Here is a 57,671-nt window from a genome sequence, read left to right on the forward strand (position 1 = left end):
TAATGAAAATAATGAGCAGCTTCTCAAGGAAAATTTAGAAAAAATAAAAGAAAATCCTGATGATGTGGAAGTATTAAAAACATTAGCTTCCATCTATCACGCACTAAAAGAAAATGATAAAGCAATTGATATTTATGAAAAATTGGTAAAATTAAAGCCTGAAGAAATAGAAACAAGAGCATTTCTAGGTTATTTGTACTATGAAAATGAAGAACTTGATAAAGCTGAAGAAAACTTTAATAAGGCACTTGATGTAAGCACAGAGGATGAACCATTTATATTGTTTCTTTTGGGAAATATTTATTCAAGAAAAGGTAAAATCTCAGAAGCGGTTGACTGTTATGAGCTTGCTATATTCCTTGATTTTGATATGTATGTTGCACATATCGATTTTGCTAGAAAATATGAACATATGGGACGGCACCAAAAGGCACTTGAAGAATACAGAGCAGCTTTTAGAATTGATTCAAGGGATGAAGGACTTATTGAAAAAATAAATTACATTGAAAATAAATGTAAAAATTCAGAAGATGAAGATAAAAAAGTAAATTTTTCAGGAGTAAATTTAGGAATTGTTTAAAATTAAGCTGAATATTTTTGAATAAAATATAGTTTTAGAAAGTTGTCGTATGATAACTTTCTATTATTTTTTAAATGATATTAAAGGAGAGAAAAAGTGGTAAATTTAGTATGTGAGGCTATTCTTCCGGATTGTCCGATGAAGGATGTGGAAGAAATTGAAAAAAGTATAATGACAATCTATAAAAAGAGTATATGGGCAAAATTTTTGAAGGCAATTAGTGATTTTGATATGATACAGGATGGGGACAAGATTGCGATTGGAGTTTCTGGCGGAAAAGACAGTTTGCTTTTAGTAAAGCTGTTTCAGGAATTGAAGAAAGACAAACGGAAAAATTTTGAATTTAAGGCAGTTAGCTTAAATCCTGGTTTTAGAAATTCTGATTTGGATAATTTTAAAAATAATTTGGATAAGTTAAATATTGACTGTGAGATTATTAATACGAATATTTGGGAAATTGCAAATGAAAAGGCAAAGGACTATCCGTGCTTTTTATGTGCTAAAATGCGACGTGGAATTTTGTATACGCAAGTAGAGGAACTTGGATTTAATAAATTGACGCTTGGTCATCATTTTGATGATGTAATTGAAACAACTCTTATAAACATGCTTTATGCAGGAACAATGAAGACAATGACTCCAAAAGTTCCATCAACTTCTGGAAAATTAGAACTAATTCGACCATTAATCTATGTAAAGGAAGCTGACATAATTGATTACACAAAAACAAACGGAATCCGTGCGATGAACTGCGGATGTACAATCGAAGCTGGAAAAACTTCAAGTAAACGTAGGGAAGTAAAAAATTTATTAGCCGAACTTGAAGAAAAAAATCCAGGAGTAAAGCAAAGTGTATTTAATTCAATGAAAAATATAAATCTGGATTATGTTTTTGGATATACAGGCGGTAAGGAAACTGAATAAATAAAGAAATTGTTATATTTAATTGTTGTAACTGATAGCTTTAAAGAAAAAAATATAACTTTATAATATCGTGGCATCAAATATTTAGAGTAGTCATAGACTGCTCTTTTTATATATAGTTTTTTAGTCAGAAGTCGAAAAATTGATTGTATATATAGGGAGAATAAGGTATAATTAAAAAAGAAACATAAAAATAAAAGTTTAGGAGTGAATTTTATGAAAAAAAATTTCGATCAAAAATGGTGGCATAAATCAGTAGTTTATCAAATTTATCCAAAGAGCTTTAATGATACGACTGGAAGTGGAGAAGGAGATATAAGGGGAATTATTGAGAAACTTGATTATTTGAAGGAACTTGGAGTGGAAGTAATCTGGATTACTCCAATGTATAAATCTCCACAAAATGACAATGGATATGATATAAGTGATTATTATGACATTGATCCTAATTACGGGACAATGGCAGATTTTGAGGAAATGCTGACAGAAGCACATAAAAGAAATTTAAAAATAGTTATGGATATTGTTGTAAATCACTCTTCTACTGAAAATGAATGGTTTAAAAAGTCTGAAGCAGGAGATCCTGAATATAAGGATTTTTACATATGGAAAGATGCAGTTGATGGAAAAGAGCCTACAAACTGGCAATCAAAATTTGGAGGAAATGCCTGGCAATATTCAGAAAAAAGAGGACAGTATTACCTTCACTTGTTTGATGTTACGCAAGCTGATTTAAACTGGGAAAATGAAAATGTAAGAAAAAAGGTATATGAAATGATAAAATTATGGCTGAATAAAGGCGTGGATGGATTTAGGCTGGATGTTATAAATCTTATATCAAAGGATCAGAGATTTTTAAGTGATGATGGAAGTGATACAAGATTTTTTCCTGACGGAAGAAGATTTTATACAGACGGACCTAGAATTCACGAATTTTTGAAGGAAATGAATAAAGAAGCCTTTGGAGGAGGAGAGCTTATTACGGTTGGAGAAATGTCTTCTACAAGCCTTGATAACTGTATCAGATATTCAAATCCTGATGAAAAGGAATTATCAATGGCATTTTCATTCCATCATTTAAAAGTAGATTATCCAAATGGGGAAAAATGGGTAAAAGCACCGTTTAACTTTGTAGAGTTAAAAAAAATATTGTCTAAATGGCAAATTGGAATGTATGAAGGAAATGGATGGAATGCGACTTTCTGGAATAATCACGATCAGCCAAGAGCATTGTCAAGATTTGGAAATGATAAGGAATATCATAATGAGTCGGCTAAAATGCTTGCCACAGTTCTTCATGGATTACAGGGAACACCTTACATTTATCAAGGGGAAGAATTTGGAATGACAAATCCATATTTTGATGAGATTAGTAAATATCGTGATATAGAATCAACCAATAATTACAAAATTTTATTGGATAAAGGACATTCTGAAAAAGAAGCTATTGAAATTTTAATGCAAAAATCAAGAGATAATTCCAGAACGCCTGTTCAATGGAATGATTCTGAAAATGCAGGATTTACAACTGGAACTCCATGGATTGGAGTGCCTGAAAATTATAAAAAAATTAATGCTGAAGCGGCTTTAAAAGATAAAAATTCAATATTCTATCATTACAAAAAATTAATTGATTTAAGAAGAAATGAAGAATTAATGATAACAGGAAAATATGAAGACATTGATTTGAAAAACCAAAGTGTTTATGCCTACAAACGTGTTGGAGAAAATGGAGAATTAGTTGTAATCAGTAATTTCTATGAACCTGAAGTGGAATTCGAATTGGAAAGAAATGGAGTTACAGGACTGGAAAATGCTCAAGTTTTATTATCAAACTATGAAACGGCGCCTGAAATCAAAGATGGAAAAATTATTTTAAAGCCTTATGAAGCGATTATTTTTAAAAAATAATAAAAATAAAGTTTGCTGCTAAATAAATTTTTTATATTTGAACTTATTTAGTAGTATTTTAAATAAAAAGAAAAGAAGGAAATAAAAATGAAAACAGAAATTATATGCGTTGGAACAGAATTATTAGTCGGAGATATTGTGAATACAAATGCACAGTATATTTCAGCAAAACTTACAAATATTGGGATTGACTTGTATTATCAGACTACCGTTGGGGATAATTATGGAAGGCTTATGGAGTGTATCGAAAATGCTTTTAAAAGGGTTGATTTAGTAATTACTACTGGAGGTCTTGGACCTACAATTGATGATATTACAAAGGAAGTTGTAGCTGATTATTTTGGAGAAGAGTTAGAAGTAATTGAGAAATACTATGACTTTATTGTAAAAAAATACAATGAAAGAGGTTTTGGAGAAGTAGCTTCTGGTGGGATAAAAGAAGCTTCAATTTTAAAAAATTCAAAATTACTTGATAACGAAGTTGGGCTTGCACCAGGATTTTTTTATGAAAAAGATAATAAAAAAATAATAGTATTGCCAGGACCTCCTAGAGAAATGGCTTGGATGGTAGATAATCAAGTTCTACCACTTTTAAAGCAATATTCAAATGATATTTTACTAATGAAAACTCTTGAAATAAGGGGAGTTCCAGAAGGGAAAATTGATGACAGGCTAAAAGATTATTTTGAAATGTCAAATCCAACTGTTGCTCCATATGCGAAAGATGGTTGTGTTCATGTAAGAATTGCCATGAAAGGTGATAGAGGGAGTACAGATTATTTGATTGCTGAAATTGATAAGATTTTGAATGAAATTATGGAAATCTATCCTCAAGCGTCAGAAATTAAAGAAAAGTGATAAATTCGTAAAATAGGTTATTATTGATTTTATTAAAGAACTTCTATAGGTAATTTAATTAATAGTAGAAGAAATTAATAAAATTGAGTTAATCTATTTTTTATTGTATTCATTTATTCTATTATTTAAAAGATTTGTAAAAATTTATAAAAAATGGTATAATTAAAGAAATTTTAAGAAGGTATTTTGAGTAAGTAATTGTAAAGTTTTTTATAGGGAAAATAATAAAAGATTTTACTATTATTTGCTCCCTTCTTAAAAAAAGAAATTTTAGGAGGAAAAATGTTTGAAGAGAAAATTTATGGTTTTAATTTAGGAAACCAGAAAATTAAAATAAGTACAGGGAAAATTGCACGTCAAGCTGGGGGATCTGTTGTTGTTCAATGTGGAGGAACTGTGCTTTTGGTTACAGCGACTAGAAGTAAGGATGTTAGGGAAGGGCAAGATTTTTTCCCTTTAACAGTTGATTATATCGAAAAATTTTATGCATCTGGAAAATTTCCAGGCGGGTTTATAAAAAGGGAAACTAAGCCAGGAACTGATGAAATTTTGATTTCAAGATTGATTGACAGACCAATTAGACCTTTATTTCCAGAAGGATTTTTGAATGCAGTACACATTGTAGTTACAGTGCTTTCGTATGATGAAGTGAATTATCCTGAAAATCTTGCTACAATTGGAGTTTCTACTGCTTTAGGATTATCAGATATTCCATTTGCAGGAACTGTGGCTGGAGTTACAGTTGGGTACATTAATGGAGAATACATCTTAAATCCAACAGGAGAGCAATTATTAGAAAGTGAAATTCAATTATCTGTTGCAGGAACAAAAGACGCTGTAACAATGGTAGAAGCTGGAGCTAAGGAAGTTTCTGAGGAAGTTATGCTGGAAGCAATTATGTTTGGGCATGAAAGAATTAAGGAAATTTGTGCTGAACAGGATAAATTCCTTGCACAATTTGAAATTCAGAAATATGAATTTGAGAAAAAAGAAGTAGATCCTGAAATTAAGGAATTTATTGACAGTTTTGAAAATGAAGTTGAAAAAGCAATAATGACTCCAGGAAAACTTGAAAAATATGAAGCAATTGACAATTTGGAAATAGAGCTTTTTGAAAAATATGTTGAAAAGCTTGAAAATGAAGATAAGGAAATTGATGACACTCTTGAAAAAGAATTTAAAAAATATTATAGAGATGTAGAAAAAAGACTTGTCAGGGATGCTATTTTGTATAAACAATACCGTGCTGACGGACGTCAAACTACTGAAATCCGTCCAATTGATGTAGAAATTGATACGCTTCCAGTACCTCATGGATCTGCATTGTTCACACGTGGGGAAACACAGGCATTAGTTGTTGCAACACTTGGAAGTAAGGAAGATGAGCAAATTATTGACGGAATGGAAGATGAAACACGTAAAAAATTCTTCTTGCACTATAACTTCCCGCCATATTCAGTTGGAGAAGCAGGATTTATGAGAGCTCCTGGAAGACGTGAACTAGGACATGGGAATTTGGCTGAAAGAGCGTTAAAATATGTTATGCCAGATACAGAAAAATTCCCGTATACAGTAAGACTTATTTCTGAAATTACAGAATCAAATGGTTCATCATCACAGGCTTCAATTTGTGGAGGGTCTCTTGCGTTAATGGCAGCTGGAGTACCAATAAAATCTACAGTTGCAGGAATTGCTATGGGTCTTATAAAAGAAGGAGATACATTTACAGTACTTACGGATATTCAAGGGCTTGAAGATCATCTTGGAGATATGGACTTTAAAGTTGCAGGTACGAAAAATGGAATTACTGCAATTCAAATGGATATAAAAATTGAAGGAATTACAAGAGAAATAATGGAAATTGCTTTAAGACAGGCATTAGAAGGAAGATTATTCATCATTGATAAAATGGAAGCAGTAATTAGTGAGCCAAGAGCTCAGGTTGCTGAAAATGCGCCAAAAATTGAGATTATTAAGATTAATCCTGATAAAATTGCTGGACTTATCGGTCCAGGTGGAAAAGTTATTAGAGCAATTATTGATGAAACTGGAGTTTCGATAGACATTGAAGACGACGGAACCGTTTCGATTTTCGGAAAAGAATCTGAAAATATGAAAAAAGCTTTAGAACTTGTTAAAAGACAAACTCAGTCAGTTGAGTTAAATGAAATTTATGATGGAAAAGTTACAAAACTGATGAAATTTGGTGCATTTGTAGAAGTATTGCCAGGGAAAGAAGGACTTTTACATATTTCTGAAATTAGCAATAAGAGAGTGGAAAAGACTGAAGATGCATTAAAAGAAGGACAAAATGTCAGAGTCAAAGTAATTTCAATGGAAAGCGAAGATAAATTTAACTTGAGCATGAAGGCATTGCAGCAATAGGATTATATTATAATTACAAAGGAGCGTGAAAGGTATGAAAATGAATTTACCTAATAAATTAGCCATATTAAGAATAATTCTAGTTATACCATTTGTCATTTTTTTAAGTTTAGCTCTGGAAGTTTCAGATAATACAGCAGTTTCTATGACAATGAGAGTATTTGCAGCGATTATCTTTGTAGGAGCGTCTATAACAGATTATTATGATGGGAAAATTGCAAGAAAATATAACTTGATTACAAATTTAGGAAAACTGCTAGATCCTTTAGCAGATAAAATTCTTGTTATTTCGGCTTTAGTAACACTTGCAAAATTTAGTCAGATTAGCCTATGGTTTGTAATAGTTATAATATTTAGAGAATTAATGATAACAGGACTTCGTTCAATTGTAGCGGCTGAAGGGGTTGTTATTGCAGCAGAAAGTCTTGGAAAGTGGAAGACTGCTACTCAGATGATAGCACTTACACTAATAATTTTAATACCTTTCAGTTTTACAATAAATAACATTTTATTACTTACTCCACTGATATTAACAGTAGTTTCAGGAGTTGAATATGTTATAAAATGTAAAAATGTTCTAAATAAATAAAATAATAACCTTTTTAAATTTTTTGGAGGTGTGATTTTGGATAATGTTATAGCAGTGATATTAAAGCTGTTTGATTTATATGCTCTTCTTATTTTAATAAATATTTTAGGAACTTGGATTGACCCATATAATCAAGTAGGACTTTTTCAATGGGTAAGAAAAGTTACAGAGCCATATTTACGGATGTTTAAAATAATAATTCCGATAGGAAGTATGAATCTTGATATTTCGGCAATGCTAGGATTAATGATTTTGGAATTGATAAAAGAAATTTTTGTAAGAACTGTTTTACTAGGTTCATTTTAAATATAAAGACATTAAAATTTTACTCATTTAATAAATAGAATTTAGAAAAACTAAGATAAAAAAAAATGAGAATATTATTTTTTCTAAGAAAAAAGGAGTAAAATAACTAGCATTATAAAGATTTTAAAATCTAAAAAATATAAATTTTATGAAAGAGGAGACTTTAAAAGTATGAAATTAAAAAGACTTTTGACTACATCTTTTATGGCGGCAGCACTTACAGCAACAGCTGCAGTTTCAAAAGATACAGATATTTTACATGATAAGCATATTGTTCAAAATACGAACATTACAGGAGATATGTATAGTGCACAAAATGCATTTGCAGCAGTTTATGAAAAAGCAAAAGACTCAATTGTAAATATTAGAACAAAGAAAACGATTGTAGTAGAAACATATAATCCACTTGAAGCATTTTTATTCGGTACATCTGGGAGAAGACAGCAAAGACGTGAATCAGGAAGTTTGGGTTCAGGATTTATAATTTCAAGTGATGGATATATGATGACAAATAATCACGTTATTGACGGAGCAGATGAAATTTATGTAAAATTATCTGATGGGCATGAATATTTGGCAAAATTAGTTGGAACATCACCAGAAGTGGATATTGCAATTTTAAAAGTAAACACAAACAGAACTTTCAAACCGCTTAAATTTGCAAATTCAGATAATATCAAAATTGGACATTGGGCGATTGCATTTGGTAATCCATTAGGATTGAACAGCTCGATGACAGTTGGAGTAGTTGGAGCTTCTGGAAGAAGTTCGCTTGGAATTGAACAAGTTGAAAACTTTATTCAGACAGATGCTTCTATTAACCAGGGAAACAGTGGTGGACCACTTCTTAATATTAATGGAGATGTTATTGGTGTAAATACTGCCATTTATTCTCCAAATGGTGGAAGTGTTGGATTAAGTTTTGCAATTCCATCAAACTTGGCTGAAAATGTAAGAGATTCAATTATAAAAAAAGGAAGATATGAACGTCCATATGTTGGAATTTCTGTATTAGACTTATCGCCTGAATTGAAGAAAGCAAGAAAAATTTCTTATTCAACAGGTATTTTAGTTCAACAAGTTTATCCAAATTCTCCAGCAGCAAAATATGGATTAAAAGTTAATGACTTAATTCTTGAAATTAACGGAAAACCTGTAACGTCAGCAGGAGCGTTTATTGGTGAGCTTGCAGCTAAGAAAATAGGAGAAACAGTTAATCTGAAAGTATATTCAAACGGAGCAGAAAAAAATATTTCAATGAAGTTAGAATCATTTAATTATCAAAAACAGCAGCAAAGAAGATAAAAATAATTAAGTTATAAAAAAAGTAGGCTTTCTCAAATATTTTGAGTTAGCCTTTTTTCTTTAAAGTTATTTGTTTTTAAAATCGATTTTCAGTGGGTGTTAGCCGTGTCTACTTGAGATATCATTGGACAACAGATGTTATTGCTAGTGTCATTATTTCATATTTTATTGCAAAATTTGTGTATAAAAAAATTAACTTCCAGCAGTATAAAGTTCAAATGTATACTAAAAAAGATATTAAAATGGAAAAATCAAGAAGAAAAAGAGATAATTTAGGGATAGTTTCTTATCAGACCAAATAATAAAAAATTAAATTTTTATAGTATCTAGAACAGGGAGAAAATTTTATTCTCCTTTTTTTTTATCTATTTTTCCATTGTCATTTTGCAATTTATGAGATATAATAAAATTGATGTTTCTTGAAAGGAGTTACACCAGTGAGTAAATATAAGGAAGTTTACAATGATATAAAGGAAAAGATTACAAATGGGACATTTAAGGCAAGAGAATTTTTAAAAAGCGAATCTGAACTTGCACGTAAATATTCATATTCAAAAGATACGATAAGAAAAGCCTTGTCAATGCTTGAACTGGATGGATATATTCAGAAAATTAAAGGAAAAAATTCGATGGTTCTTGAGAATGGAAGATTTAAAAATAGCCTGTCAAATTTACGTACTTCAAAGGAACTGAATCAAATTGAAAATATTAATATAAAAACCAATCTCATTGATTTGAGACTCATTCAGGGAGACTCTGAACTTATGAGAATTTTTGAAGTATCTGAAGAAGCTTTGTTTTATAGGGTTTTACGTACAAGAGTTTTGGATGGGGAAGCGCTTGAATATGAAAAGACTTACTTTGATAAGCGAATTGTACCATTTTTAGATAAAAAAATTGCAGAAAGTTCAATTTACGATTATCTTGAAAAAAAATTACATCTAAAAATATCCCATTCACGACGAGATATAAAATTTAGATATGCTACTGAAGATGAAAAAAAACATATGGATTTAAAAGACTTTAATCTAGTTGTCGTAATTGAAAGCCATACTTATCTTTCTAATGGAACATTGTTTCAGTATGGCGTAAATTTATATAGGCCAGATAAATTCGTTTTTTCAACAGTGGCAAAAAGATAGGCAAGGTGAAAATTTGTGAGAATTTTAGTAATTGAAGATGAAAAGAATCTGAATGATATAATTGTAAAAAAGCTAGTATCGGAAAAATATTGTGTAGATAGCTGTTTTAATGGAAATGATGCACTGGAATATATTTTTTCTGTTGAATATGATGTTATTATTTCTGATATTATGCTTCCTGGGATAGATGGATTTGAAATTTTAAGAAGAATAAGGGAGAAAGAAATAAAAACACCTGTTTTACTATTGACTGCAAGAGATGGAATAGAGGACAGGGTAAAGGGGCTTGACTATGGAGCTGACGATTATTTAGTAAAACCATTTGCTTTTGATGAACTGATGGCAAGAATAAGAGTGCTTTTAAGAAGAAATCCGTCAAGCAGTAATTCAAATGCAAGCAATATATTCTCAATTGCAAATTTAACAGTAAATTGCAATTCTCACGATGTTTTTCGAGATAAAACGCCGATAAAGCTGTCAACTAGAGAATTTACAATTTTGGAATATATGATTAGAAATAAAGAGCGTGTGCTTTCAAGGGAACAAATTGAGCAGCATATATGGAATTATGACTATGAAGGCGGTACAAACGTGATAGATGTCTATATCAGATATTTAAGAAGAAAAATTGACAAGGATTTTGAACCTAAACTAATTCATACAATTCGTGGAGTCGGCTATGTATTAAAGGCTGAATAGGTTTTAAATCTTAAATAAAAAGGAATAAAAATAAACAATGAAAAGATTTTTTAATAATAGTTCAATAAAGTTAAAAATTGGTTTATGGTACATGGGAATTATGATTTTGCTTGTATTTTCATCACTGGCTATAGTTTTTTATATCAGTGAAAATATTATTCATTCGAGTGTACGAACTTATCTAAAAGATGTAGTAATTCATAGGCTTGATTATTTAACTATAAAAAATGGAGAAATTATAATTGACAGCAACTTTGATACAATGATTCAGAATGTGGAAATTGCCATTTATGACAAGGATTTCAAATTCCTTTATGGAAATTCACCAAATGGTTTTGAGATGGACAATAGGAAGTCAAAGGATGATAAAATTATGATTATTAGAAGCAATAATCAGAAATGGTATGTCTATAATAAGAAAATTGAACTTGGAAATTATGGAAAAGTATGGATTAGAGGAGTAATGCCTAATATTGGGCAATCAAGTGCCATTGAAACAGTTATTCAGATTTCCTTTGTAATTTTGCCATTTTTTCTTATACTTTCAGCAATTGGAGGCTACATTATTACAAAAAATGCCTTTACGCCAATTGAAAAGATTAGAAGAATTGCAGAAAAAATTAACGAAGGAAACGACTTGTCACAGCGAATAAATCTTGGAAAAGGTGATGATGAGCTTCACACACTTGCAAATACTTTTGATGTAATGTTCGATAGGCTTCAGACATCTTTTGAAAATGAAATTCAGTTTACTTCGGATGTTTCACATGAATTAAGAACACCGATTACAGTAATTTTGACACAGGCGGAGTACGGGAAAGACTCAATAAGTTCAGTCGAAGATGCACAAAAATCCTTTGGAATTATTGAAAAAGAAGGACAAAAAATGTCAAAACTAGTCTCACAATTATTAACTTTGGCGAGAATGGAACGAGGAAGACAAAAACTGAATATTGAAAACATCAATTTGAGTGAATTGCTAGAAATGATTATTGAAACTCAGACTTTAAGTGCAAAGACTAAAAATATAAAATTTGTTACAAAAATAATGCCTGAAATTTATGCAAATATTGATGAGATGATGATTATGAGAGTTTTTACAAATCTGATTTCAAATGCAATTTCGTATGGAAAACAGAACGGAACAGTTACAGTTGAATTATTTCTTCAAAAAAATAGGATTGTCAGTAAAATTTCAGATGATGGAATAGGCATTTCGGAAGACAAGCTGGATAAGATATGGCTAAGATTTTATCAAGTAGATCCGTCTAAAAATGGAGATAATTCAGGACTTGGACTTTCTATGGTAAAAAAAATTATAGAACTTCATAAAGGAGAGATTTTTGTAGAAAGTGAACTTGGGAAAGGTACAACTTTTACAATAATTTTATAAAATCTGAAAGAATTAAAAAAATTTACATTCTAAAATACCGATGAATAGCGAATAATATACAAAACTGAAAAAAATTTTTTAAAAAATTAAAAGTTCTCATTTTTCTTTAATGTTTATATGATACTATTATTTTGTAAGAGAGTGTGATACTTTTATAGCTCAACTTTAGTATCAAACTTATCTTACTCAAGTAGAAATAGTGCTTTAGATGGAATAATTTAAGTTTTTGTGTGAAAAAATGAAAAAATTATGTAGAACTATGAAGGAAGGAGAAATGTTAACAAATATTTATTTAAATTTTATTTTAGTAATTGTATATTATGAAGAAAAAAGTGGTAAATATTAGATACGTAAACATATTATTTAGAAAGAAAGGGATGATAGACTGTGAAATCTAGATTTTTGAAGATGATATTAGTCGGAATATTATTAATCAATTTTCAAAGTTTTTCAGGTGTAAAGGAAAGAAAAAAAATCACTGGAATTAAAGCAAAACAAATAGCCTTAACTAAAGTCCCAGGAGCAACATTTGCAAACGTTCTTGAATTTGATTCAGAGAGTGATAAATCATATAAAGGACAGATTAGTTATAGAGGTGTTGTATACAATTTCGAAATAGATGTTTACACAGGGAAAATAATAAATTGGAGTGAAGAAAATAATAAATAAAAAAAGAGTTTATGGAGAAAATGATATGATAAAAATAAAAAAAATAGGATGTTTTAATTATGCAATTACTTTAGTAACATTTCTTCTTTCTATCAATTTTTTGGTAAAAGGAAATAATATTGAATACAAGACAGAAGTGAAATTAACCCCGAAAGTGAATATAAAAACTTCTGATACACAAATTACACCAAATAAAGCAAAATCAATTGCGTTAGGACACGCTGGAGTTTCAGAGACAGCAGCTAATTTTAAAAAAATAAAATTAGATAACAAAAATGGAAAGGCTGTTTATGAAATAGAATTTATTGCGAATAATTCCAGATATGAACTCAGCATTGATGCTGGAAATGGTTCGGTTATAAAATTTGAAAAAAGATAAAATAAAACAAAGACTATATGGAAAATAAAAAATAATCTATATAGTCTTTTTATAATATTTAAATTTTATGGTGTTTTGTACTATTTACTATTTAAATAGTAAAAATCAGAAAATTCATGAAACTAAAGCTTTTTTTACAAAATTATATTATTTAACCTATGGAGCTATTAAAAATCTTTTAATTAAATATAGTTATTAATTATCCATCTTAAGAACTTTTGTAATTTTAGTTTAAAAATATTATGATTAATAAATATTTTTTCTATTTTTTATTCAATTTTTTGTAATGTAAGGGCATCAAACGCCATGCCCTTACAACCCCGCTTAACGCAAAACTTTCTTATAAAGAAAAAATAAAACTCGCTTCGTAAAACTATGCTCAGACAGTTATTTTTCCTTTAACGAAATTTTGCTTATTTAATATTTTCCAAATACAAAAGCCTAAAATTTAAATATAATAATCTTTATAATTTAGTATAGAATGTCGTGATTTTTTTGAAATGAAAACGACTAAACACATTTATGTGTTTCTTTCGCCAAAATCTTTATAACAAATATATTTTATAGAGTTATTCTAATCTTTATTTGCGAAAGTGAGCGTTAGCGAGTTTCGTTTTCGTAGTACTTCAAGTTTATCCAAATAATAAATGTTTAGACTACTTTCCCAAATAAAATTTGGAAATATTTCAAAAAAATGCTTAGACGAGCCAGGGTTAGTGTATAGCACTTTCGCCATTCTCTTTAATATATCCTTATTTAAATATGTTAGAATAACTATTGTTGCGAAATGAAGGGAAATGGCGATTGATTTCCCTTGCCTTATAAAAAGAAAAAATATAAGATTATGAAAAAATATTTATTAACAATAAGCAATTTTTTTTAATCTGAATAAAAATCCCTTATACGAATACTTAAAAATTAATTATATGATTTGATCGCTATTTTTTAAAAATGGGATTTAGTATTAAATTATAAGATAGAGTTATTATAGGTTCTTTTTTTCAAGGTTAAATAGTTTATCAGTTAAATAAGAGATAATTTTTTCGAAAAGAGCTTTATATTAATCTTATTCTAGTTGTAAATTACATCATTCCAAGATAGGCAGCACCTAAAATTCCTGCATCATTTCCAAGAGTTGCTGTAACAATTTTTAGATTTTCTAAAATTGATGGGAATGCTACATCTTTTAGTTTTTCTTTTACACGGTCAAATAGGAAATCTCCAGCAAGAGCAACTCCTCCACCTACAACAACAATTTCAGGATCTAGTATGCTAAGCAGATTTCCAATTCCTAATGCTAATTTTTCCGCTTCATAATCAACAATGTCAATTGAAAATTCATCACCTTTTCTAGCAGCATCAAATACATCCTTTGCTTCTAAATCTCTACCTTTTGTCATTTCATAAAGCAGGTTTTGTTTATTTACCGCAAGACGGCTTTTTGCTTCACGGATTATTCCAGTAGCAGAAGCGTATGCTTCCCAGCATCCTTTTTGTCCACATCCGCATAGTTTTCCATTTGGTTCAATTTTAATGTGTCCAACTTCTCCTCCAGCTCCGTGTTCTCCGCTTACAAGTTTTCCATCAACAATAATTCCGCCACCAATTCCAGTTCCAACAGCAAGACCTAGTACATTTTTATATCCTTGAGCAGCACCTTTCCACATTTCTCCAAGTGTAATAACATTAACGTCATTATCAACTTTTACTGGTTTACCAAGATTTTTTTCAAATTCCAATGCCAAATCCATCCCATGTTTCCAAGGGAAATTTGCCCAAAACTTAACAACTCTGGAATTTAACACGGGTCCTGGTACTCCAACACCAACTGAGACAACATTATCAAAATTAACATTAGTTCCTTCAATTTGAGTAATAAGAATTTTTGACAATCTTTGAATTGTTTCAGAAAAACCTTCCATTGAATCAGTTTTTACGATGGTTGTAAAAATGATATTCCCTTTTTCATCAACAAGTCCAATTTTTGTATTAGTTCCTCCCAAATCGATTCCTACATAATATTTCATATTTCCTCCTAAGTACAGTTATTTATATAACACATAGCAAAACATCTTTAAAATTAATTATTATATCAATATAAGTTTACCTTATTTCTTATATTTTTTCAATATTTTACAAAAATTTTTTTTAATGATATAATGTAAATATGTTTTTTAAAGAAAAAGGATATGTTTGATAATCTAATTTTTAAATTGAATACTTGTGGATAGATAATGGTATTTTAAAAGAATATAAAACAAAATTAAGTTATTGGACAAATTTAATAATATAAATTATGGAGGTTTTTATGAGAAGCTTATCGGGAATACAGCCCAGCGGAATTTTACATATTGGAAATTATTTTGGTGCCATTAAGCAGTTTGTAGAGTTGCAAGATGAATATGAAGGTTTTTATTTTTTGGCAAATTATCATGCTTTGACGTCTTCACCAAAAGGAGAGGATTTGAAGGCTAATACAATTGGTGTAATTTTGGACTATTTGGCTTTGGGGCTGAATCCTGAGAAGTCAACACTGTTTTTACAGTCAGATGTGCCTGAACATGCTGAATTATCTTGGATTTTATCGAACATTGCTCCAATGGGGCTACTAGAAAGAGCTCATTCATACAAGGACAAAGTTGCGAAGGGAATTAAGCCAAATGTCGGGCTTTTTACATATCCAATACTTATGGCAGCTGATATTTTAATGTATTCGCCAGATATTGTGCCTGTTGGAAAGGATCAGAAACAGCATTTGGAAATGACTCGTGATATTGCAACTAAATTTAATGAAACTTACGGCAAAGAAGTGTTTAAATTGCCAAAAGAAAAAATCGTTGAAAATGTAGCAACTGTGCCAGGAACAGATGGTGATAAAATGAGCAAGTCCTATGGAAATGTAATAAATATGTTTGGTTCAAAAAAAGCCTTGAAAAAACAAATAATGAGCATTGTAACCGATTCAACGCCTTTAGAAGAACCAAAAGACCCTGATAACAACATTACAAAATTATATGCTCTTTTTGCAACAGAAACGGAAGTAGAAGCGCTGAAGGAAAAATTCAGGGCTGGAAACTTTGGATACGGACACGCTAAAAATGAATTGTTTGATAAATTCATGGATTATTTTTCTCCATTCCAGAAAAAAAGAGAAGAACTGGAAAATAATATGGACTATGTATATGGAATTTTGCGAGAAGGTGCAAACAAGGCTAGAAGCATTGCGACTGCGAAGATGGATGAAGTTAGAGATATAGTGGGACTTTTGAAGAAAAATTATTAAAAAATTAGCGTTGAAAAAATGGCAGTGGCATTTAGTAAAAATTTTATTATGATATTTATAAAAAAAATAATTCGAAGTAGGAATAAATGAAGAAAACAATAAATTAAAAGAATAATATAAAAAAGGATTTTTTTTATTTTATTTATAATTTATATACTTCATTTAGTATTTATAATTTATTCAAATAATAAAACATTAGTCATAGATAATAAAATATTTCAGTTTGTATACATGTTTAAAATATACGGGTGGATACTTGATTTTCCAATAATTTATTATTTTGTAAAAACTTATAAAAAATATGAATATTTTAAAACGAACAAAAAATTGAATTCAAAAGACTTTAGTATATATTTTGCACTAGCTTTTTATGTAAGTAATCTTTCCAATTTATTGATTATATCAATGTTTAAATTTAAAGGACGAACGCCTTTAATAAATGAGCCTTTGTATATAGATGTAATAATGGCAGTATTTGTAGCACCAATATTGGAAGAAATTGTATTTCGTGGAGTTATAATGAATAATTTGAGAAAATATGGGATTAGAGCAGCAATAATTATTAATTCGCTTCTTTTTGGGCTATCTCATTATAACATAGAGATGATTATTCCAGCATTTTTAGCGGGAATCATCTTTTCTTATGTTGCGTGCAAATATTCAATAAAATATTCTATTTTAATACATTTTCTGTTAAATGCGATAACAAAAATATTACAAGTTATAATACTTTCAAAAATTGAAATATTCATGGTGGTATTTGGTTTGTTTTTGCTGTTTTTAATTATCTTTTTATTAATATTTTTTATAATTGGACTGGCAAAAGGAAGATATAAGGAGATATTTTTGGTTTTAAAATTAAATGTTGAAGATAGGAAGAAATTAGCTGAGTTTGTGAAAAATAATTTTCTGTATTTGCTGATAATATTTGCGATTGTGGTTTCTAATTTTTTCTTTAATTATAGAATATTTTGATAAAGCAAAGTTTGGAGTTTCTGTTTAAGGAAACTCCTGTTAAGATTTAAATTGTATTTTATTTATTTGATAGTTATGATACCGTTATTAAAAATTTTCTGTGAAAACTTAAAAATACTGATAATAGTGCAGAAAATTATACACTTTCTTTTTTGCTTTGGTTCTCTTGTTTTTTTCTCCAATTTCTAATAGCTAATCCCACTATTAAATAAAGAATTGTCGGAATTATACCTACTGAAAGTGAAAAAAGAAACGCCTGATTTTTTTCTACAGATACAATTCCTAAAAGAAGCAGCGGATTTATCACTGCATCTTCCATAGTATGCATAATAACTAATGGCCACATAGATTTAGTAACTCTAAAAATTTCCGTATACATCACCGTCCAACATGTTACTACTATTGTTCCAATAAGGAAAAAAGTCAATCTTCCAACCGGTAAAGTGTTTTGTATTTCACTTTCGGACAAAAATATCATAATATAAGGCAAGTGCCAAATCCACCAGATAAATCCGATAAGTAAGTACAATTTCAAATCAGATAATTTTAATTTTAATAATTGATTTGTAAGATAAGCTCTCCAAACTGATTCTTCAAATATGTTTTTTATAAATTGAATGGCAATTTGTGCAGATAAAATCCCAATATAGGCTGCAATTCCAATACTTACATTGGAAAATTTGACACCTTTCGTTATTAATCCCGTTAATATAACAATTAAAGTAACAGTAGGATATATCAAAAAGCCAATCAAATATAACTTTTTATTATTTTTAAAATTAATAGAAAATGCTGAATTTTTCCACCCGTCTTCTCCAAAGGTACGAAGAAGAATTGTACAAATTAATGGAGATACTAACCAGATAAGCATTCCAAAAGGTTCTTTCCCTGCCATTGTTCCAACATTTTCATAATGGGCTTGACCGAACAATTTATCAACAAGATATCCTATCCAACCACAAGCAGTACTAAAAATCGTAAAAATAATTATGTTTCGTTTAACCCTATTTGTATCATTCATCTTATCTCACCTTTCTTTCTATATTCTTTTCTTCAATTTTTTAAACCATTCTATGTTAAAAGCAGTAATATCAATTCCATAATCTAAAGTAGCCACTGTAAATTTACTGATTTCTTTAATGTTTTCAGATATATCATTTCCTTTATTTAGATTTCTAATTCTCTCCTGATATTCTGTATCTATAAGTAAATAGTTTTTAAGTGCTGCTCTTTCATCTTCGATATGTATTGATTCCCTTAATTTTTTTAGTGCCGTATATTCCTCCTCTAAAGAATGAATGATTTTATCAATCAGATTTTTTTGTTCATTTTCTGAAATATATCCCATAAAAAGAAGTTTTCCAATATCTAAATTTTTTGTCTTTGAGATATCAATAGGAACCTTTATCCATTCTATCAATGTTTTTTGTCCAATATCAGTTATTGCGTATCTTTTTTTATTTACTCCTTTTTCAACAAGCTCTTCAAAAGTAACCATTTCCAACATAAGCAATTTTTTGAGAGCTGCCTGAATGCTCCCGAGGCTATCGCTGCACATAGATTTAAAATTATTCCTGATAACATTTCGAAGCTCATATGCGGTCATTCTATGTAACATTAAAATTCCTAAAATTATTTTATCCATAATATACCTCCTTATCTATATCTTATAGTAACATACCTTTTAGGTATTGTAAAGAATTTATTTTATAATTTTCAGTATTTCATTTTTTCCATTTTTATCATTTTATCTTCATTATTATTAAAGTACAAAGTAATTTTCCAAATTTATTGCTCCTAAGAAAATAATAATAGAATTAAAAAAGACAACCTTTAGGCTGTCTTTAAACAATGACACTTTACGATTTTTTAAATATTCTATTTTTTCAAAGTTTTAGCAAACAATTTTCCATTTTTTACATAATGGTCAGCATTTTTTTGAATATGTTCTATTTCTTCGTCAGTTAATTTTCTCACTATTTTAGCAGGACTTCCTAAAATAAGAACACCTTTTTCATAAGGAATTTTATGAGTAACTAAAGAACCTGCACCTATAAGACAGTTAGGAGCGATTTTTGTTCCGTTTAAAACAGTGCTTCCCATTCCTACTATCACATTATCTCCTATTTCACAGCTATGAAGTATCACATTATGACTTACAGTAACATTTTCTCCTACAATACAGGGAAGTCCAAAATCAGTATGCAATGTCGAATTATCCTGAACATTGCTATTTTTCCCTATAGTTATTTTCTCCACATCTCCTCTTAGTACCGCACCAAACCATATATTTACCCCGTCATTCAGTTCAACATTTCCTATAACATCAGCACTTTCAGCAATAAACACTTCTCCCAATATTTTAGGTTTTATCCCGTCCAATTCATAAATCATCTGATACACTCTCCTAACTACATATCTTTCTTTTTTAAGTACTTCTTATAAACCTTCTTAAATTCCAAATCTTCATCAATATTTTCTAACTTTTTTTCAAACAAATCCATTCTATTCTTCATAGTTTTCTCAATTGAGTGAAACTGCCTATATTCATCAATTTTAGCGTGATTGCCACTTCGTAATACTTCTGGAACAGTATAGCCATCAATTTCTACAGGTCTTGTATATTGGGGGAATCCAAGTAGTCCGTTGTAAAATGAATCTGTTTCAAAAGATTCTTTTTTTATTACACCTTCCTTTATACGAATAACAGAGTCCATAATTACAAGGGAAGGCAAGTCGCCACTGCTTAGGACATAATCTCCAATGGAAATTTCTTCATCTACAAATTTATCAATTACTCTTTGGTCAAGACCTTCGTAACGTCCTGAAATAAGTACAATTTCATCTTTTTCTGAAAGTTCAGTAACTTTTTTGTGAGTCAGTTGTTTTCCTTGTGGGGATAAAAAGATTACATAAGGCTTTTTTGAATTTTCATTATTTTCGTTATTGTAAAACTCGTAGTTTTCGTAAAAGAAGTTCCAGTAGGCTTCTGGTTTTAAAACCATTCCAGCGCCACCACCAAAAGGGATGTCATCCATCTGGCTGTGTTTATTTCTAGCATAGTCCCTTATGTTTATAATATTAAAATCGATAATATCTTTTTCTGTTGCTCTTTTTAGTATCGTTTGGGATAAATATTGTTCAAATAATTCAGGAAATAGTGTGAGTACGTTAAATTTCATTAATTTTACCTCTTGTTTATTTTCAAATTATATCTATTCTCTCATTCCGTCAATCAGGCTTACTTCGATTCTGTTATTTGGAAAGTCTATTTTTGTTACAAATTCATCAATTAATGGAACCATAATTTCTTTTTTTGTATTAATATCTTCTATAATTAAGATGTTATGTGCTGCAGTTTCCATTACATCAATAATTTCTCCAATTTTTTCATTTTCAGAAAATACTTCTATTCCAAATAAGTCTTTTACATAAAAATCATCTTCATTTCTTTCAGGGAGCAAATCACGGCGTATTTTGACCTTATAGCCATTCAGCTCTTTTGCAGCATCGATATTTTCAATTCCTTCAAAGTCTAAAATTGCTTTTTTGTCATTTAGCCTTTTTACGTTTTTTACGACAAGTAATTTCTTTTTGTCATTTTTTTCAAGAAGAACACGCTCATTTTCGATAAGTTCGATATTTTCAAAAATTGAGGTAATTTTAACGCTTCCACGTAAATGATGTGTTCCGACAATTGTTCCTATATTTACTAAGTTCTCCATTATTTATTATTGCTTCTCTCTTTCTTGAATTTTTTTAAATTTCTTTTTTTAATTTTGTAAATTTTCTGCTATCCTCAGCAATTATTTTTAAGTCAGCTAAGCTAATTCCATCAAAGTTAGCTGCAACTGCTGAAATTATTCCTTCCACTAATGGGGCATCTGCAATTTTTGCTTCAACTTGCCCTTCCAGCTCTTTTATTGCCTTAGCTGCATTAAATACAGAACTTCCCATATCTACGAAAACAAGTACTCCAGCACCGCTGTCAGCACGGATTATTGCTTCCTTGACATTTTCGACATTTGTTCCGTAAACTTCTCTGCTTGCATTTCCACCATTTTCCAATGCAAAGTTTTCCTGCTTAAATACTTTTACAAAATTAATAATTTCCTGTGCAAGCGTGTTACTGTGGCTAACTACCACGATTCCTACTAAGTTATGATTATTTTCTTTCATTTTTTATTTATGTCCTTTCATATTATGGTTATATTTTTAGTTTTCCCCAAGTAATCTGTCTAAAATTATTGAAACAGCACTTCTGACACACAAATGATTATATCTGGTATTCCCACGGATTGGCTCCAGAATTTTATAGGATAAATCCATGATTTCATTTGTAAGGCCCCATCCTGTTCCAAATAAAATTAAATATGGAGTATCATCTTCAATGATTTCCTTTCCTAAATCAGCATATCCAACAGTATTTGGGAAAATTTTTGCTGAAGTTGTAATAATTTTTGGTTTTTTTCCTTCAATTTTTTCAATTGTTTCTATAGCACTTTGGACAGAATCTTCAAGTTCTGTATTTTCAAAGGCTTCATTTCTATTTTTGTTAAATTCTATCCCATTTCCTTCAGTCCAGTAGCCAATAATTCTGCCAGTCAGCTCTTTCTGGGCATCAACTGGAGTTATAATGAAATATTTTTTAATATCGTAAGTTCTGCAAGTCCTAGAAATATCGTGTATATCAAAGTTTGTGACAGAAGTTGCCACAATATCGTTATTTCTGTTATAAACAGGGTAGTGGACAAGCCCCACATATATGTTATCTCTCATTTTGATATTCCTTTCAGTTTTTTATTTATTTCGTCTCTGCCTGTAGCCACGTATCTGTTCATTTTGCTCCTTATAAGCTAAAGCCATAATAAATAGCAGTACAGTTTGTACCCAAAAAATTGCAAAATCGGTAAAATTGTGTACTACAATTCCAGCAATTAGAGCAATTTTTAATACATTATTTCTGTCATTTCTCAAAATATCATACAAGTAGCGTAAAAATACAGCAAATAATGCTATTGTTCCAATTAGTCCGTAACTTAAAAGCAGTTCTACAAGAGCGTTATGTGAATGTGGATACACATAATTGGTAAATTTGTAGTAAAAAAAGTTTCCGTGTCCATACAGGATATTGGTTTTTTTAAAAATTCTAAACGCCATATCAATAATTTCAACTCTTAGCCAGAAATATTCTATTAACGTACTTTCACGCAAGAATGGGAAAACGCCTGAAACTACTCCCAAAATATATGATAAAAGAATTAAAATACATCCAGCGAAATATCTTCTTCGTAAAAAGTAGAAAAATAATGTAAATATTCCTAAAACAACTGCAATCAACGAAGATCTTGAACCAGTAAGCAGTATTGTCAGAATATTCATTAAAAATACAGCAAAATTAATTTTTGATTTTTTTTCAAAAGTAAAATATAAATTTATAATTGCCGACATCATCATAATGCTTCCTAAATAATTCGGATTAAAGTACGCAAAGTATCCAATTCTGTTATGTGTGAATAAAAATTCTCCTAACCCAACTAAAAGTGAAATTCCTGAAAATTTTGCCATCCATTCCAAATTATTTTTTTTGAATTCCACATCAACAATTAACGTATAATAACGCCCAACTACAATACATAAAAATATGGGAATTGCCATTAGACCTAAAATATTTTTATAAAAGGCGGAAGTTATAAGTGAAAATCCCAAAACAATTCCCACGATAATGAGCGACTTGTCCTTAAATATTTTTTTATATTCTCCAGTTATAAATATATTTATTAATATTAGAATGCTAAATAAGATAACTAAAGCATAATGTATAAAAATTGAAGCACCTAAAAGTAAATATAATTTTTCCAGATACTTCTGATTTTTTGTATCCAAGTTTCCTCCTTATAATTATAATAACATAGTAAAACTAAATTTTAAATTTTTTTTATAAGACTCCCTGCTCAAAGGCATAAGGAGTATATTTACCACTTTTTGTATCAATGCTTTTAATAATTTTTTTCACTTCTGTTGCTATTTCAAATGTGAAATCTAGCCTCAATTCATCTAAATTCAGTTCATAAATATCATCCAGCCTTGGTATCAGATTCATTGGCTTGTCTAGATAGAGTTCAATGTTATCAAGTTCATTTTTTACAATTTTGTACTTGTCATAAAATTCGCCTTCCAGCTCCTTGTATTCCTTATCAAAAATTTTATGTTCGATATACATTCCTTTTAAGTAACCGTAAATCACAAGCCCTTTTTTCAGTTTGTCAGATTTTATGTTTTTTAATTGTCGATAACTTAATTCTGGCGATAAAAATACTGTTTCAAGATTATTGAAAGTAGAAAACATCTCAATTGTATGATTATTGAAAACATTTAAGTTCCAGTCCAGCGTTTGTCCTTTTACTCCAGTTTTTTCTCCCATAATTGCCTGATAAAGATTGGAAACTAGGTTTGTACCTGTTTTTATTTTATCTGTTTTTGACAAATTCTTTTCCTTTGCAACATCAAACTGTTTTCGGTAAATTTTTGTTATTCCCATTTCACGGCAGGCGTTTTCCTGCTCATCATTTGTAACAAGTGCTGAAATAATAGGTTTTTTACTATCTTTAGATTTTTCATTTTCCAGATTAATCGTTTCAAAATTATATTTTTTTCGCTCGATAGCAGTTCTTTTATAAGAGTCAAGCAATTTTTCCAAAAGTTCTGAAACACATTCTCTTTTGAGATTTTTTAGTTCACTAAAAGGAATGAACGAAGTTCCATCATAATCAATCTGAATTTTACCAAGTTCAAAAGTCGTATCTCCAAGTTCGCCAATTTTCTCTGCAATTTGTTCTTTCGTAATCAATTTTTTTGCATCTTGCTCAATAAGATTCCCTTTTTTTGTCACAGAAATTATTTCATTTTTTAAATTTTCAATTTCCAGCGTAAGTTCGATTTCTTGACCTTTTTTTGCAAGTAATGTTGCATTAACAGCGGCATACCTTTTAGAAACTTTTATATTATGGATAATTCTGTCGTTAATTTCTTTAGAATAATTTTTGTAAATATATTTTGTTCCTTTTGGTAATTTTCCGATTGAAACAATGTCAAATCTACTAGCTTTTTGAACTTTTTCTTTTTCATTGTGACTATTTTGCTTTTTGCTTTTCTTTTCAGAATTTTCACTTTTTCCAGATTCGATAATTCGAATTTTATTTACATATTCTCCGCCAATCTGCTCAAAATTATCATCTACGAATTGAACACCATCTCCTAAAATAAGTTCATCGTCAATCTTAAAATTATTCGATTCACTAATTCTTGCTCCAAGAAAATATCCAAAATTTGAAGAATATTTAAAGTTCATAAGTTTGTTATCCAAATAAAAATATCCTTTTGAATATCCACGGTTAAACAACTTATAACTTTCCGTCGGACGTGGAGTGCCTTTTAAAATATTGTCATAGTAGCTTACGGTTTCGTAAACATATTCGCTTGATTTTTTTCGTCCTTCAACTTTTATCGCATCAATTCCAATATTTTTTAGCATATTGATTTCCTTTTCCTGCAATAATTGATCATTAGGGCTTAAAAAATAAGCACTTTCTCCATTTTCGTCTGTAAACTTTTTACGGCAGGAATAAGCACAAAGTCCACGGTTTCCGCTTCTTCCTCCAATAAAGCTGCTTATGTAGCAATTTCCAGAATAAGAAATACAAAGTGAACCTGATACAAAGATTTCCAGCTCAATATCAGTTTTTTCACGAATACTTTTTATCTCTTCGAATGAAAGTTCTCTTGCAAGACAGACACGAGTAAGTCCTAATTCTTTTAATTTATTGGCTTCTACATGATTTGCCACAGTCATCTGCGTACTTCCATGAATTTTTAAATTTGGAAAATTTTCCTTCAAAAACTTAACAAATCCCAAATCTTGTACAATGAACCCGTCAATTCCATGTTCATAGACTCTTTTAATATTGTTATACATGCTGTTAATTTCGCTATCCTTTAAAATTGTATTCAAAGTCATAAGAGTCTTTACTCCACGTGAATGAGCATAGTCAATTCCGTTAAGCACTTCTTGTATAGCTAGATTTTCGTTATTTCTTCTTGCTCCAAATCCTTTTAGACCAAAAAACACTTCATTAGCTCCAGCTTTTACAGCAGCAACCAGTTTTTCATAATTTCCAGCTGGTGCTAAAATATTCATTTTTCTTTTTTTATCAAAATCTATTACTTCTTCCAATTTAATTTTCTCTCCATTTTTTCTAAAAATTTTATCTCTTAATATTATAGCAAATTTGCTATTTTTTTCCAATTTATTTTTTAAATTTATCCAAAATAAATTCGCATATTTTTTTATTATTGAATAAAAAAATTCGGTAAATATTAAAATACCGAATTTATGTTAAATGATTTTAAAATACAGGGAATCCTTGACCAGCATATTTTTCTTCAATGAACTTCTTAACTTTTTCAGAAGTCATAGCTTTTGTTAAATCTTGTATTTTTTTACTATTTTTGTTATCTTCTCTTGCCACAAGGCTTACAGCGTACTTACCATTTGTATTTTTTTCAATGAATAAGGCATCTTTTACATGAACTCCAATTTTTAGCATATGTGATGGCCAGTTAAATGCCAAGTCAGCTTCTTGGTATGCTTGTACTAGTGATGGAATAGGAACTGCCATAAATTTGAAATTTTTCTTCGTATTAATAACATCATTCAAATTATAAAGTCCATCTTTTGGCTTCAACTCGATTAGACCTTCATCTGCAAGTATTCTTAAGGCTCTATCCTGATTTGTCACATCGTTTGGAATAGCAACTTTTGCCCCATTTGGAATTTCTGCCTTGTTTTTATATTTTTTTGAGTAAAAACCTACATAAACATCATAAATCCCTTTAACTTTTACAAGTTTTCCATTATTTTTCTTATTAAAAACTTGCATGAATGGCTCGTGCTGATGAAAGTTTGCATCAAAGTCTTTAGCATTTAAACCAACATTCGCAGTAACATAATCTGTTAATACAGTAATTTTTACATCATAACCTTCCTTTTTCAAGTCTTCAGCCGCTATTTTCACAATTTCATCCATCGGATATCCAGCCGCAGCAATTCTGATGACATTATCCTTTTTTAAATTTATTCCAACAAATGCTAAAATTAGCACACATATTACAGCTAATGAAATTAATAATTTTTTTGACATTAGTAAATTCTCCTTTTCTTATCTAAATTTTTTGATATTCTGTTTCCAATAATCTGTATTGAAAATACAATGACTATCATTATTGTCACAACCCTATATACAAGGGCATAGTTGTATTCGTTGTATCCATATCGCATTGCATAGTCGCCAATTCCGCCTCCACCGACAACTCCCATTACAGTAGAGTATGAGATAAAGCTGATAATTGCCGAAGTTAAACCAAGCACAAGGCTGCTTCTCGCTTCAATAAGCAAAAAATGCCACACAATTTGAAATACACTTGCCTTCATTGACAAAGCCGCATCAATTATTCCGCTATTCACATCATAAAAAGACTGTTCTGTAAATCTCGCATACAAAGCCACAGCTACAAAGCAAATTGGAAAACTTGCAGGAAACAGTCCAAAGGCAGTACCAAAAATTAATCGTGTGAGAGGTATTAATATAACTACAAATATTAAAAATGGGAAGCTTCTGACTACATTTATATAAATGTTGCATGGAATATTTATAAACTTATTTTCCCTAATGCCACCTTTATCAGTCAAAAATACAAGAGCTCCTAAAGGAATTCCCAAAAATACTGCACATACCGTAGGAATAAGAACCATTATAAAAGTGTCCTTTATTGCAATTAATAATTCAGTATCTATCATTTCAGAACCTCCCTCACATAATCGGCATAACTTTTGTTTGATTTTTCATAATCCTTCTGATTAACATTGAAAATATCTGTAATTTTACCTTTTTCAATAATCGCTACCCTGCTGCACAGCCTTTTTACAACTTCCAGTTCGTGAGTAACAACTAAAATGGTCGTTCCATATTTTTTATTTATTTCCTCAAATAAATCAAGTATTTCATCTTTTACAGATTTATCCAAAGACGCTGTAACTTCATCGCAAAGCAGTAATTGCGGTTTTGTAACTAATGCACGGGCAATCGCCACTCTCTGCCTTTCGCCGCCACTAAGGGAAGCAATAAATGATTTTTTCTTATCAGACAGCCCCACAAATTTTAAAACTTCTTCAACTTTTTTAGCTGAAAATTTTTTCTTTAAAATCAACGGAAGAGCAACATTATCAAAGACATTTTTGTTATACAAAAGATTAAATTCCTGAAAAATATAAGCAACTTCAGTATTATTCGCAATATTAATTTCTCCTTTATCAGCCTTCAAAATCCCTTTAATAATTCTCAAAATTGTTGATTTTCCACTTCCTGACTGCCCAATTAATCCAAAGATTTCACCTTTGTTAATCTTTAAATTTATTTTCAAATCAAAATTAGTATAATTTTTTTTAATATCTTTAAGTTCTACCATCTCACCTCCAATTATTTTTGTATTTAATTTTAAAATGTAATAACTTCAAAATTATATCATATTTTTTTAAATAAGGGAATATTGTTTGGAAAAAAGATGTTTTAACAGTTATAATTTGATATATTGAAAAAATTTCAAAATTTCCTTGCAAAATAAAAATAAATATGATAAACTGTTTTAGTAATTAAATTAGAAGTAGAAACATTGTTTCTCACCTTTCCATCATTATATTTAGATTTTGGATTGATTTTCCAAATAGAAATAGAATAATGAGTTCTATTTCAGGATGAGTTGGGTATTAGTTATTTGATATTTTATAATGAAATAAGTATTTTTGTTGTGCTAATTTTGTTGTAAAATTTATTTATATAATAACTATTGAGCAAGGTTTCTTATATCTTGTTTTTTTATTGTAAAAAAACTAGGAGGTGTTTTTTATAAGAGGAAATAACCGATCTGATGAGCCAAGAATGAATGAGCGAATTAGGGCAAGAGAAATTAGAGTTGTTGGTGATGATGGAGAACAGTTTGGAGTAATGTCAGCTAGAGATGCGTTAGCACTTGCGGCAGAAAAAGAATTGGACTTAGTTGAAATTTCACCAAATGCAACACCGCCTGTATGCAAAATTATGGACTATGGAAAATTCAAGTATGAGAAAACAAAGAAAGACAAGGAAAATAAGAAAAAACAAAAAAATGTCGTTATTAAAGAGATTAGAATTAAACCTCATATTGACGAGCATGATAAAGAAACAAAAATTTCTCAAATTGAAAAATTTATAGCCAAGGAGCATAAGGTAAAAGTCAGCCTAAGACTTACAGGTAGAGAAAGATTACATGCAGAATCTGCTATTAAAGTATTAGACGAGTTTGCAAGCCATTTTGAAGAAACTGCAACAGTTGAGAAAAAATACGGAAAAGAACAGGTTCAAAAATTTATTTTATTATCGCCTAAAAAATAAAGGCAAAATTTAAAAAAGTGAAAAGTGATTTAGGAGGAAAAAAAATGCCAAAAATGAAAACACATAAAGGAACAAAAAAAAGAGTTAAAGTTACAGGAAGTGGAAAAATTTCTATAAGACACTCAGGAAAGAGCCATATCTTGACTAAAAAGACTCATAAAAGAAAGAAACGTCTAGGACAAGACGCAATCGCTCCAAAAGGTGCTGAAAGAAAAATTAAAAAAGCATTGGCTGGACAAGAAGGAAGATAGTTTAAGTAATTACTTTAAAATTATTTTAAAAAAAGTAATTTAACAAATTTATTACTTTTATTTAAAAGTAAAGTTAAAAAAAGCAGTTTTAGAATAACAATTAACAGCTTTTTATTAAAAAATCAAAATTAAAAATTGACAAAAGTTAGTTCTGAATATTAAATATAAAGAACAAAAAACGGCTAAAATATCAAGGAGGAAAGAAGATGCCAAGAGTAAAAACAGGAATAGTTAGAAGAAAAAGACATAAAAAAGTTTTAAAAGAAGCAAAAGGTTATAGAGGAGCCATAAAAACAAATTATAAAAAGGCTAATGAAGCAGTTAAAAAAGCTATGGCTTACGCAACTGAACATAGAAAATTGAAAAAAAGAAAAATGCGTGAATTGTGGATTATCAGAATTAACGCTGCTGCAAGATTAAATGGAATTTCTTATTCAAGATTAATGAACGGACTTAAAAAAGCTGGAATTGAACTTGACAGAAAAGTTTTAGCAGACTTAGCATTAAATAATCCTGCTGAATTTGCAAAATTAGTAGAAAAAGTTAAATAGAAATAAATAACAAATCAATACTCAAATGGTAATTTTTTAATTTAAAATAAACTATTTGAGTATTAATTTTTTTAATACGATTTCCCATTTAAATAGTAGAAATCAGAAAATTCATGGAATTAAAGCCTTTTTTACAAGATTGTACTGTTTACAACCTATGTAACTATAAAATATTCTTTAATTAAATTTAATCATTAGCTATTCATATAAAGGATTTTTATTTAAGGTTTTAAAAATTCTTATTATTAATAAATATTTTTCATAATTTCATGTTTTTTCTTTTTATGTAAGCAAGGGAAATCAATCGCCATTTCCCTTGCAACCCTGGCTCGTCTAAGCATTTTTTTGAAACAAAAACGAAACTCGCTGATGCTCAGACAGTCGTTTTTATTCCAAAAAAATCACGACATTCTATATTAAATTATAAAGATTATTATATTTAAGTTTTAGGCTTTTACATTTTAAAAACATATAAATAAAATTACAAAAGTCTTTAAGATGAATACTTAAAAAATTAGATTGGATTTTTTTAATAAAACTATCAAATTAATTATTATAGAATTTTAATACTATTTTTTAAATGGGTTTAGGATAAGTTAAAATGTAAAAAACTTATGTAATAAAAAAAATCTAAATAAATTAGATTTGATTAGAAAAGGCTATACTTATAAACCTTGTAAATAGATAAATTGTGGATTATGAGATAGCCCTTTTTATATAGGGAAATTAAATAAATAATGTTTTTTTGGGCTATCTCATAAAATGGTCTTCTATTCAAAAAAACAAATTTCCCTATATAGCCAAATGGTTGTTAATTATTAATTAACTTCCTTTTGACATTATTATTATAGCACGAAAGTTAAAAAAGTCAATACTAAAAATTAAATAATTTTAAAATATTTTTGAAGTTTTTAGAAAATATTTATTTTTAATTCTTGAGATTGATTTAAATAAATTTAAATTATGGTTGTAATTATTGAAAATCGAGGTAAAATAAAGTTTAAGAGAAATTAAGTCATATAAAAATTAATTATGGAGGAAAACTGATGAAAAAAAATGTTGAATTTGGAATAAAAAAACAGTTGATTACAAAAGAAGAAATTCAGAAAAGATTAAAAGAGCTGGGAACACAAATTACAGAGGATTTTAAAAATGAAAGTGAGCCATTGATAGTTATTGGGCTTTTAAAAGGATCAATCGTGTTTATGGCTGATTTGATCAGAGAAATAAGATTACCGCTTGAAATTGATTTTATAGAGGCTTCTAGTTATGGAGAAGGAACTCAAAGTTCTAGGGAAGTTAAAATTTTGAAGGATTTAAGAAGTACAATTAGCGGTAAAAATGTGTTAGTTGTAGAAGATATTATTGATTCAGGATTTACGTTAAAAAAAGTATTACAGCTTTTAGGAAGTAGAAACCCTAAGAAAGTTTCATTATGTACGCTTTTGGATAAGCCTGAAAGAAGAGAAGTGGAAGTTGATGTGCAATATGTTGGTTTTGAAATTCCAAATGAATTTGTTGTAGGATATGGACTTGACTTTAATGAAAATTATAGAAATCTTGAATATGTAGGGATTGCTGAACCATCGGTATTTGAATAGATTTAAAATTAATCTTTTTATTAGGATTTAATTTTTAAATTTATGATAAATAATTATAAAAGTAATAATACAAAAAATCCAATAAATATAATATTTTTATCTAAAATGTTAAAATCTTATTGTAAAAATGCTTAAGAAAAATAATAAAAATTATAATTGTAAGATCATTTTAACTATTAGAGAATTTAGACTTTTACGAATAAGTATATTTATTAAATGAGGAGAAATATTGAAAAGAAATAAAGAAAAACATCATAAAAAGAATAAAAACTTTGAGAATGAAAATCATAAGGCTAAAAAAAAATATGGACAGAATTTTTTAAATGACAGCAATTTATCAGATGAAATTTTAGACATAGCAAATATAGATGAGAAAACAGAAGTTCTGGAAATAGGGCCAGGTTTGGGATTTTTGACAGAAAAATTGATTGAAAATTCTAAATTTTTGACTGCTTTTGAGATAGATGATGACTTGATACCGTTTTTGAATAAAAAATTTGAAAATAAGCAAAATTTTAAATTAATCCATCAGGATTTTATGGAAGCAGATTTGGAAAAATTTTTTGAAGATAAGAAAAATGTTAAAGTTGTGGCAAATATTCCGTATTATATAACTTCGCCAATTATTAACAAACTTTTGGAATACCGTGAAAATATTGATGAAATTTATTTGATGGTGCAAAAGGAAGTAGCAGAGCGGATTGCCTCCCAGCCTCATAGCAAAAATATGAGTCTGCTTACACATGCAGTTCAATTTTATGCTGAAGCAGAATATCTGTTTACTGTGCCGAAGGAAAAATTTGATCCTGTTCCGAAAGTTGATTCAGCATTTTTAGGAATAAAAATTTTGAAAGATAAAAGATATGAAAGCCAAATTTCAGAAGAAAAATATTTTAAATATTTGAAAGAAGCATTTTCCAATAAACGAAAGAGTATTGCTAACAATTTAACAAAATTAGGATTTTCAAAGGATGTAGTTGGAGCAGCACTAGAGAAAGTTGGAAAGACAAGGCTTGCACGGACTGAAGAGTTTTCTGTTCAGGAGTTTATTGATTTTATTGAGATTTTAGAAAAATAAATTATACTAAAATCTATTTAAAATTAAACTACTAAAAATTATATAGATTTAAGGTTTGAGTAAAATAGTCATAGCCTTTTAAGTTTAGTTTTAAAGCAGTTTTACTATAATTGTAATTTTATTTTATAAAATTTTAGTTTAAAACAATAGCAGAATATTAGTAAAATATTAAGTAAATTAGCTATAATTTGTAAATAAATAAAGAGGCTTGGAATTATAATACTCCAAGCCATTCTCTTTTTTCTAGAATTTCTATTTCGATATTTTTTTTCTTTAATGTTTCGATTGCGTTATCCATATCATTTAAAAGATAAGAATTTGTAAGAATTTTTATTAAACCGTTCTGGTTGTCAAGAGTTCTTACATTTCCTAATCCATCGTATGCTTCTATGATTTTATTTATGAAATCAATATGTTCTTTTTTCGTTTGAATAATGTATTCCCAGCTTTTTATTTGCATTTCTGTATTTTCCATTTCTTGCTTTTACCTTTCTTTTTAGAATTTATCTAAATATGAGTATTTTCCATCAGAATCTTTCCAGCCTAATATTTTTTCCAAATTTACATTTTGTGTTGATTGAATTATACGTTTTTTTATGTCTGGATTAGTTTTTACAAGCTGTGCAATTAAATCTTTTGTTTCACGGCGTTTGCTGGAAGTCTTTTCGGCAGCTACGGTACAGCCACAGTTCATTGGCAAGATACCGTTATTTCGTACCCATTTTATAATTGCTTTTTCTTCAACGTAGAATAATGGACGGATTAATTCTATCTCAAAATTATCGGACTTTAGTTTTGGTAGCATTGTTTCAAATTTTCCCATATAAAACATACTCATTAGAGTAGTTTCGATAACATCGTCAAAATGATGCCCAAGTGCTAGTTTGTTGCATCCAAGCGAAGTTGCTTTTGTGTAAAGGCTTCCACGACGCATTTTGGCACACATATAGCAAGGATAGTCTTTTGCAATTTTTTCTGCAACCTCAAAAATATTATCATTATAAATTTCACACGGAATATTCAAATGTTCTAGATTTTTTTTCAAATTATTCAGATTGGCAGGATTAAATCCAGGATTCATTGAAATAAACACTAACTCAAAATTAGTTCTGCTGGCTCTTTTTAGTTCCTGAAACAGCTTTGAAAGCAAAAGGCTGTCTTTACCTCCAGAAATAGCAACTGCAATCCTATCGCCATCTTTTACCATTTCAAATTCCTTTAAAGCTCTCACAAAAGGAGTCCAAAGTGCTGAACGGTATTTTTTTTGAATACTTTTTTCAATAGTTTCCAGTGGCTGAAGTGGGACAGAGGGTAAAATTGTTTCACAGACTGCACTTCCAAGAGAAGTAGAGGCAATTTTGTCAGCATCTATTTCATTATTTATTGTATTTTTACTATCGAAACTGCTTTCGACATTTTCTAAATTCATTATTTACAACTCCTTTTAAAATTTGTGTCTTTATAGACTGTATCAAGTTTTTAGAAGATTGTCAAGTAACTTCGTTTTAAACTATACTCAAATCTATTTAAAACTGCTAAAAATTATATAATACTAAACTCATTTAAATAACGAAATTATTATAAACTTTTTTAATAAAGGATGTAAACTTAATAATTTCAAATAATTAAAATATAATTTTCATTTTTTAAATAAAGTCTAGTATAAATAATTCGTCGGAGCATTTTTCTGTGGTGACAAAATTGTTTGAGCATAGCGAGTTTTTTGTCAGTGCAGAAAAATGTCGTAGACTAGCCATAGGTTATTGCGGAGCAATCTTGCCACAATTTTGATTATTAGGATAAATCTTTACTGCAAGATAAGGTTTTGCGGCAATGAGCAATCCTGCGAAAATAAAAAAGAAAAAACATAGTAATATGAAAAAATATTTATTAATCAAAATATCTAAAAAATAATTCCTGTTTTTAAACGAGATTTAGTATAAATTTAGTATTTAAGTAAAATTATCACAATTTTTGAGTTCGATTTTAAATCGCTTTTACTATAAAATTGCTATATTTTTTGATAAAAATTTTGAAAACAAAATTTGATAAGAATATTGAAATTATGATATAATAACTTTAAGAAAATAAAATTTTAAATAAAAAAAGTGGAGGAAAGAAATAAAATGAGCAAATATTTTGAAACTGTGGATTTCTGGGTTGAAAATTTATTGGATTCGACTGAAAGTTATACTATTGAAAGTAACGAAAAAGGTAAGTTTGTAGATATTACGATTAACGTTACAAAAGATGATATGGGAAAAGTTATTGGAAAAAATGGGAGAATTATTACAGCACTTAGAGTTCTAATGTCTTCAGTTGCAAAAAAAGATAGAAAAAGTGTAAAAATTGAAGTTAAGGAAATGTAAGCTTAAAGATTTGTTAAAATAATGTCAGTATTTATATGATAGCAAATAGTTAGAAATAATTATAAAAAATATTAAGAAAATCAAAAAAAATACTGTATTAATAGAACTTTATAAATAACTAAAATTTTTATATTAATCAAGGAGCGGATTTATGAAAACTTCTGATTTGAAAAAGAAGAGCTTTAAACTTCGAGTTTATTATTACGATACTGATAAAATGGGAGTTGTATACCATTCAAACTATCTAAAATGGATGGAAATGGCACGGACTGAGTATTTTAGGGATGTCTTTCCATATAAGAGTATGGAAGACATGGGATTTATTTTACCAGTAAAGACACTAAATATTGAATATATTAATTCTGCAAAATACGATGAAGAAATTGAAGTTTCTGTGAAAATTGAAGAAATAAACAATATTAAAATCAGATTTTCTTATGAAATGTACAATTCTGACGGAGTTTTAAAGGCAAAGGCTGAAACAGTAAATGTTTTTGTGGATGAAAACGGGAAATTGAAAAGAATTTCAAATGAGTTACTGGAAGAACTTATTAAATAAAATTAAGACTATTAAATAACTTATTATTAAGAAGAAAAGAGGTTTTACAAATGAAAATAGCGATTGGAAATGATCATGCAGGAGTAGAATTTAAGAATAAAATTATGAAGGAACTTAGAAGTAAAGGGTATGAAGTTGTAAATGTGGGAACTGATACGTTGGATTCGGTTGATTATCCTGATATTGCTAAGGAAGTTGGTAAAAAAGTTCTGGATGAGGAAGTTAACTTTGGAATTTTGATTTGTGGGACTGGAATAGGTATTTCTATTGCTGCAAATAAAATAAAAGGAATTCGTGCGGCTCTTTGTCACAATGAATATACAGCAAAACTTTCAAGGCTTCACAATAACGCAAATATAATAGCATTAGGAGCTAGAGTTTTAGGAGAAGATTTGGGATTAGCATGTGTTGAAGCGTTTGTAAATACAGAGTTTGAAGGCGGTAGACACGCTAAAAGAGTCGGAAAAATAGAATTGTAATTTAGAAAATATATTAAAAGATTCTAATTAAATTTTAGCGTTAAATATCCATCTTAAAGATTTTTATAATTTTAGTTTATTAAGTATTATAATTAATAATAGTTTTTGTAACGTAAGGGCATCAGACGCCATGCCCTTTTTCGCAATAGCAGTTTTTTAACATGTATAACTGGTTACTATTTAGAGATAATGGCGAAACGTTCTACGAACTATCACACTTAACGAAAAACTTTCTTATATGGATATTTAAGAATTAAATTTGGTTTTTTTAACAAAGTAATCCAATTACTTATTGTAGAATTTTGTTTCTGTTATTTAAATGGGGGTTAGTATTAAGCTTTTTCGAAGATTACTAAGGTTTGGTAAAACAAATATTATTATAAAATAAGGGAGTGATTTTTATGTCAACAATTTTTAAAAAGATAATAGATAAGGAAATACCAGCAAATATTGTATATGAAGATGAAGAGTTCTTGGCTTTTCATGATATAAATCCAGCGGCAAAAGTTCATGTGCTTGTAATTCCAAAAAAGGAAATTAAAAATTTGGATGCGGCAACTGAAGAAGATGCTTTACTGCTTGGTAAATTGCAGTTGACTGTGGCAAAAGTGGCTAGAATTCTAGAATTGGATAAAGATGGGTATAGAGTTATAACTAACATTGGGGACAATGGTGGACAGGAAGTTTATCATATTCATTACCATATTTTAGGTGGAGAAAAATTGCCAGTTACATTGAAATAGAAACAGTAAAATTTTCTAAAATTATGGAGGAAGTACATGAAAAGCAGACTTTCTAAAATTGTAATTTTTGTCTTTCTTGTGGCAAATCTGGGAATGGCTGAATATATAAAAAAAGATAATGCTGTTTACTATAAGGATGAAATATGGCAGGCAGATGAAAAAAAGGTAAATGATGCGGATTTTAAAACATTTGTAGAATTGAATAAGATTTATGGGAAAGATAATAAAAATGTTTTTTATGGAGACGAAAAACTAGAAAATGCAGATTTTAAAACGTTTCAGGCAGTTGGAGAAAATATTGGAAGAGATAAAGATAACCTGTATTGGTATAACCAAAAAGTAAAAATAAATCCAAAAGATTTTAAATTTTATAAAAATAAGGATAAAATAGTATATTTTAGAAATAATGGGAAAATATATGATTTAGAAGGATTAAATGAACTTAATGGAATTGAAGATGTAGATACTTTCGAAGTACTGGATGATGAATATTCAAAAGATAAACATAATATTTATTATGATGGAGTAACTTTGTCTGATGTGGATATGGATACTTTTCAGATAATAATGCCAAATTACTACGCTAAAGATAAAAATAGCGTGTATTCAAGACATAAAAAAATTAAAGGGGCAAATCCAAAAACAATAAAAGTTTTGAATATTGCATATATAAAAGACGATAAAACTGTTTTTTCAGATTTTTCTTTTAGTAATACACTTAAAAATGCAGACGTTAAGTCTTTTGAAGCATTAGGAGAATATTACGGAAAAGACAAAAACAATGTGTATTTAATGGGAGAAAAAATAAAAAAAGCCGATGTAAAAACTTTTCAGATAATTTCAGAAGAATCTTTTAATCACTATTCAAAAGATAAGAATAATGTTTATTTGGAAACATACATTATAGAAGGAGCAGATCCGAAAACTTTTGAAATTATAAAAGAAAAACCAACTTATTCAAAGGATAAAAAGTATTTGTATTATTCTGGGAAAAAAATTGATGAAATTAGAGATGATTTAGAAAATATGAGTGCTGGAGTGCTTGATATTATAAGAAATGGAAACAGAATTTATGCTAATGGAAGTAGGCTTGATATAGAAAATCCAGAAAATTTTAAAATAATAAAAAATGATTATTACAATAATCCAAATATAATTTATGGAAAAAATGACAAAAATATATATGTAATTATAGGAAATGGACAAAAAATTCGTAGTAAAGTAATAAAAGATGCGGACATAAACTCTTTTGAAATAATGGAAATTGGTGCATATTCACGAGATAAAAATAATATTTATTTTACGTATTCTGATGTTGTGAAAATGAAAGATGTAGACAAAGACAGTTTTATTATCCGAGAACATGGCTTTTCACACGATAAGAATAGTGTTTATTTTTATGGAAAAAAGATAGATGGAATAAGTCCAAAAGGATTTAAAATTGTTGATTTAGCTGTTAATTCTGGGGAGCCTGTAACATTTGCACTATTGACAGACAGTAAAAATTTATATAAATTTATTTATAAATTTGACGATGAAGAATATAATTTGAAAAAGCCGGAATTGGTTGTTATAACAAATGTAAAAGTGGATGCTCCAAGCTTTGAACTGATTAAATCATACACAGGAAGTTATTATAGGGATAAAGATAGTGTTTTTTATTATGATATTAATAAAAATGGACTTATAGAAGTCGAAGGTGCAGACAGAAATAGTTTTACTGAAATGGAAAATTATTTTGCAAAAGATAATAAAAATCTCTATTATCTTGGGAAACAAGTTAGAAATATAAGTTCAGAAGGATTAAAATTTGTTGGTCCAGATATTTTTAAAAATAAAAATGGTGTATATTTTTGGAAAGATGAAACTGGGACAGGAGATTATGAAATAATACCTTTAAATTTTGACAGTACTTCATTTGATATAGCGAATAAGGATACAAGTGATTATTTTAAAGATAAAAATGGAATTTATTATCTTGATTACGGTAAATTGTTAAATTCGGAATCGAAGGACATCCAAAATGCCTTTATTAAACTTGAAGGAGTTGATATGCCAACATTTAAAGCATTTGGATATGGGTATTCCAAAGATAAGAATAGAGTTTATTGTGAATATAAGGAATTTAAAGGGGTGGATGTGCCAAGTTTTACTGTCGTTCTGGAAGATGAGGGAGTTGTAGTTAAGGATAAAAATAGAATTTATGAAAATGATTGTGAATAATTAAAGAAGTAAATTTAGAAAGTGAAAAAATAAAAAATGAGAGATGTAATAGCAAGTCCAGATAACAAATTTTATAAATTGTTAAAAAAACTGGATAAAAAGAAGTATCGTGATGAAAACAGTATTTTTAAAGCTGAAGGGGAAAAGTTTCTGAATGAGAATATTAATTTTAATAAAATAATTGTAAAAGAATCGAAATTTGAATATTTTGATGAAAGATATGAAATTTCTAAGCATGATAATTTAACGATTTTGAAAGATAATCTGTTTGATGAGGTCTCAACGCAGGAAAATAGTCAAGGGATAATTTTTTTATATTCTAAAAATTTGAATACAATCGAGGATATAAAGGGAGATGTAGTAATTCTAGATGATATTCAGGATCCGGGAAACGCTGGAACAATTATCAGAACAATGATTGCTGCAAATTTTCAAAATTTAATTTTGACAAAAGGCTCTGTAGATGTCTATAATCCAAAAACAGTACGTGCCACAATGAGTGGAATTTTCAAATTAAATATAATTTATGAAACACCTGAAAATATTGTAAAATTTTTGAATAATAAAAATTATTTAAAAATAGCGACTGCTTTACACGAAGATTCTATTTCCTATGAAAAAATAGAATTGCAAGAAAATAATGCGTTTATTTTTGGACATGAAGGTGGAGGAGTATCTGATTATCTGATAGAAAATTCAGATATAAAGGCAATTATTCCAATTTATGGAAATATAGAATCATTGAATGTGAGTGTGGCAACAGGTATTTTTCTTTATAAGATGAGGGAGAAATTGGAGAGTTTGTAGAATGGAGAAGTTTATGTTTGATAATACAGAAAAATTGACAAAAAATAAAAAATATACTCAAGCTGAATTATTTAAAATAGTTTTAGAAAATGAAGATTTGAGAGAAAAAACAGAAGCATTATTTGCATTGGACTTTAAAGAACTGGCATCGGTAAAAGATGAATATCCAGATTATGAATTTAATTTTGATGGAAAAGCTTTTGCAGAAGATGCTGGAGCTGGAGTTTATATTTTGCTGGAAGATGGCAGCATTGGATTTGTTTGTTTTGATTTTCCGCTTGAGTGCGGGAGAATTGCTGAAAATTTGGTGGAATGGTTTGAATTGCTTTTAAATTGTGCTAATTTTTGGCGGAATTATGCCAATAGGGAATATTTGGAAAATTTTGAACTGTTAGAAAAGGAAGTGGAAAAAGCTGAACCAGAAGGGCGAGAAAATTTTGAAGATGCTTATGGGGATGATATGCCGCCATATTTTGAATTGCAGAAGGAATTATCAGAAAAGCTGGATATAAGAATATTCGACAATATTGCAAAAGATGTTTTACAAAGATTTTTTAAAACAGCAGAAAGAGAAACTAAATTTATGACAAAGTATGTTCCAGATGATGAAATTTCGGAAGACTTAATAAAGAATTAGGAAGAGAATCTATAAGAGTTAAATAGATTTAGAATATATTTAATTCAATCTTTTAGGAGATTATATGTTTTTATTTAATTCTTCAGACTATTGGAATGATGAAGAAAAAATGATAGTATTTAGAGAAATTAATACAAAAATTTCAAAATTAACAAGTAAGATAAGAGAAATAAGTACAGAAATTTTTAGATATGATATTTACCCATTTTGAGTGTGAATTTTATTAGTAAATAAAATAAGCAAGCAATTAGAAATATATACAGAATTAAGATAGAAATAAGTCATTTAGAAAATATGAAAGAATTTTAGAGAGCATGAATGAATTAAAAGAAAAATGTCTAGAAATGGACAAGTTGCTAAAAAAAGAAAATGTAAAAACTTGGGAGGGAATGTTTAAAAAATTTGCAGAAGAAATAGAAAAAAATAAAGAAATTGATGAAATAAAAAGAAAAATAAGGCAATCAATGATTGGTGGAATGGGTTCTTTTAATGATTTAGTCTTACCAGATAATGAAGCTGATAAAAAACTGAAAAATTTAAGAAAAGAGTTATTTGAATTATTAATTTTGTAAAATTATGAACACTATAGGTGATAAATTGGTTACAGACTGTAATTGACTAGAATAAAAATAAAATATAGAAAGGTAAAATAGAAATGTCGAAAAAAGAAATTTTTAAAATTGGATCACATGTGGGAATGAGTGGGAAAGATATGCTTTTGGGATCGGTTAAGGAAGCGGTTTCTTATGGATCGAATACTTTTATGATTTATACTGGAGCACCGCAGAATACACGGAGAAAGCCGATTGATGAGCTGAATATTGAGGCTGGGCTTAAACTTATGAAGGAGAATAATATTGATATTGACGATATTGTTGTGCATGCTCCTTATATAATTAACCTTGGGAATGCGATAAAACCTGAAACTTTTGAGATTGCAGTGCAGTTTTTGAGAACGGAGATTGAAAGGACAGATGCCATTGGAGCGAAAAGAATTGTTCTTCATCCAGGTGCTCACGTTGGGGAAGGTGAAGAAGTTGGAATTAATAAGATTATTGAAGGACTGAACGAAGTTTTGACAAAAGATCAGAAAACAACTGTGGCACTTGAGACAATGGCTGGAAAAGGTACAGAATGCGGAAGAAGTTTTGAAGAAATTGCAAAAATTATTGATGGTGTAAAATTAAAGGATAAACTGACAGTATGTTTTGATACTTGCCATGTTCACGACGCTGGATATGATATTGTGAATGATTTTGAGGGAGTTATTGAGCAGTTTGACAAAATTGTTGGAATTGACAGAATATCAGTAATTCACTTGAATGATAGTAAGAATGTGTGTGGTGCACATAAAGATAGGCATGAAAACATAGGATTTGGAAAAATCGGATTTGAAGTGTTAAATAAAATAGCACATTTTGAAAAATTTTCTCATTTACCTAAGATTTTGGAAACGCCTTATGTGGCTTTGAGCGATGATAAGAAGGCTAAAAAAGTTCCGCCATATAAATTTGAAATTGAGATGCTTAGAGCTGGGAAGTTTGATGAAAATGTGTTAGAAAAGATAAAAAATCAATAAGTTTTTGGAAAGAAGTGATAAAAATGCTAAAAGATAAAGAATTAACAAAAAAGGAAATGTTTGAAATATTTAACAGAAGATATGCGTGTAAAAAATATGACAAGACAAAAGTTGTTTCAGATGAAGATTTTATGGCAATTATTGAAGCAGGTAGAATTTCTCCTAGTTCATTTGGGCTTGAGCCTTGGAAATTTATTCTTGTGAAAAATGAGGAAATGCTGAATGATATGAGAGAGTTTGCTTGGGGAGCGATTAACAGCTTGAATGGGGCGAGTCATATTGTTATGGTGCTGGCTAGAAAAGGTGTTACTGGTGATAGCGAGTATTTTGAGAGAATTGGGAAAGAAATAAAAAATATTTCTGATGAAAATTTGAAGATTAGAAAAGAATTTTTTAAAAAATTTCAAAAAGAGCATTTTAAGTTGCTGGAAAGTGAAAGAGCATTATTTGACTGGGCTTCAAAACAGACTTACATTGCAATGGTAAATATGATGAATATGGCTGCGGCTCTTGGGATTGACAGCTGTGCAATTGAAGGATTTAATAAAGAAATGGCTGAAAAATACTTCTCTGAAAAAGGTGTCTTTGATTTGAAGGAATATGGAATTTCATATTTTGTAAGTTTTGGGTATAGAGATGAAGATATTACCCCAAAAACTAGAAGAGAACTTTCGGAAGTTTATGAAGTCGTTGAGTAGTTTTTGAATGCTTAAATTTTAAATATATCAAAATTAATTTATTGCAGAAAGAGGATTTTTATGAAAAAAATTTTTGTAATGATGTTGCTGGCAACGGCATTTTCGTGTGGTAATAAAAATAAAAATAACATAGACAAGAATAAAAAAATTGAAAAAAATACAACTACTACTGAGCAAGTGAAACAAAATCAACAAGAGGAAAAAACTGATTTTGATAAACTTAGTAAAAAAGAACAGGAAGAATATTTAAAAAAACTGGAAAAGATAGAAGCAAAATATGAAAAGGAATTAATGGAATTAAAAATACCAGAATTCAATAAGTCCCAAACTAATGATTCTAAGCAACTGACTGAAGAAGAGGTAAAGGAAATAAAGGATCTATTACGTGAAAAATTTAAGAGAATAGGGTTGACAGCTGCAACAAAAGATGGCAGATTTTACATAATAGAAGTTATTAAAGATGGAAAAAACAAAGAAGAGACTGCAAAGGAAGTTGCTCTTGAAAGACCTGATATTATTGACACTATTGGTGAATGGTGTAAAAGTAAAGGAATGAAATTTAAAGTTATTTTTGTTGAATTCTATGATAAAGTTCAAAATAAAAAGATTAGTCAGTCTGCATACCATTCTCACCTTTTGGAAATTCAGTATGAAGATAAAGAATATAAAGATGCACTGAGAGAAGGCTTTTCTAAATATAAGAGAGCTACAAAATTTTAAAATAGAAAATATTTTTATAAAAAAGGTGTATATTTAAAGAAATATGGAGTTTCTGTAGTAGTAAGTTTTGGGTATAGGAATGAAGAGTGCCAAAAAAAGTAAGAAAATCACTTTAATAGTTTTTGGAAATAATTAAGTAAAGTGTTTTACTTCTTGTTGTAAGATGAAAAAGTAAAAAGTTGATAAATATAAATAAAGATAAAAACACAGTTCTGGTTGGTAGTCCAGACGCAGTAATGTAAGTAACCTGCCTCCTTAGGTTGTCCATTCTTTATTATAAATTTTTTTAAGGAGGCTGAAATTATGAGAAAGATTTCAGGAAAATTGACAGTTTTTTTTGAAAATCCTTTTTGGGTAGGAATTTTTGAAAATTTTGAAAATGGTAATTTATCAGTTTGTAAAGTAACTTTTGGTTCGGAACCTAAAGAATATGAAATTTATGATTTTATATTAAAAAAGTTTTGTAATCTTCGATTTAGTAATGAAATGAAGTCAAATTTTAATGAAAAAGCCAAAAATCCAAAACGTAGACAAAGAGAAATAAAAAAAGAGCTTCAAAGTAAAAAATTTTTGAAAAAATCGGAAGAAATTTTAAAATTACAATACGAAGAGAATAAAAGGGAACGAAAAGTTAAAACAAAACAAGAAAAAGAACTTGAAAAACAGAAAAAATTTTTATTGAAACAGGAGAAAAAGAAAAAGAAACATAAAGGAAGATAAAAAGGAGGTTTTTAATAAAAAAACCTTTATAATTGGAATATTGCTGTTATCTATGTTTTCCTGCGAGAAAAATAAAGAAAATAAGAATAATGGCGACTTGATAGCTAGAGATTTTGAAAAAGCATCTGATATGACAGTTGAGGAAGAAATGAAGCTGATGGAAGATCACATAGTGGAAGTATCTAAAAAATATGGAATAACTGCAGATGAAGTAAAGAAAAAATTGGAAGAAGTTGGTAAATATCTAAATGAAGATGTAGTGCCAGACAAAGAATATAAAAATCAATAATTTTTTATAGCAAGTTGCAGTAAGTTAAATTTTATTATATAATATAAGCAAATAAAAAAGAATAGAATAGGAGAATGAAAGTAAAAATGTCAGAAAAAAAAGTAAGAGTTAGAATAGCACCGTCTCCAACTGGAGATCCACACGTAGGAACTGCCTACATTGGACTATTTAATTATGCATTTGCAAAACATAATGGTGGAGATTTTATTTTAAGAATAGAAGATACGGATAGAACGAGATTTTCAGGAGATTCAGAACAGCAAATTTTTGATGCAATGAAATGGCTTGGGTTAAATTATGATGAGGGTCCAGACGTTGGGGGAGAAGCAGGGCCTTATAGACAGTCGGAAAGATTTTCGATTTATAAGGATTATGCTGAACAATTGGTGGAAAAAGGGGAAGCGTACTACTGTTTCTGTACTGCTGAAAGATTGCAAAAATTAAGAGAAAGACAAGCGGCTATGAAACAAGCACCGGGATATGACGGGCATTGCAGAAACTTGTCAAAAGAAGAAGTGGAAGCAAAACTAGCGGCTGGAGAGCCTTATGTTATCAGACTTAAAATGCCTTATGAAGGTGAAACTGTTGTAAATGATGGATTAAGAGGAGAAATTAGATTTGAAAACAGTAAAATTGACGATCAAGTTTTATTAAAATCTGATGGATTCCCAACTTATCATTTGGCAAATATTGTTGATGATCATTTGATGGGGATAACTCACGTTATAAGAGCGGAAGAGTGGATTTCTTCTACGCCTAAGCATATTCAGTTATACAAAGCATTTGGATGGGATGAGCCAAAATGGTATCACATGCCACTTTTAAGAAATGCTGACAAAACTAAAATTTCAAAGAGAAAAAATCCTGTTTCATTGAATTATTATAAAGAAGAAGGATATTTAAAAGAGGGATTGCTAAACTTCCTTGCACTTATGGGATGGAGCTTTGGAGAAAATAAGGAAATTTTTACTATTGATGAAATGATACAAAATTTCTCATTTGATAAAATTTCTCTTGGAGGGCCTGTATTTGACCTAGTTAAATTGGGATGGGTAAACAATCATCACATGAGATTAAAGGATTTGGATGAATTGACAAAATTGGCTATTCCGTATTTTGTGCAAGCTGGTTACTATGAAAATGAAAACTTGTCAGATGAAGAATTTTCAAAATTAAAAAGAATTGTGGAAATTACAAGGGAAGGTTCACAAACATTAAAAGAATTGCCAGTAAATGCTTCAATTTACTTTGAAGATGAATTTGAATTGCCAGTAATTGAAGAAGGAATGAATAAAAAAGAAAGAAAATCAATCGAAAAACTGACTTCTTCACTTGAAACAGAAACAGGTAAAAAATCTATCCAAATGTTTATTGAAAAAATAAATAAATTAAATGAAGAAATTTCAGAAGACGAAGCAAAACAAATCCTGCACGAACTGCAAGATGAAATAGGAGAAGGTCCAGCAGCAGTATTAATGCCACTTAGGGCAGTTATTACAGGAAAAGCCAGAGGAGCCGATTTATACACAGTAATTGCAGTTATTGGAAAAGAAAGAACATTGGCTAGAATAAATAATATTTTGAATAAATAAAATATTTTTAAATCTAAATAATATTAAACTAATCGATGGATTAATTTCTGTAATAAAACAGGAATTAGTCCTTTTTGTTTATTTTGTAATCTTGTTCGTTACTAAAAATCATTATTTTAAAATATTAGTTTATTAAAATGTTATATCTTATACTAAACCCCAATTAAATAACGAAATTATTATAAACTTTTCTAATAAAGGATATAAACTTGATATTTTTAAATAATTAAATTATAATTTTTTAAACATAATCTAGTATAAATAACCGGTCGGAGCATTTTTCTGTGCTGGCAAAACTGTTTGAGCATAGCGAGTTTTTTGTCAGTGCAGAAAAATGTGTAGACTAGCCATAGGTTATTGCGTAGCAATCTTGCCACAATTTTAATTATTAGGATAAATCTTTATTGCAAGGTAAGGATTTGCCGCAATGAGCAATCCTACGAAAATAAAAATGAAAAAATATAATAATATGAAAAAATATTTATTAATAAAGATATTGAAAAAAATAATAAAAACACTTTAATTGAATGATTATGAATTAGCTATTAAATAACTTTATTATAAAAATTTTTAAATCAGATTTTAGTATTAGTGATAAATAAAAAACTGCACTTTAATCATATATAAGATTTAAAATGCAGTATAAAATTATATTTTTTAATTAGTTCTTATTTTTGATTTTTTAAATCAGATTTAGATTCTGGTTTATGGTTATCGGGAACATCGCCAAAAATATCCCTGAAAAATCCAACTTCCAGTTCTCTTGAAAATACATTTTTCAAAATAATCATTACAACAGGCCCGATCAGGAATCCCATCACACCAAAAATTTTGAATCCTGAGTACATTGAGATTAGTGTGATTAATGGATGGACTCCTAAATTTTGGCTTACCAGCTTTGGTTCCAGCATTTGCCTTACAGAAAGGACAAATAGGTAAATTATTATTAGGGCAATACCTAATTTTATGTCAGATAGTGCAAAAGAAATTACCGCCCATGGGATTAAGACTGTTCCTGCTCCTAATATTGGGAGTGCATCGATTGTACAGATTATGATTGACATTAATAGGGGATATGGTACATTTAGCCCTAAAAATGATAATAAATTTAAACATACTAGAAGTTCAAAAAAACATATTGTCATTAAAATAATCTGTGCCTTGATATAAGAGCCAAGAACTGTAAACATGTCAGTTTTTATATTGAAAACCTTATCTAGCCAAGACTTTGGAAGCTGCTGCTCTAGGAAAGATACAATTTCATCCCTGTCAAGACTTATAAAGAAAGTTGCAAGAATCGTTATACAGATATATAGAATTACAGTCGGAATAGATGTAATAAAACTTATCAGCCCTTTTATAAATCCTCCAAGTTTTGAAGAGCCTGAGGAAATAAAACTGTTTATCGTATCGTTTACCTGCTTTGTAAATCCTGACGGAAAATTTCCAAGATAAGTATAAACTTTTGCCATGCTGTCAGTCCATAATTTTTGTGTTATTTCGCTATAACTGTTAAGATTTTGCGATAATTTATAAATTTCACTTATCAATTTTAATGATCCCCAGCCAATAATTCCAAAGAATATCAATAAAAATGTTACAATAGAAATTATTGTAGACAGCTTTTTTGAAAGCTTTAACCTTTTTTGCAAAAATCGTGTAAACGGCCGTGTCAATATTGAAAAAAACAACGCTATCGTAAATGGAAACAAAAATATCCCAAGTTTAAATGCTAAAAATACAACTAGCAAAATTAAAGCAATATAAACGAGAAAATATAATTTTTTAAAGTCAAAATTTTTGTAACTTGCCATATAATCTACTCCTTTTTTATTTATTGAATTTATCATTTTATAGATTATTATATAATAAATACAGCAAATTGTAAATCTGTAATTTTTTCTAATTAGTTGTATTTTTTTTTAATGTATGTTAAAATATTCTAAAATTTGTTATATAAATAAAAGTGAAAGCAGGTAGAACATGTACAGAAAAAGATTAAACGGAACTAGAGAAATTGAAGATGTTTTAAAAAAATTAAAAGGAAGAGTAGGTAATTAATATGAGAAAGACAAAGTATTTTATTATGGGATTTATCTTTTTATTGTTTCTGAATTCATGCGGCTATCTTCCATATATCTATGAACAGGCTGTAGTTGCTGCTGGTGGTAATCCATATAAAGATCCAAAACCTAAAAAAGATGCACCAAATGCAATAGGTAATCCTAAATATAAACAACAGATAGAGTTATTGTTACAAGATATATCAAATAGAGAATTAACAGAAAAATTTTATTATTTTGAAGACAACGAAAAAGAAACAATATTATGGTTACCAGAAGGAATTATTCACGGTCAAGGAAAAAATTTATTAAAAGATAGAAAAACAGGATATGGTATTCCATTAACTTTTAATACTCTTTCTGAATGTCCAAAATCTTATTCATTAGATGAATTCGAGAGCTTAAAGTTAATTTCAAATTCAAATTCAATAAATAAAAAATATATATATATAACTTTCTATGGTGATGATAAATATATAAAAGAAATAGTGCAAAAAATCAAGGAAAAAAATGGATTTACTCATCGTTGTAAAAATGGTAAATTTGATTAATTTATTTGAAATAAAATTGGTTTTGTACTAAATTTCATTTTTAAACTAAATTCAGGATTAGATAATCGTTGTGAACTACAGCGATTATTTTTTTGTATTGTTATAAATTGTTGTGTTGTTGAATTGTACTCGAAATTATGGTAATATATTAATTAAATAAATGTGTTGATTAGAATTGAGGAGGAGAAATAAATGTATAAAGTATTAGTTGGGGAATATATTGATGATGAGGCGATTGCAGGACTGCAGGAAGCTAGAGATGTGAAAGTTGATGTGAAAGTTGGAATTTCACGTGAAGAAATTTTGGATATAATTGGTGAATATGACGCTCTTATTGTGAGAAGTGTTATAAAAGTAGATAAGGAACTGCTGGATAAGGCAAAAAATCTGAAAATAGTCGGACGTGCTGGAAACGGTACGGATAATATCAATATTCCTGAAGCGACTGCACATGGGGTAATTGTAGCGAATACTCCTGACAGCAATACAGTTTCGGCTTGTGAAATTGCGATTGGGCTAATGCTTGCCTCTGCGAGAAATATTGTTGCGGCAAATAATTTTATAAAAAGTGGAAAATGGGAAAGAGAAATATTTGTAGGAAGCGAGATGTTTGAAAAAACATTGGGGATTATCGGACTTGGAAGAATTGGTGGACTGGTTGCTACGAGAATGAAAGCGTTTGGAATGAAGCTTGTTGCTTATGATCCATATATTTCAGATGAGCGTTTTAAGAGATATGGCTGTGAAAAGGCTAAAACATTGGATGAACTGTTGGAAAAAGCAGATGTGATAACTATTCATACGCCTAAGACTAAAGAAACTGTGGATATGATAAACACTGAAAATATTCACAAGTTAAAAGACGGTGTAAGGCTTGTAAATGCAGCACGTGGAGGGTTATTTAACGAAGAGGCTGTGGCTGAAGGATTAAGAAGTGGGAAAATTGCGAGCTTTGGATATGATGTTCACACGGTTGAGCCACGTTCTGAATGTATTCTTTATGAATTTGAAAATGCAATTACAACGCCACATATTGGGGCGACTACTTATGAAGCACAGCGAAATGTAGGAACTCAGGTTGTAAAACAGGTATTAAATGGACTTCGTGGGGAAATAGTTGAAACGGCTGTGAATCTGCCTGCAATTGGAAGAGAAGAATTTTTAATTGTAAAACCATTTATAAATTTGGCTGAAAAATTAGGAAAAATTTATTTCCAAATTGAAAAAACTCCAATTACAAATGTTGTGCTTAATTATTATGGAGAAATTGCCGAGCAGGAAACTGCACTTGTGGATTCGACAGCAATAAAAGGGATTCTGGAGCCAGTTTTAAAAGAAGAAGTTAATTATATTAACTCAAAGCCGCTTGCTGAAAAAAGAGGTATTAATATTTCAATAAATAAAAAGGAACATAAATATAAAAATTATTCTTCAGCAATAGAATTTGTAATAACAAATGAAGAAGGCAAGAAAATATATGTTGTTGGAACAATTGGAATGAATAATGAGGAAAGAATTATCAGCATAAAGAATCATGATGTGGATATGGCAATTTCTGACAATATGATTTATTTAGGAAATGAAGATGTGCCAGGAGTTATCGGAGCTGTGGGGGCAACACTTGGAAAACAAAACATAAATATTGCTACAATGAACGTAGGTAGACGTGAAAACAGTGCAATTATGCTGCTTACAGTTGACAGTGAAGTCGGTAAGAAATCATTGAAGGAACTTAGGGAACTGAGTCAGATAAAATGGGCTCATTATTTGGATTTAACAATATAAAAAAATAAAATTGAAAGTGTTAATCTTAGAGTTAAATTGTAAAAGGAAGAAGACAGAGTAAAGATATACTCGCAGCAAATAAAATAACAGCAACTTTGAAGAAAGGGTATAGATGAATAAAAAAGAATTTTCGTATGATTTATTAGAAATTAGTAACAGGTGCATAAATAGAGATGTAAAAGAGGAAATTTTTGAAAAAAATAGCAAAAAGGCTGGAAAGAAAGCATATTGCGAGAGTGAAAAATATAAATTAGAAAACAAAAAAAATAATAAAAACAGAGTAAATAAAAAATATTACAATGTTGTAAATAAAAAGATTATATCAGATAAAAGAATAGTTGTAACATCGTTAATGGCAGGTGCTGCAAGCTTGCTGAATGCAGAATCGGCTGAAACCTTAAAGCCATCTGGGTATACGGTAAATTATAATGAAAATACGGGAAATGATGAAAAAACTGATAAAAAGTCAAATTTTGAAAATGTAAAAAATGTTTTGATAAGTCAAAACTTAAATAAAACTGGAGCAATAGATACTGAAAAATCAGACAGGATTAAAGTAAGGCCTGCAACAAAGGAAGACAATATCAGATTTTCATTTAATGCAAAATTTGATATGCTGTTATCAAAACGAAATTCAAAAAATGAATCAGAAAACAGTATTAATACAAGCAATACTGGAAGCACTTTTACATCACCTGTAAACACAGGCGCAAGTTCAGGCATAGGAGCTTCATCAACACCATCGGTACAGACAACCAGGGTAATAAATCAGCAAATATTGATACCAATATATAAATACCCGCATTCAAATGATCCTTACTGGCAGCAAGTGACAAATATGGGTGGTTCAAAAATACCTTATGTTGTCTTAAATCCATCAAGTGGGCCAGGAACAGCAGTTGATGCAAATTATGTTCGTCAAATTTCATCAAACATTAATTCAGGAATAAAAAATATAGCTTATGTAGCGACTGGATATCAATCAAAAAGTGCGGCAGATATTATTGCAGATTTAGATAAATATGGAAGTTTATATGGAATGAACAATTTTTCGGGAGTTTTCCTGGATGAAATGGCAAGTGGGACAGATGCAAATGCAAGATATATGGAAAATGTCTATAAAACCATAAAAGCAAAATATCCTAATTTAATGGTTGTAGGAAATCCTGGAAAAAGCATAACTGATTCAATTGCACCGTATTCAGATATATTTGTAACAAAGGAAGTTAGTGCCAGCACATATCTGAATAATTATCGTGCACCAAGTTCGGCCTTTGAAAATAACCCTGCAAATGCAAATCGTATTATGCACATTATTTACGGGGCGACTCCAGCACAATATGATGAAATTATAAGATTGTCAAGAGAGAGAAATGTTGGATGGCTATATATTGTAAATGATACAAACTATAATAACTTGCCAACCAATTTTTCATCATTAGTTGATAATATAAACACTCCTTTAGTTGTTCCTGTACTTTCACAAAATTCTAATAAACTAATGACTAGAGTTGCTTCACCATCGACTTTGTCAACGCAAGTGCCATTAGAAGCTCCTAGATCAAAAGTCAATCTTGATTTAGTAAAAAATATTAAATCTTCTATTTTTCAAAATTTACAGAATACAGAAGAAGGCAAGACGGATATTGATTTTACATACATTGGGAACTTTAGTACAGACTACAAAGATAAAAAAAGTAGCGTGGAGTATGACTCGGACAGCAGAGGAATATTAATTTCACTTATGAAAAACTTTGGTAAATTTACAGTTGGTGGAGGTTTAGGATATCAAGATTCAAAAGTAAATTATAAAGGAAATTTTGAGGGAATAGATGAAAAAATAAAGTCACATCAGTTTATATTAAGCGGAAAATATGAATTTAATGACAATATTGACTTAACAAATGTATTAACATATTCTGGCAATAGTCATAAATTTAAAACAGAAACAGGTGCTGGGTTAATGAATGATGTAAAATATAAGTCACGAATTTTAGATTATACTACGAAATTAGGATATAAATTTTTTATAGATAATGGATATGTAAAGCCATACATAGGTTTAGCGGCGATAAGAGTTTCTGAAGGTAAAATGGATAAGCTAGATATTTCAGAGTCGACAAAAAGTGGTTTAGAATGGTTACTTGGAGTGTATGCTGAAAAAACAATTGGACAATTTGACATGTTTGGAAAGGCTGAATATGGGCTTAGAGCTAAAAAAGACTCATATCATGGAAAAAGAAATTATGGAAATTATAAAATAGCGCCTTTATCTTATTCGAGAGGTGTATTTAATGTTGAATTAGGAACAAACTACAGAATAAATGATTATGTGAAAGCAAGTCTTGGATATGGACTGGCAGATTCAAAAAACAGCTCAATAAAATTGGGATTAGAAGCAAGTTTTTAGGAGCTAAAAAAATTAAATATCAGAAGGAAAGAGTAAAAAATGAAAGGAGATAAATTGAGAAGAGTTAGATTTTTCTCAATTTTAAAAATAAAATGGGTTTAAAATTTAAAGTAAAAGTACCGGGAACATCAGCTAATATTGGTGTGGGATATGACTGTTTGGGAGTTGCATTGGATTACTTTTTGGAGCTGGAAGTTGAGGAAAGTGATAAAATTGAATTTTTGAAGCGATAAAATATACGGAAAAGCATTTGGTAAAAAATATTCCAAGCTATAAGGTAAATATTGTGAAAAATGATATTCCAATTTCACGTGGGCTAGGGAGCAGTTCATCGGCTATTGTCGCTGGTATTATGATTGCAAATAAATTTGCTGGTGATGTGCTGGATATTAACGAGGTGGTAAGACTGGCTGTGGAAATGGAAGGACATCCTGATAATGTGGTACCCGCAATCTTTGGTGGAATGGTACTTACTGCACATGATAAGAAAAATCTTGTATACAGTTCATTAATAAATTCTGATGACTTATGTTTCTACGTAATGATTCCAGATTTTAAATTATCGACAGAAAAAGCAAGAAGTGTCCTGCCAAAAACGTATCTAGTTTCTGACGCAATAAATAACATCTCAAAACTAGGTTTACTTGTAAACGCCTTTAACAAAGGAGAATATGACAACTTACGTTTTCTTTTAGGCGATAAAATCCACCAGCCTTATAGATTCGCATTAATAAACGATTCAGAAAAAATCTTTGAAGCCTCTAAAAAACACGGTGCATTGGGAGAATATATAAGCGGTGCAGGGCCTACATTGATTTCGTTAAATTACGACAATGATGAATTTTTGGAAAATATGAAAAAAGAACTTGCAGAATTATCGGATAACTGGACTATCGAAAAAAAGAAAATCAATTTGAAGGGTGCGGAAGTTTATTGATTTTTTAGAATTTGATAGAGAAACGAAATATGTTTTTAAAATTTAGAAAGGAAAGTTAATTAATAAAAAGGGGAAGGTTTTTATGGATGAGTTAAAAAAAATAAAGATAATTGACTTAAAAAATCATAAAGAAATCGTTGAAAAATTTTCGTGTAAAGTAAAGGAAATTGATGATTACTTAAAGAAAAAAGCATATATTGATATGTCAAAAATAAAATCAGCAACTTATCTTTTGTTTAAAAATAATGAATTGTTTGGATTTTATACATTAAATATTTATCAAATTGAGGACAATGAACCTAATGATGATGGAGATATAGAAAGTTTTAATTATTTAGAATTAAAATATTTGGGAGTAGATGTTAAATATCAAAATAAAGGGATAGGAAGTGAAATTATGAAAAAGATTATTATTCCAGAAGCTAGAGAATATTTTAATTTTCTTAATCTTGTAAAAGGTTTATTTATAATTCCATTAAATGATAAAGTAAGAAATTTTTATTTTAAATTTGGTTTTCAAACTTTGAAATTTGATATTTACAATGGAGAAGAAATAGAATATTTATGGATTGATTTTTTATCAAAAAATTAATATAATTAACTTAAGGAGGGATTATTATGTCAATAATTGTAAAAAAAGGACAGTTAGAAAAAATAAATAAAGAGATTGCAAAAAGAAATTTGTCTGAAAGACGTACTTATACAGTAAAAGAATTCCCAGAAAGTAATCTTTCAAAAAAGGCTGAAGAAGCCTTGAATAAAATATTTTCATCTATGAAGTAAAAGTATTGAAAGATCAATTAAAAAAGAGTCTGAATTGCAGAATTTACTCTTGGAATATTTATTTTCAATAAAGAAAAATAGAGGGGTTGAAAAAAAAGTGAAAATGTGTTATTATAATTGTAGAAAATAATTTTAGGTAGAGAGTGGGTTAGCCCACTCTTTAGTTTTAGATATGAGGTGTAATTTTATGGAACAGATTTTAGATGAGTTTGAGAAGAAAATCGAACCGCATTTAAAGGAAATGAATCTGGAATTAGCAGATTTGGAATATGTGAGGGACGGAGGATACAATTATTTAAGAGTGTATGTGGAGAAACTGGATGGAACTACTACACTTGATGATTGTATTGATTTTAGCCGTGAAATTGATGGAATTGCGGATGACTTGATTGAGGAAAAGTTTTTTCTGGAGGTTTCGACACCTGGAGTTGAGCGTAGATTGAGAAAACCTAAGGATTTTGTGAGATTTTTGGGAGAGAGAATTAACGTTCAGGCTAAGAGTAACATTGATGGGGTGAAGAGATTTTTAGGAAAATTGGAAAAATTTGAGAATGATACGGTTTTTCTTTTAGATGATAAATTGGAAAAAATAGTGGAAATACCACTTTCTAAATTAAAGAAAGCAAATTTAATATATGAATTACCAAATGGCATATTAAATAGTGAGGAGGAATGATGAAAGGGCGAGATCAAAAAATATTTTTGGAAGCACTTGATGAACTTGAAAAGGAAAAAGGGATTTTAAAGGAAGAATTACTGGAAACAATAGAAACTGCATTGCTTGCGGCATACAAAAAAAATTATGGTGAAAAAGACAATGTAAAAGTAACAATTAATAGAAATAGTGGAGATGTAAAGGTTTATTCACAAAGGCTGATTGTAGAAAACGTAGAAAATCCCGAAGAGGAAATTAGTCTGCAAGATGCAATTTCTGTTAAAAAGCGTGCTAAGCTGGGAGATATTCTGGATTTGGAAATTAATGCGGAAAGTTTTAAGAGAAATGCTATTCAGAATGCAAAACAGATTGTTGTACAAAAAGTTAGGGAATGTGAAAAAAGAAATATCTTTAATAAATTTAAGGAAATTGAAAATTCAATTGTTTCTGCAAATGTTAGAAAGACTGATGAAAAAGGAAATTTGTATGTGGATATAAATGGACTTGAAGCAATTGTGCCAGCAAAGGAATTATCACCAGTAGATATATTCAGACAAGGAGATAGAATTAAAATTTATATCGGCGCTGTGGAAGAGTCTACAAAATTTACAAAAACTTTTGTTTCAAGAAAATCTGAAGAATTACTTCGAGGACTGCTTGAATTAGAAGTTCCTGAAATTTATGAGGAAATTATTGAAATCAGAAACATCGCAAGGGAAGCGGGAAGCCGTTCTAAAGTGGCTGTTTATTCAAATGATGAGAATCTGGATGTTAAAGGTGCATGTATTGGGCGTAATGGGATGAGAATTCAAAACATTATCGATGAACTTTGTGGAGAAAAAATCGATATTGTTCTTTGGAATGAGGATATAACGGAATTTGTAAAAAATGCCTTGAATCCTGCAGAAGTTCTGTCAGTGGAAATCATTGAGGAAGGCGAAGAAAATATGAAAGTTGCAAGAGTGCTTGTAGCAGAAAATCAATTATCACTTGCAATTGGTAAAAAAGGTCAAAATTCAAGACTTGCGGCAAGACTGTGCGGTGTGAAAATTGATATTCATACAGAGCCATCTGAGGTAGAGGAAAATAGAGAATTTGAAGAAAAAAGTGCTTTTGGAGATTCGTTAGATGAAATAGAAAGCATTGAAAAATCTGATAATCTGCAAGATGATTATGAAGTTGAAGAAAGTGCGTTTGCGGTACTTAACGAAGATGGTGAATAAAAAAGAGCAATTTTAAATTAAATTGTATCAAACAAGGAGATGAACGGATAGTTTGGATACATTGAATGAAAATGTAAAAGAAATAAATAAGCCTGAAAGAATGTGTATATGCTGCAGAAGAAAAGGTCAAAAAAATGAATTTTTTCGGATAACTGAGCAAGATGGAAAATATATTTTTGATAATGGAATGAAAGTTCAGGCAAGAGGATTTTACGTCTGTAAAACGAATGAATGCATTGAAAGGCTTTCAAAACATAAAAAATATAACATTGAAATTGAACAGCTAGTAAAAATGCTGGAGCAAGTAAAGAATGAAAAGAAAAGTATAATCGACATTTTAAGGCCAATGAAAAATTCCGAATATTTTGTGTTTGGAATAGATGAAGTTTTTGATGGAATAAAACGTGATAAGATAAAACTTGTGATTATTCCATCAGATATAAAGGCAAAATATATTGAAGAATTTGAAAAAATGAAGAAAAACTTTAATTTTGAAATTATATTTATTGAAAAGAAAGAAGAATTAATAAGACTTTTTTCAAGAGATGTAAATGTCATAGGTATTTTTAACAAAAAAGTAATAAAAGGAATATTAAGCAAAGTGGAGGTGATGAATGGATGAAAGTGCATGAATTAGCAAAGGAAAATGGTTTTACGGCAACAAAATTTATGGAGGAAATCAGAAAATTTGGGGTAGATAAAAAACACCACATGAATGTACTAAGTGATGAAGAAGTAAGCCTTATAAGGAAAAAACTTCAAAAAGGTGTCCAAAATAATCAAAATAACGGTAAAACGGAGAATCTGAATAAAAAAGAAATTAAATCAAATGAAAATATTGCAAAAACAGTAAATAGCCATTCAGACAATCAAAAAAACAATAGTATTGAACATAATAAAATTAATGAACAAGAAAACATTAATAAAAATTATGAGAAATCAAAACAGCCATTGGAAAAAGATATTAAACTAAATGCAGAAAATAAATCAGATAATAGTAATAAAAATAATCTGAATAATGTAAAAGATTTAGATAATAATAAAAATCATAAATTTGATAAAAAAGAAAATAAAAAGAAAATGGAGATGAAAGTTAATTTGAGTAGTCAGAGTAATAAAATGAATGAAGTAAATAAAGATAAGCAGAATTTTCAAAATAGAGAAAACAGAGAAAATGGAGGAAGAAACTTCCAAAATCGAGACAACCGAAATAGAGAAGATAGAAACAAAGACGGATTTAGACGAGAAGGAAGAGATAATTTCAGAAAAGATAATAGAAACTTTAACAGAGATGGAAATTTTCAATCAAGAGATGGCCGTGATAACCGAAGCTTCCAAAATAAAGATAATCAAGATAATAGGGAAAATGGAGGAAGAAACTTCCAAAATCGAGACAACCGAAATAGAGAAGATAGAAATAAAGACGGATTTAGACGAGAAGGAAGAGACAGCTTCAGAAAAGATAACCGAGGCTTTAATAGAGA

General features: G+C 29.2%; 63 protein-coding genes (2 of these 63 running past the window's edge). 47 read left to right on the forward strand and 16 right to left on the reverse strand.

From position 1 onward, the window contains the following. The 14 genes from ACEG17_RS01070 to ACEG17_RS01135 form a co-directional block, all read left to right on the forward strand. Positions 1-580, forward strand: partial view of a tetratricopeptide repeat protein gene (locus ACEG17_RS01070; RefSeq protein WP_372582221.1) — the 3' portion only. The gene continues 35 nt to the left of window position 1, outside the view; only the last 580 of its 615 coding nucleotides appear in the window; its start codon lies off the left edge, out of view; the stop codon is at positions 578-580. A gap of 96 nt (positions 581-676) precedes the next feature. Continuing rightward, positions 677-1,504: a tRNA lysidine(34) synthetase gene (locus tag ACEG17_RS01075; RefSeq protein WP_372582222.1), complete on the forward strand. Its 828-nt coding sequence runs from the start codon at positions 677-679 to the stop codon at positions 1,502-1,504. Between the two features lie 216 nt (positions 1,505-1,720). After that, positions 1,721-3,415 (forward strand): alpha,alpha-phosphotrehalase, encoded by a 1,695-nt coding sequence (gene treC / locus ACEG17_RS01080; RefSeq protein WP_372582223.1) that lies wholly within the window; start codon positions 1,721-1,723, stop codon positions 3,413-3,415. Between the two features lie 87 nt (positions 3,416-3,502). Then, complete coding sequence (locus ACEG17_RS01085) at positions 3,503-4,273, forward strand: molybdopterin-binding protein (protein ID WP_372582224.1); 771 nt, start codon at positions 3,503-3,505, stop codon at positions 4,271-4,273. 282 nt (positions 4,274-4,555) lie between these two features. Continuing rightward, positions 4,556-6,658 (forward strand): polyribonucleotide nucleotidyltransferase, encoded by a 2,103-nt coding sequence (gene pnp, locus ACEG17_RS01090; protein WP_372582225.1) that lies wholly within the window; start codon positions 4,556-4,558, stop codon positions 6,656-6,658. 40 nt (positions 6,659-6,698) lie between these two features. Then, complete coding sequence (pgsA, locus tag ACEG17_RS01095; protein ID WP_372582299.1) at positions 6,699-7,247, forward strand: CDP-diacylglycerol--glycerol-3-phosphate 3-phosphatidyltransferase; 549 nt, start codon at positions 6,699-6,701, stop codon at positions 7,245-7,247. 36 nt (positions 7,248-7,283) lie between these two features. After that, positions 7,284-7,553, forward strand: coding sequence for a YggT family protein (locus ACEG17_RS01100; protein ID WP_372582226.1), 270 nt, complete (start codon positions 7,284-7,286; stop codon positions 7,551-7,553). Positions 7,554-7,724: 171 nt separating this feature from the next. Further along, positions 7,725-8,858 carry a S1C family serine protease gene (locus ACEG17_RS01105; protein ID WP_372582227.1) on the forward strand — a complete coding sequence of 378 codons (1,134 nt, stop codon included), beginning with the start codon at positions 7,725-7,727 and terminating at the stop codon, positions 8,856-8,858. Between the two features lie 92 nt (positions 8,859-8,950). Next, positions 8,951-9,160, forward strand: a complete 210-nt coding sequence (locus ACEG17_RS01110; protein WP_372582228.1) for a phosphatase PAP2 family protein — start codon at positions 8,951-8,953, stop codon at positions 9,158-9,160. Positions 9,161-9,295: 135 nt separating this feature from the next. Continuing rightward, positions 9,296-10,000 (forward strand): UTRA domain-containing protein, encoded by a 705-nt coding sequence (locus ACEG17_RS01115; RefSeq protein ID WP_299573846.1) that lies wholly within the window; start codon positions 9,296-9,298, stop codon positions 9,998-10,000. A 15-nt stretch (positions 10,001-10,015) separates the two neighbouring features. Beyond that, entirely contained in the window at positions 10,016-10,699 is a 684-nt protein-coding gene (locus ACEG17_RS01120) for a response regulator transcription factor (protein WP_372582229.1), read from the forward strand. 37 nt (positions 10,700-10,736) lie between these two features. Then, positions 10,737-12,092 carry a sensor histidine kinase gene (locus tag ACEG17_RS01125; RefSeq protein ID WP_372582230.1) on the forward strand — a complete coding sequence of 452 codons (1,356 nt, stop codon included), beginning with the start codon at positions 10,737-10,739 and terminating at the stop codon, positions 12,090-12,092. Between the two features lie 387 nt (positions 12,093-12,479). Beyond that, a complete protein-coding gene (locus ACEG17_RS01130) occupies positions 12,480-12,761 on the forward strand; it encodes a PepSY domain-containing protein (RefSeq protein WP_147005436.1) in 282 nt (93 codons plus the stop codon). Positions 12,762-12,786: 25 nt separating this feature from the next. Continuing rightward, positions 12,787-13,140, forward strand: coding sequence for a PepSY domain-containing protein (locus tag ACEG17_RS01135; protein ID WP_147005439.1), 354 nt, complete (start codon positions 12,787-12,789; stop codon positions 13,138-13,140). Positions 13,141-14,222: 1,082 nt separating this feature from the next. Here the strand turns inward: ACEG17_RS01135 and ACEG17_RS01140 are convergent. Further along, a complete protein-coding gene (locus ACEG17_RS01140) occupies positions 14,223-15,167 on the reverse strand; it encodes an ROK family protein (protein WP_147005440.1) in 945 nt (314 codons plus the stop codon). 281 nt (positions 15,168-15,448) lie between these two features. Between ACEG17_RS01140 and trpS the strand changes: the two genes are divergently transcribed. Both trpS and ACEG17_RS01150 read left to right on the forward strand, forming a co-directional pair. Then, positions 15,449-16,423, forward strand: a complete 975-nt coding sequence (trpS, locus tag ACEG17_RS01145) for a tryptophan--tRNA ligase (RefSeq protein WP_372582231.1) — start codon at positions 15,449-15,451, stop codon at positions 16,421-16,423. A 405-nt stretch (positions 16,424-16,828) separates the two neighbouring features. Next, positions 16,829-17,398 (forward strand): CPBP family intramembrane glutamic endopeptidase, encoded by a 570-nt coding sequence (locus ACEG17_RS01150; protein ID WP_372582232.1) that lies wholly within the window; start codon positions 16,829-16,831, stop codon positions 17,396-17,398. Positions 17,399-17,534: 136 nt separating this feature from the next. Here ACEG17_RS01150 and ACEG17_RS01155 read toward each other — a convergent pair whose 3' ends face one another. From ACEG17_RS01155 to ACEG17_RS01210, 12 genes are all read right to left on the reverse strand, one after another. Beyond that, positions 17,535-18,419 (reverse strand): CPBP family glutamic-type intramembrane protease, encoded by an 885-nt coding sequence (locus tag ACEG17_RS01155; protein WP_372582233.1) that lies wholly within the window; start codon positions 18,417-18,419, stop codon positions 17,535-17,537. Between the two features lie 18 nt (positions 18,420-18,437). Then, positions 18,438-19,043, reverse strand: coding sequence for a PadR family transcriptional regulator (locus ACEG17_RS01160; RefSeq protein WP_372582234.1), 606 nt, complete (start codon positions 19,041-19,043; stop codon positions 18,438-18,440). Between the two features lie 233 nt (positions 19,044-19,276). Then, positions 19,277-19,792: a gamma carbonic anhydrase family protein gene (locus tag ACEG17_RS01165; protein ID WP_372582235.1), complete on the reverse strand. Its 516-nt coding sequence runs from the start codon at positions 19,790-19,792 to the stop codon at positions 19,277-19,279. A 17-nt stretch (positions 19,793-19,809) separates the two neighbouring features. After that, positions 19,810-20,580 carry a tRNA (guanosine(37)-N1)-methyltransferase TrmD gene (gene trmD / locus ACEG17_RS01170; RefSeq protein ID WP_372582236.1) on the reverse strand — a complete coding sequence of 257 codons (771 nt, stop codon included), beginning with the start codon at positions 20,578-20,580 and terminating at the stop codon, positions 19,810-19,812. A 33-nt stretch (positions 20,581-20,613) separates the two neighbouring features. After that, positions 20,614-21,123 carry a ribosome maturation factor RimM gene (gene rimM, locus ACEG17_RS01175; RefSeq protein WP_021743793.1) on the reverse strand — a complete coding sequence of 170 codons (510 nt, stop codon included), beginning with the start codon at positions 21,121-21,123 and terminating at the stop codon, positions 20,614-20,616. Between the two features lie 34 nt (positions 21,124-21,157). Continuing rightward, positions 21,158-21,577: a PTS-dependent dihydroxyacetone kinase phosphotransferase subunit DhaM gene (locus tag ACEG17_RS01180; protein ID WP_372582237.1), complete on the reverse strand. Its 420-nt coding sequence runs from the start codon at positions 21,575-21,577 to the stop codon at positions 21,158-21,160. 36 nt (positions 21,578-21,613) lie between these two features. Beyond that, the gene (locus ACEG17_RS01185) at positions 21,614-22,177 is read right to left on the reverse strand and encodes an RNA methyltransferase (RefSeq protein ID WP_372582238.1); all 564 of its coding nucleotides are present in this window, start codon (positions 22,175-22,177) and stop codon (positions 21,614-21,616) included. A gap of 21 nt (positions 22,178-22,198) precedes the next feature. Next, entirely contained in the window at positions 22,199-23,284 is a 1,086-nt protein-coding gene (locus ACEG17_RS01190; protein WP_372582239.1) for an O-antigen ligase family protein, read from the reverse strand. Positions 23,285-23,336: 52 nt separating this feature from the next. Next, complete coding sequence (locus tag ACEG17_RS01195; protein WP_443674896.1) at positions 23,337-25,631, reverse strand: peptidase U32 family protein; 2,295 nt, start codon at positions 25,629-25,631, stop codon at positions 23,337-23,339. A gap of 172 nt (positions 25,632-25,803) precedes the next feature. Beyond that, entirely contained in the window at positions 25,804-26,598 is a 795-nt protein-coding gene (locus ACEG17_RS01200) for a MetQ/NlpA family ABC transporter substrate-binding protein (protein WP_372582240.1), read from the reverse strand. After that, positions 26,598-27,254 (reverse strand): methionine ABC transporter permease, encoded by a 657-nt coding sequence (locus ACEG17_RS01205; RefSeq protein WP_372582241.1) that lies wholly within the window; start codon positions 27,252-27,254, stop codon positions 26,598-26,600. Before ACEG17_RS01205 ends, ACEG17_RS01200 begins: the two co-directional genes overlap by 1 nt. Beyond that, the gene (locus ACEG17_RS01210) at positions 27,251-27,922 is read right to left on the reverse strand and encodes an ATP-binding cassette domain-containing protein (protein ID WP_372582242.1); all 672 of its coding nucleotides are present in this window, start codon (positions 27,920-27,922) and stop codon (positions 27,251-27,253) included. Before ACEG17_RS01210 ends, ACEG17_RS01205 begins: the two co-directional genes overlap by 4 nt. A gap of 428 nt (positions 27,923-28,350) precedes the next feature. On the opposite strand from ACEG17_RS01210, the gene infC reads away from it, so the two are divergent. The 5 genes from infC to rsmA all read left to right on the forward strand — a co-directional run bounded on the left by infC (position 28,351) and on the right by rsmA (position 32,365). Continuing rightward, the gene (gene infC / locus ACEG17_RS01215; protein ID WP_021744546.1) at positions 28,351-28,884 is read left to right on the forward strand and encodes a translation initiation factor IF-3; all 534 of its coding nucleotides are present in this window, start codon (positions 28,351-28,353) and stop codon (positions 28,882-28,884) included. A gap of 44 nt (positions 28,885-28,928) precedes the next feature. Next, positions 28,929-29,135 (forward strand): 50S ribosomal protein L35, encoded by a 207-nt coding sequence (gene rpmI / locus ACEG17_RS01220; protein WP_026746377.1) that lies wholly within the window; start codon positions 28,929-28,931, stop codon positions 29,133-29,135. A 206-nt stretch (positions 29,136-29,341) separates the two neighbouring features. Continuing rightward, the gene (gene rplT / locus ACEG17_RS01225) at positions 29,342-29,686 is read left to right on the forward strand and encodes a 50S ribosomal protein L20 (RefSeq protein WP_015769536.1); all 345 of its coding nucleotides are present in this window, start codon (positions 29,342-29,344) and stop codon (positions 29,684-29,686) included. A 1,046-nt stretch (positions 29,687-30,732) separates the two neighbouring features. Continuing rightward, positions 30,733-31,287 (forward strand): hypoxanthine phosphoribosyltransferase, encoded by a 555-nt coding sequence (hpt, locus tag ACEG17_RS01230; RefSeq protein ID WP_147005457.1) that lies wholly within the window; start codon positions 30,733-30,735, stop codon positions 31,285-31,287. A 229-nt stretch (positions 31,288-31,516) separates the two neighbouring features. Continuing rightward, positions 31,517-32,365: a 16S rRNA (adenine(1518)-N(6)/adenine(1519)-N(6))-dimethyltransferase RsmA gene (rsmA, locus tag ACEG17_RS01235; RefSeq protein ID WP_372582243.1), complete on the forward strand. Its 849-nt coding sequence runs from the start codon at positions 31,517-31,519 to the stop codon at positions 32,363-32,365. Positions 32,366-32,579: 214 nt separating this feature from the next. Here rsmA and ACEG17_RS01240 read toward each other — a convergent pair whose 3' ends face one another. Then, positions 32,580-32,840 (reverse strand): DUF4911 domain-containing protein, encoded by a 261-nt coding sequence (locus tag ACEG17_RS01240; RefSeq protein WP_299575402.1) that lies wholly within the window; start codon positions 32,838-32,840, stop codon positions 32,580-32,582. Positions 32,841-32,861: 21 nt separating this feature from the next. Continuing rightward, entirely contained in the window at positions 32,862-33,794 is a 933-nt protein-coding gene (locus ACEG17_RS01245) for a tRNA 2-thiocytidine biosynthesis TtcA family protein (protein ID WP_372582244.1), read from the reverse strand. Positions 33,795-34,491: 697 nt separating this feature from the next. Here ACEG17_RS01245 and ACEG17_RS01250 point away from each other — a divergent pair. From ACEG17_RS01250 to gltX, 15 genes are all read left to right on the forward strand, one after another. Then, positions 34,492-34,734, forward strand: coding sequence for a KH domain-containing protein (locus ACEG17_RS01250; RefSeq protein WP_026749234.1), 243 nt, complete (start codon positions 34,492-34,494; stop codon positions 34,732-34,734). Between the two features lie 151 nt (positions 34,735-34,885). Then, complete coding sequence (locus ACEG17_RS01255; RefSeq protein WP_372582245.1) at positions 34,886-35,293, forward strand: acyl-CoA thioesterase; 408 nt, start codon at positions 34,886-34,888, stop codon at positions 35,291-35,293. A 50-nt stretch (positions 35,294-35,343) separates the two neighbouring features. Then, complete coding sequence (rpiB, locus tag ACEG17_RS01260) at positions 35,344-35,772, forward strand: ribose 5-phosphate isomerase B (protein WP_372582246.1); 429 nt, start codon at positions 35,344-35,346, stop codon at positions 35,770-35,772. A gap of 401 nt (positions 35,773-36,173) precedes the next feature. Then, positions 36,174-36,515, forward strand: a complete 342-nt coding sequence (locus ACEG17_RS01265; protein ID WP_021744537.1) for a histidine triad nucleotide-binding protein — start codon at positions 36,174-36,176, stop codon at positions 36,513-36,515. A gap of 36 nt (positions 36,516-36,551) precedes the next feature. After that, positions 36,552-38,738, forward strand: coding sequence for a DKNYY domain-containing protein (locus tag ACEG17_RS01270; RefSeq protein WP_372582247.1), 2,187 nt, complete (start codon positions 36,552-36,554; stop codon positions 38,736-38,738). A gap of 36 nt (positions 38,739-38,774) precedes the next feature. Continuing rightward, a complete protein-coding gene (locus tag ACEG17_RS01275) occupies positions 38,775-39,545 on the forward strand; it encodes a TrmH family RNA methyltransferase (RefSeq protein WP_372582248.1) in 771 nt (256 codons plus the stop codon). A gap of 1 nt (position 39,546) precedes the next feature. Continuing rightward, a complete protein-coding gene (locus tag ACEG17_RS01280; RefSeq protein WP_372582249.1) occupies positions 39,547-40,182 on the forward strand; it encodes a hypothetical protein in 636 nt (211 codons plus the stop codon). A 64-nt stretch (positions 40,183-40,246) separates the two neighbouring features. Then, positions 40,247-40,393 carry a hypothetical protein gene (locus ACEG17_RS01285; protein ID WP_372582250.1) on the forward strand — a complete coding sequence of 49 codons (147 nt, stop codon included), beginning with the start codon at positions 40,247-40,249 and terminating at the stop codon, positions 40,391-40,393. 103 nt (positions 40,394-40,496) lie between these two features. Continuing rightward, positions 40,497-40,754 (forward strand): DUF6966 domain-containing protein, encoded by a 258-nt coding sequence (locus ACEG17_RS01290; protein WP_299575258.1) that lies wholly within the window; start codon positions 40,497-40,499, stop codon positions 40,752-40,754. Positions 40,755-40,837: 83 nt separating this feature from the next. Further along, positions 40,838-41,761 (forward strand): deoxyribonuclease IV, encoded by a 924-nt coding sequence (locus ACEG17_RS01295; RefSeq protein WP_372582251.1) that lies wholly within the window; start codon positions 40,838-40,840, stop codon positions 41,759-41,761. 23 nt (positions 41,762-41,784) lie between these two features. Then, positions 41,785-42,459 carry an NAD(P)H-dependent oxidoreductase gene (locus ACEG17_RS01300; RefSeq protein WP_372582252.1) on the forward strand — a complete coding sequence of 225 codons (675 nt, stop codon included), beginning with the start codon at positions 41,785-41,787 and terminating at the stop codon, positions 42,457-42,459. A 60-nt stretch (positions 42,460-42,519) separates the two neighbouring features. After that, positions 42,520-43,179, forward strand: coding sequence for a hypothetical protein (locus ACEG17_RS01305; protein ID WP_372582253.1), 660 nt, complete (start codon positions 42,520-42,522; stop codon positions 43,177-43,179). Positions 43,180-43,482: 303 nt separating this feature from the next. After that, positions 43,483-43,899, forward strand: a complete 417-nt coding sequence (locus ACEG17_RS01310; RefSeq protein ID WP_372582254.1) for a YjdF family protein — start codon at positions 43,483-43,485, stop codon at positions 43,897-43,899. 52 nt (positions 43,900-43,951) lie between these two features. After that, positions 43,952-44,188, forward strand: coding sequence for a hypothetical protein (locus ACEG17_RS01315; RefSeq protein WP_372582255.1), 237 nt, complete (start codon positions 43,952-43,954; stop codon positions 44,186-44,188). 86 nt (positions 44,189-44,274) lie between these two features. After that, positions 44,275-45,780: a glutamate--tRNA ligase gene (gltX, locus tag ACEG17_RS01320; RefSeq protein WP_299575244.1), complete on the forward strand. Its 1,506-nt coding sequence runs from the start codon at positions 44,275-44,277 to the stop codon at positions 45,778-45,780. 668 nt (positions 45,781-46,448) lie between these two features. On the opposite strand, the gene ytvI is transcribed toward gltX, so the two are convergent. After that, positions 46,449-47,594, reverse strand: a complete 1,146-nt coding sequence (gene ytvI / locus ACEG17_RS01325; protein ID WP_372582256.1) for a sporulation integral membrane protein YtvI — start codon at positions 47,592-47,594, stop codon at positions 46,449-46,451. A 248-nt stretch (positions 47,595-47,842) separates the two neighbouring features. Between ytvI and ACEG17_RS01330 the strand changes: the two genes are divergently transcribed. From ACEG17_RS01330 to infB, 11 genes are all read left to right on the forward strand, one after another. After that, positions 47,843-48,394: a hypothetical protein gene (locus ACEG17_RS01330; RefSeq protein ID WP_372582257.1), complete on the forward strand. Its 552-nt coding sequence runs from the start codon at positions 47,843-47,845 to the stop codon at positions 48,392-48,394. A gap of 192 nt (positions 48,395-48,586) precedes the next feature. After that, complete coding sequence (serA, locus tag ACEG17_RS01335; RefSeq protein ID WP_372582258.1) at positions 48,587-50,179, forward strand: phosphoglycerate dehydrogenase; 1,593 nt, start codon at positions 48,587-48,589, stop codon at positions 50,177-50,179. Between the two features lie 112 nt (positions 50,180-50,291). Then, positions 50,292-52,589: a spherulation-specific family 4 protein gene (locus ACEG17_RS01340; RefSeq protein WP_372582259.1), complete on the forward strand. Its 2,298-nt coding sequence runs from the start codon at positions 50,292-50,294 to the stop codon at positions 52,587-52,589. A 92-nt stretch (positions 52,590-52,681) separates the two neighbouring features. Next, positions 52,682-52,822: a hypothetical protein gene (locus ACEG17_RS01345; RefSeq protein WP_372582260.1), complete on the forward strand. Its 141-nt coding sequence runs from the start codon at positions 52,682-52,684 to the stop codon at positions 52,820-52,822. 17 nt (positions 52,823-52,839) lie between these two features. Further along, positions 52,840-53,526, forward strand: coding sequence for a homoserine kinase (gene thrB, locus ACEG17_RS01350; protein WP_372582261.1), 687 nt, complete (start codon positions 52,840-52,842; stop codon positions 53,524-53,526). Positions 53,527-53,608: 82 nt separating this feature from the next. Next, the gene (locus ACEG17_RS01355) at positions 53,609-54,118 is read left to right on the forward strand and encodes a GNAT family N-acetyltransferase (protein ID WP_372582262.1); all 510 of its coding nucleotides are present in this window, start codon (positions 53,609-53,611) and stop codon (positions 54,116-54,118) included. A gap of 26 nt (positions 54,119-54,144) precedes the next feature. Next, the gene (locus tag ACEG17_RS01360) at positions 54,145-54,309 is read left to right on the forward strand and encodes a hypothetical protein (protein ID WP_372582263.1); all 165 of its coding nucleotides are present in this window, start codon (positions 54,145-54,147) and stop codon (positions 54,307-54,309) included. A gap of 187 nt (positions 54,310-54,496) precedes the next feature. Continuing rightward, a complete protein-coding gene (gene rimP, locus ACEG17_RS01365) occupies positions 54,497-54,985 on the forward strand; it encodes a ribosome maturation factor RimP (protein ID WP_372582264.1) in 489 nt (162 codons plus the stop codon). Then, positions 54,985-56,187, forward strand: coding sequence for a transcription termination factor NusA (gene nusA / locus ACEG17_RS01370; RefSeq protein WP_147005480.1), 1,203 nt, complete (start codon positions 54,985-54,987; stop codon positions 56,185-56,187). The genes rimP and nusA overlap by 1 nt, the downstream gene beginning before the upstream one ends. Positions 56,188-56,239: 52 nt before the next feature. Next, complete coding sequence (locus ACEG17_RS01375; RefSeq protein ID WP_372582265.1) at positions 56,240-56,809, forward strand: DUF448 domain-containing protein; 570 nt, start codon at positions 56,240-56,242, stop codon at positions 56,807-56,809. Continuing rightward, positions 56,806-57,671, forward strand: partial view of a translation initiation factor IF-2 gene (gene infB, locus ACEG17_RS01380; protein WP_372582266.1) — the 5' portion only. It continues 2,170 nt past the right edge of the window; 866 of the gene's 3,036 nt are visible here — the first part of the coding sequence; the start codon lies at positions 56,806-56,808; its stop codon lies beyond the right edge, outside the window. The genes ACEG17_RS01375 and infB overlap by 4 nt, the downstream gene beginning before the upstream one ends.

It is taken from the genome of Leptotrichia hongkongensis (assembly GCF_041538065.1).
In the GTDB taxonomy this organism is placed as follows: domain Bacteria; phylum Fusobacteriota; class Fusobacteriia; order Fusobacteriales; family Leptotrichiaceae; genus Leptotrichia; species Leptotrichia hongkongensis.

What these genes read in the sequence shown, in the direction of transcription:
- treC (WP_372582223.1), top strand. Translation starts at nt 1,721, where the DNA reads ATGAAAAAAAATTTCGATCAAAAATGGTGGCATAAATCAGTAGTTTAT.
- ACEG17_RS01085 (WP_372582224.1), top strand. Translation starts at nt 3,503, where the DNA reads ATGAAAACAGAAATTATATGCGTTGGAACAGAATTATTAGTCGGAGAT.
- pnp (WP_372582225.1), top strand. Translation starts at nt 4,556, where the DNA reads ATGTTTGAAGAGAAAATTTATGGTTTTAATTTAGGAAACCAGAAAATT.
- pgsA (WP_372582299.1), top strand. Translation starts at nt 6,699, where the DNA reads ATGAATTTACCTAATAAATTAGCCATATTAAGAATAATTCTAGTTATA.
- ACEG17_RS01105 (WP_372582227.1), top strand. Translation starts at nt 7,725, where the DNA reads ATGAAATTAAAAAGACTTTTGACTACATCTTTTATGGCGGCAGCACTT.
- ACEG17_RS01125 (WP_372582230.1), top strand. Translation starts at nt 10,737, where the DNA reads ATGAAAAGATTTTTTAATAATAGTTCAATAAAGTTAAAAATTGGTTTA.
- ACEG17_RS01135 (WP_147005439.1), top strand. Translation starts at nt 12,787, where the DNA reads ATGATAAAAATAAAAAAAATAGGATGTTTTAATTATGCAATTACTTTA.
- ACEG17_RS01140 (WP_147005440.1), bottom strand. Translation starts at nt 15,167, where the DNA reads ATGAAATATTATGTAGGAATCGATTTGGGAGGAACTAATACAAAAATT.
- trpS (WP_372582231.1), top strand. Translation starts at nt 15,449, where the DNA reads ATGAGAAGCTTATCGGGAATACAGCCCAGCGGAATTTTACATATTGGA.
- ACEG17_RS01150 (WP_372582232.1), top strand. Translation starts at nt 16,829, where the DNA reads ATGTTTAAATTTAAAGGACGAACGCCTTTAATAAATGAGCCTTTGTAT.
- ACEG17_RS01155 (WP_372582233.1), bottom strand. Translation starts at nt 18,419, where the DNA reads ATGAATGATACAAATAGGGTTAAACGAAACATAATTATTTTTACGATT.
- ACEG17_RS01160 (WP_372582234.1), bottom strand. Translation starts at nt 19,043, where the DNA reads ATGGATAAAATAATTTTAGGAATTTTAATGTTACATAGAATGACCGCA.
- ACEG17_RS01165 (WP_372582235.1), bottom strand. Translation starts at nt 19,792, where the DNA reads ATGATTTATGAATTGGACGGGATAAAACCTAAAATATTGGGAGAAGTG.
- trmD (WP_372582236.1), bottom strand. Translation starts at nt 20,580, where the DNA reads ATGAAATTTAACGTACTCACACTATTTCCTGAATTATTTGAACAATAT.
- rimM (WP_021743793.1), bottom strand. Translation starts at nt 21,123, where the DNA reads ATGGAGAACTTAGTAAATATAGGAACAATTGTCGGAACACATCATTTA.
- ACEG17_RS01180 (WP_372582237.1), bottom strand. Translation starts at nt 21,577, where the DNA reads ATGAAAGAAAATAATCATAACTTAGTAGGAATCGTGGTAGTTAGCCAC.
- ACEG17_RS01185 (WP_372582238.1), bottom strand. Translation starts at nt 22,177, where the DNA reads ATGAGAGATAACATATATGTGGGGCTTGTCCACTACCCTGTTTATAAC.
- ACEG17_RS01200 (WP_372582240.1), bottom strand. Translation starts at nt 26,598, where the DNA reads ATGTCAAAAAAATTATTAATTTCATTAGCTGTAATATGTGTGCTAATT.
- ACEG17_RS01205 (WP_372582241.1), bottom strand. Translation starts at nt 27,254, where the DNA reads ATGATAGATACTGAATTATTAATTGCAATAAAGGACACTTTTATAATG.
- ACEG17_RS01210 (WP_372582242.1), bottom strand. Translation starts at nt 27,922, where the DNA reads ATGGTAGAACTTAAAGATATTAAAAAAAATTATACTAATTTTGATTTG.
- rpmI (WP_026746377.1), top strand. Translation starts at nt 28,929, where the DNA reads ATGCCAAAAATGAAAACACATAAAGGAACAAAAAAAAGAGTTAAAGTT.
- rplT (WP_015769536.1), top strand. Translation starts at nt 29,342, where the DNA reads ATGCCAAGAGTAAAAACAGGAATAGTTAGAAGAAAAAGACATAAAAAA.
- hpt (WP_147005457.1), top strand. Translation starts at nt 30,733, where the DNA reads ATGAAAAAAAATGTTGAATTTGGAATAAAAAAACAGTTGATTACAAAA.
- ACEG17_RS01240 (WP_299575402.1), bottom strand. Translation starts at nt 32,840, where the DNA reads ATGGAAAATACAGAAATGCAAATAAAAAGCTGGGAATACATTATTCAA.
- ACEG17_RS01245 (WP_372582244.1), bottom strand. Translation starts at nt 33,794, where the DNA reads ATGAATTTAGAAAATGTCGAAAGCAGTTTCGATAGTAAAAATACAATA.
- ACEG17_RS01250 (WP_026749234.1), top strand. Translation starts at nt 34,492, where the DNA reads ATGAGCAAATATTTTGAAACTGTGGATTTCTGGGTTGAAAATTTATTG.
- ACEG17_RS01255 (WP_372582245.1), top strand. Translation starts at nt 34,886, where the DNA reads ATGAAAACTTCTGATTTGAAAAAGAAGAGCTTTAAACTTCGAGTTTAT.
- rpiB (WP_372582246.1), top strand. Translation starts at nt 35,344, where the DNA reads ATGAAAATAGCGATTGGAAATGATCATGCAGGAGTAGAATTTAAGAAT.
- ACEG17_RS01265 (WP_021744537.1), top strand. Translation starts at nt 36,174, where the DNA reads ATGTCAACAATTTTTAAAAAGATAATAGATAAGGAAATACCAGCAAAT.
- ACEG17_RS01270 (WP_372582247.1), top strand. Translation starts at nt 36,552, where the DNA reads ATGAAAAGCAGACTTTCTAAAATTGTAATTTTTGTCTTTCTTGTGGCA.
- ACEG17_RS01275 (WP_372582248.1), top strand. Translation starts at nt 38,775, where the DNA reads ATGAGAGATGTAATAGCAAGTCCAGATAACAAATTTTATAAATTGTTA.
- ACEG17_RS01280 (WP_372582249.1), top strand. Translation starts at nt 39,547, where the DNA reads ATGGAGAAGTTTATGTTTGATAATACAGAAAAATTGACAAAAAATAAA.
- ACEG17_RS01285 (WP_372582250.1), top strand. Translation starts at nt 40,247, where the DNA reads ATGTTTTTATTTAATTCTTCAGACTATTGGAATGATGAAGAAAAAATG.
- ACEG17_RS01290 (WP_299575258.1), top strand. Translation starts at nt 40,497, where the DNA reads ATGAATGAATTAAAAGAAAAATGTCTAGAAATGGACAAGTTGCTAAAA.
- ACEG17_RS01295 (WP_372582251.1), top strand. Translation starts at nt 40,838, where the DNA reads ATGTCGAAAAAAGAAATTTTTAAAATTGGATCACATGTGGGAATGAGT.
- ACEG17_RS01300 (WP_372582252.1), top strand. Translation starts at nt 41,785, where the DNA reads ATGCTAAAAGATAAAGAATTAACAAAAAAGGAAATGTTTGAAATATTT.
- ACEG17_RS01305 (WP_372582253.1), top strand. Translation starts at nt 42,520, where the DNA reads ATGAAAAAAATTTTTGTAATGATGTTGCTGGCAACGGCATTTTCGTGT.
- ACEG17_RS01310 (WP_372582254.1), top strand. Translation starts at nt 43,483, where the DNA reads ATGAGAAAGATTTCAGGAAAATTGACAGTTTTTTTTGAAAATCCTTTT.
- ACEG17_RS01315 (WP_372582255.1), top strand. Translation starts at nt 43,952, where the DNA reads ATGTTTTCCTGCGAGAAAAATAAAGAAAATAAGAATAATGGCGACTTG.
- gltX (WP_299575244.1), top strand. Translation starts at nt 44,275, where the DNA reads ATGTCAGAAAAAAAAGTAAGAGTTAGAATAGCACCGTCTCCAACTGGA.
- ytvI (WP_372582256.1), bottom strand. Translation starts at nt 47,594, where the DNA reads ATGGCAAGTTACAAAAATTTTGACTTTAAAAAATTATATTTTCTCGTT.
- ACEG17_RS01330 (WP_372582257.1), top strand. Translation starts at nt 47,843, where the DNA reads ATGAGAAAGACAAAGTATTTTATTATGGGATTTATCTTTTTATTGTTT.
- serA (WP_372582258.1), top strand. Translation starts at nt 48,587, where the DNA reads ATGTATAAAGTATTAGTTGGGGAATATATTGATGATGAGGCGATTGCA.
- ACEG17_RS01340 (WP_372582259.1), top strand. Translation starts at nt 50,292, where the DNA reads ATGAATAAAAAAGAATTTTCGTATGATTTATTAGAAATTAGTAACAGG.
- ACEG17_RS01345 (WP_372582260.1), top strand. Translation starts at nt 52,682, where the DNA reads ATGGGTTTAAAATTTAAAGTAAAAGTACCGGGAACATCAGCTAATATT.
- ACEG17_RS01355 (WP_372582262.1), top strand. Translation starts at nt 53,609, where the DNA reads ATGGATGAGTTAAAAAAAATAAAGATAATTGACTTAAAAAATCATAAA.
- ACEG17_RS01360 (WP_372582263.1), top strand. Translation starts at nt 54,145, where the DNA reads ATGTCAATAATTGTAAAAAAAGGACAGTTAGAAAAAATAAATAAAGAG.
- rimP (WP_372582264.1), top strand. Translation starts at nt 54,497, where the DNA reads ATGGAACAGATTTTAGATGAGTTTGAGAAGAAAATCGAACCGCATTTA.
- nusA (WP_147005480.1), top strand. Translation starts at nt 54,985, where the DNA reads ATGAAAGGGCGAGATCAAAAAATATTTTTGGAAGCACTTGATGAACTT.